Consider the following 57671-nt stretch of genomic DNA (forward strand, 5'->3'; position numbering starts at 1 on the left):
ACCACCGGCTGGCCGGGGCCGACCGGATCGGGATCACGGAGCTCGCGGGGGAGCCGTGGATCGCGGGCTGCCCGCGCTGCCGCAAGCACCTGGTCCGCCGAGTCCGTCCAGCGGGAGCAGCTCCTGCGTCGTCGGGTCGATGCGGCAGAGCGAGACGGCGGTCGAGAGCTTGCCCTGGTATCCGACGTACCAGGCCGATTTGTTCTTCGTCTCCGTGCCGGTCTTGCCCGCCGCGCCGGGGGCGACCGCCCCGGCGGCGCTCGCGCTGCCCTTCTTGACGGCGTCGTGCAGCGCGTCGTCCACGGCCGCCGCGACCCGCTGCGGCAGCACCCGCTCGGCCGTCGGCTTCTCCACGGTCACGGGGTTGCCGTTGCGGCTCAGCTTGTCCACGGAGTAGGGCTCGCTGTGCATGCCCTGGGCGGCGAACGTGCCGTACGCGCCGGCCATCCGGATGGCGCTGGGCGTGGTGTTGCCCAGGGAGAAGGCGGGCACCTTGGTGCCGAGGCTGTCGGCGAGCAGGCCGGTCCGCACCGCCGTGCTGCCGACGCGGTCCAGGCCCACGTCCATGCCCAGCTGCATCATCGGGGCGTTGACGGACTGGGCGACGGCGTCCCGCAGGCTGATCTTCCCCCACGACCTGCCCCCGTCGTTGGCGCCCTTGACGATCTTTCCCGAGCGGTCCCAGTAGGGGCCTTCGGGGGTCAGGAGGGTGACCTGGTCGTCGCCGTCGTAGACGGTGGCGGGGGTGACCGGGGTGCGGGGCTTGTCGCGTTCGCGCTGGATGCCGTCGCCGAGCGCGGCGGCGTAGACGAAGGGCGTGAAGGCGGTGCCCGCGGGGACGACGGCGGAGTTGGCGTCGTTGAACCCCTGCTTGAGATAGTCCGGGCCGCCGCGCAGGGCCACGATGCGCCCGTCGGTGGTGACCGAGGCCGCGCCGACGCGCACGTCCTTGTCGGCGTCCCGCTTCTCCGGGTCGAGCTTGCCCGTCACCTCCTGGACGGCCTTGTCGAGCGCGTCCACCTTCGGCTTCTCGAAGGTGGTGCGGATCTGGTAGCCGCCGAGGTCGAAGTCGTGGTCGCTGACCTCGGTGTGGGCGCTGACGTACGCCCGTGCCGTCTCCACGAGATAGCCGGTCTGCCCGGTCAGCCCGGCGGGCTTCGGCGGGGCCTGCGGCTCGGGGAAGGCGGTGTAGCGGGCCCGCTCCTCCTTGGAGAGCTTGCCGGTGGTGACCATCCGGTCGAGGATCCACTTCCAGCGCTCGACGGCGCGCGCGTGGTTCTTGGCGCCCAGCGACGGGTCGTACATTCCGGCGCCCTTGAGCAGCGAGGCGAGGAAGGCCCCTTCGCTCGCGTTGAGCTGGGAGACGTCCTTGCCGTAGTAGGCGTGCGCGGCGCGCTGGATGCCGTAGGTGCCGCGCCCGAACCAGCTGGTGTTGAGGTAGCCCTCCAGGATGTCGTCCTTGGACATCCTGTTGTCCAGCTTGATGGCGATGAACATCTCGGTGAGCTTGCGGGAGAAGGTCTGCCGCTGGTTGAGGTAGGCGTTCTTGACGTACTGCTGGGTGATCGTGGATCCGCCCTGGGTGCTGCCGCCCGTCACCATCTTGGAGACCGCGCGCGTCATCCCGCTCACGGAGATGCCGCTGTCGGAGTAGAAGGTCTCGTTCTCCGCCGCGAGCGCGGCCCACCGCACCTGCTCGGGGATCTTCCGCAGATCGGTGTCCTGCCGGTTGACCTCGCCGGTGCGGGCCATCTCGGTGCCGTCGGCCCAGTAGTAGACGTTGTCCTGCTGGGTGGCGAAGGCGTTGAGGTCGGCGGGTATGTCGGTGCGTATGTACATGATCGCCACAAGGGCGGTGAGCAGCCCTCCGGCGGAGAGGAAGAGCCCCAGACTCTGGCGCCACGACGGCACCCAGCGCCGGAAGCCCTGCCGCCCCGGGCGCGGGTAGGCCGGACGCAGCCTGCGCTTGCGGGGGGCGGCGCGCCTCCGGCGGGCCGGGGCGGCATGGTTCCGGGCGTGCGCCCCTTTTCGTCGTTCGAACACCGCTCGACCCTACGACCTGTCGGGCGCCTGGGGTACGAAGGATGTCCGTGGATTCCGAATCAGGCGGCCTGTTCGGGTACCGTAACGTTTCTACACCCTTGTAAAAGCAGTGGATCTTGGGCCTCCGTCCCGCGAGACGTGACCGCGCGGAGCCCCGGGAACAGCAGAAGGAAACGCCACCCGCATGGAAACAGCCACACCGACCTCCGTGGTGCACCGCGGCCGCCGCCGCGCGAACGGAGCGCTGGAGGGCGAGGTGCTCGCCGCGTTGCAGCGCGCCGAGGGGCCGCTGACCCCCCGCGAGGTCCAGAGCCGGCTGGCCGGTGAGCTGACGTACAGCACGGTGGTGACGATCCTGTCCAGGCTGCACGGCAAGGAGGTGCTCTCGCGCACGCCGCGGGGGCGGGCGTACGCCTATGCCCCGGTGGCCGACGAGGCCGGGCTGGCGGCGCGGAGCATGCGCAGGATCCTGGACGGCCTCGCCGACCGCGAGGTCGTGCTGACGCGCTTCGTGGCGGAGCTGCCGCCCTCCGACGAGGCGCTGCTGCGCTCGCTCTTCACGAGCTCCTTCCCGGCCGTGCGCTGACCCCTCAGCCGCGCCTGCGCCGGCGCAGCAGGACCGCCGTCACGCCCGCGGCGGCGACGGCCGCCCCCAGCACCACGCCCATGGGCACCCCGCCCCTCGGCGCCGGCGCGGCCGGCCCGGCGGCGGCCTGCGGGCCCGGCTGCCCCGCCGTCACCGGCGCCATCGCCGCGGTGCCCTCTCGCTCCTCCCGCACCGAGCCGTCCTTGTCGAGCAGCACCCGCCGCTGGTGGGGGTGCTCGAAGTCGAAGAGGTTCAGCAGCGACCCGGCCCGGGTGTCGAAGGACGCGCCGCCGATGGGGGCGGTGTGCCAGTTCCACTCCACGAACTTCAGCACCGAGGTCTGCTCGGTCGGCGTGTGGTCGACGGTGCCGGCCTTGCTGTAGGGCGAGATCACCAGCAGCGGCTGCCGGGGGCCGGGCCCGCAGCGGTCGGCGTAGCCCCCGGCGGGGGCGGGCCCCTTCCGGCAGGCCGGGCCGTCGACGGCGCGGCCCCTGGGTCCCTTGCCGCGGTCGAGGGAGCCGTTCAGCGGCTTGGCGTAGGCGTGGTCGTACCAGCCGTCGGAGTCGTCGTAGGCGATCACGACGGCGGTGTTCCGCCACTCCGGCGCGCTCTGGATCTTGTTGATCCACTCCACCAGGAAGTGCTGTTCGTCGAGAGGGCCTGAATATCCGGCGTGGCCGTCCTGGAAGGCCGGGGCCTTCAGGAAGCTCACCGCGGGCAGCCGTCCGGCGCGCAGGGCCGCGTCGAAGTCGGTCAGGTCGTACTGGTGGTTGGCGGGCCCGTCGTGGCCGATCTCGGCGACCGAGCGCGGCGGCAGGTGGTGCGGGTTCGCCGTCGACCCGTAGAACTGGAACGGCTCGTGGTGCGGGCTGTAGTCGACGACCCGCGCGCCGCCGGTGTTGGTGTGGGTGCCGCCGGAGCACTTCGCGTAGTGGCCGCGGCGGCCGTCCCAGGCGGTGCTCGGCCGGAAGCCGCCCTGGAACCAGCCCCAGGACACGCCCTCCTCGCCGAGCCGGTCGCCGATGTTGGGCCCCTGGAGGGCGGCCAGGGGACTGCGGCCGGTGTGGTCGTTGTCCGAGCAGTCGTCGTACGCCGGGTCCGGGTCGTTGACGATCGTGCCGACGCCGTCGGCGCCGGGCGAGGCCACGGCGTACGGGTCGGGCTTCGGTGTGCGCCGCGGGTGTTCGGTGCCGGACGCGGGGTCGACGGAGACCACCCCGTGGGTCTGGCCGGAGACGAGGTTGATCGCGCCGGGCGTGGACGGGCCGTAGGTGGTACCGAAGGAGCGGTCGCTCATGCTGAAGTGCTGGGCGTAGTTCCACAGCGCGGTGACGGTGTTGCCGTCGTAGTAGTCCATGACGAGGCCGGGCTCGCCGTAGAGCTTGCCCGAGCATTTCCCGGAGTCGGTGTTCTGGACGTAGCGGTCGGCCCGGCCGGCGGCGGCCGCGTACTGCTCGGGGCTGTAGGAGTGGTTCTGGTCGCAGGTCATCGCCTGCCGCGGGCCGAGCCGCTTCGGCGGGTACTGGTTGGGGTTCTTCGCGAGCAGGCCCGCGGTGCTCAGGTTGTCCACGCGGGGTGTGTCGCGTGCGGGGGTGAAGCGGGTGCCGTCGGTGTTGGCGGCCTTGGGGTAGGTGGCGAAGTAGTGGTCGAAGGAGACGTTCTCGTCGAAGACGACCACCAGGTGCTCGACGGGCGACGCGGTGTCCGCCGCCCTCGAGGGGGTGGCCGGTGCCATGGCCAGCGCGGCGGCGCCGAGCGCGGCGACGAAGCCGGGGCACCGGATGACTGTGCCGTCATGGGCGTTACGGAGCATGTGCGGTCCCACTCTCGTCCGTCAAGGCGCGGCCGTAGAAGTCCGCGTCGTCGCGCACCCCGGGCAGCGCGAAGAAATAGCCGCCGCCGAACGGGGTGACGTAGTCGGTCAGCGGCTCGCCCGCCAGGCTCCGCTGCACGGCGGCGAACTGCCGCTCCGGGTCCCGCTGGTAGCAGCAGAAGAGCAGCCCCATGTCGAGGTTGCCGTTGCGGTCCGTCCCCCGGTCGTAGCTGTAGGAGCGGCGCAGGATCCGCTGGTACTCCGCCTCGGGGGTCCGCGGGCCGGCCAGCCGGATGTGGCTGTCCAGCGGGATCAACTCGCCCTTGGGGTCGAGGGCGTAGCGCGGCGCGTCCGACTCCCGGTCGCCGTCCAGCGGGGCGCCCGTGTCGCGGTCGCGGCCGAGGATCCGCTCCTGCTCGGTGCGGGAGACGCGGTCCCAGAACTCGACCAGCATCCGGATCAGACGCACCACCTGATAGCTGCCGCCGGTCGCCCAGCGGGGCTCGCCGCTGTGGGCACCGGTCCAGACGAGCCGGTCCATCAGGCGGGTGTCGCGGGGGTCGGGGTTGGCGGTGCCGTCCTTGAAGCCGAAGAGGTTGCGGGGGTTGCCGGAGGGGCGGGGCGGGGCGGTGAAGCCGTCGGCCCGCCAGCGGATCTGGAGTCCGCCGCGTGTGTGCCGGGTCAGGTCGCGCAGGGCGTGCAGGACGGTGTCGGTGCTGTCGGCGCAGAGCTGGACGCTGAGGTCGCCGTGGCACCAGGCGGGGTCGAGGCCGTCGTCCGGGAAGGCCGGCATGGTGCGCAGGCGGCGCGGTGCGCGGCCGGACAGCCCGAAGCGGTCGTCGAAGAGCGACGAGCCGACGGCCACGGTCACGCGGAGCCCGCCGTCGGCGGGCACGCTCGGGCCGAGGAGCCCGGAGTCGGCGGGCGGGCCGGTGATGCCGACCGGGGGCGGCGTGCCCCCGGCCGTCAGGAAGCGGGCCCGCGCGGTGAGCGTACGCAGCAGGTCGGTGAGCTCGCCCCGGCCGTCCGCGGTGACGTCGAAGGCGACGAAGGCGGTGCTCCGGGCGGGCGGGGTGAGCACGGCCCCCTGGTGGGTGCCGTGGAATCCGGTGGCGTACGGCCCGGGGGGCGCGGCACCGGCGGTGGCGCCGTCCGGGAGCCGCCTCGGGCCGCCGCGTTCGAGCACGCTCCCGGCCATGGCCCCGCCGAGCCCCAGGGCGGCTCCCCGCAGCAGGCCGCGCCGGCGCGGCCACGTCATGGTGCCCTCCGGGGTTCGCAGAGGGTCGCGACGGGGGCCAGGCGTTCCACGAGGTCGGCGACGGCGGCGTCGACGCGCTCGCGGTCGGCGCGGGCGAGCCGGGTGAGCGGGGTCCAGCGGGGGTGGCCGGGACGGGGGCCCTGGCGGTCCAGCAGGGCGGCGGCGCGGGCGAGGTGCCGGTCCAGGCCCGCGAGGTCCGGATGGCGGCCGCGCAGGAGCGGCCGGAGGCGGTCGAGGACGGCGCGGGTGCCGTCGAGGTTCGCACGGGCGGTGGCGAGGTTCGTGCCGCTTCCGTGGTCGGTGCGGCCGGTCAGCTCGTGCTCCAGGGTGTCCTCCAGGATCTCGTGGGCGCGCAGGCCGAGTTCGGCGGGGTCCATGCGCGTCCGGTCCCAGGTGTCGCGCAGCGTACGGACGTCGGTGGCGAGGCGGCGCGCGGCCCGGCGCAGGGCGGGCCCGCGCTCGCCGTGCCACAGCCCGTGCTCGACGCGGTGGAAGCCGGTGAACTCCGGGTCGCGCACGCCGCCCGGGAGCCCGGCGGCGGTGCCGTCGACCGCGCTGCCCGTGTCCCCGAAGGCGCCGTAGGCGGCGCCCAGCCGCTCGTAGCCGAGGTGCGCGGGCAGCCACGCCGCGCGGGCGGCGGCCCGGTCGCCGCGCTCGACGGCCGCCCGCAGGGCGTCCGTGGCGGTCACGAGCCCGGCCATCCGCCCGCCCACCCAGCGCTGGTAGTCCAGGGCGGCCGGGACCAGGTCCTCGCTCGTGAGCGGGACGGCGGCGGGCCCGCCGCCGCTCCCCCGGGCGGGCCCGGCGATCCGCACGGTGGGGCCGGTGACGGCGTCCGCGTCGTCGGGCAGGCAGACGAAGGCGTACGCGCCGGGGCCGAGCCGGGCGCGCAGCGCCCTGTGCGTACCGGGCGCGAGTGCCTCGGCTTCGGCGTGGACGGCGCCGGTACGGTCCACGAGGCGGGCCTCGGTCGCGGTGGCGGAGGTGTTGTGCAGGACGAAGGTCTGGGCGCCGGGCCGGGGATGGGGCCAGGCGGCGCCGCAGGCGCCGGGCGAGATCTCGATGAGCGCGGGGGCCCGCGGCGGCCGGGCGGCCGAAGGCGCGGCAGCGGCGAGCACGGCGACCACACCGAGGGCGACACCGGTCAGACGCCGCTTCCGGGGCTTCTGCGGCGGAGCGGCCGGGGCGATGGCAGGGCAACTACCGGATCCGGACGCAAACTTGAGGACCGGGATCCCGGCCACGGGAAGGGGCGAGCCCGGGGCGCGTCCGACGGACCCCGAGGGAGCCACGTCGCCTCCGGCATCCGCTGGCACCGACGGCATCGCCCCCGCGTCACCGCCACGCGCGTGCCCCCGGCCGGGCGCGGGCCTGAAAGCCGGATCCCCGGCCCCGGAAAGCGGCGGGTCCGCGGTGGCGGTGCCCGGCACTCGCGGCGTCGCCCCCGCAGCGCGACCGTCGCCGTGTCCGTCGGGCGTTCGAGGGCGGTCAGGGCCCGGTTGTGGCACTGCGAGGGCTCCCTACGGCAGGCGGACGGATCGAGCGCGCGCGTCCCGCCCATGCTGGCACCGGCCCGCTCAGCCGCGGTGGGTCACCGCACCGCGCGCCCCGAAAGAGGCCGAGGATTCACCCGGGCGGTGACCTCTCACGCCCACAGCCAGACGCGGCGGTTACGGGCCACCGTGTGGACGCGGTCGGCACGGCGGGGGTGCAGCACCCCGCCGCCGGCGCCGAGCGTGGCCGCCGCCGGGTCCTCCAGCACCAGCACGTCCTCCAGCGACGGCGCCACCTCCACGCGCTCGGCTCCCACGAACACCAGGACCGGCCGCACCTGGACGAGGAAGCCGCACCCCTTCGTCAGGACGAGCGAGGCCCGCGCGCAGTCGTGCCGGATCTCGCGGACGTACGGGAGCGGGTGGCGTTCGCGGGACAGGCGGACCGAGGTCTCGCCGACCTGGACGCGGGACTTGTGCGCGGCCTTGGAGGCGACGCCGAAGACCCCGCCGGGGCCGATGAGGAGGTGCGCGATGACGGCGTCGCCGGGCAGGACGATCGAGTGGACCACGTCCCAGCCGCCGCCCGCCGTCAGCTCGTCCAGGGCCGTGCCCACGGTCTGTTCGGCGTCGAGCGCGCGCCGCCAGACGTCCTCGGCCGGGCGCCGGCCGAGGCAGCGGGCGAGCGCCAGGGCCACGCGGCCGGTGCCGGAGGCGTCGAGCCGGGCGCGGAGCGTCTCGCCGGGCCGGTTGGGGGCGAGGTCGTCGTCCGGGGGCAGGAACAGCCGCTCCGGGTCGTATGCCTTCCCGTTGGCGCTCGTCTTCCCGTCCGGCCGCTCACGCACGACCACCACCCCCCACCCGCCATATTGCCGCAGATGCGGGGGAACCAACCCGATCGGCCGCCCGTTTGAAACGGTGAGGCCCCGCGACATCCCCCCGATCGCGGGGCCTCACCAGTGCCCGGGGCCACGCGCGAGCGGGGCGCGGAACAGGTCAACGTACCAACCGCCCCACCCACCACGGGCGACCTCGCCCCCACAGTGACGCAGGCCACATCCGCGGGCCGGCTCCCGGGAAGCGGGTGAAGGTCCAGGCCAGGCCCCGGTTCCGGGGCGGCCCCCGGCGGCCGGGCTCGCGGAAGCCCCTTGCCGATCAGCGCGCAGGGCCTACGGTGCGGTGCCGCACGAGGAGGCATCATGCGATCGTTCACCGGCACCGGCCTGGTCGTCACCGCGCTGACGGCGACCCTCGCCGCGCTGCTCTTCCCCCTCTGGTCCTACCGCGACCGCACCGGCACCGGGGCCGTCGACCTCACCGCGGGGTCCGTGGCCACGCCGTACGGGCCGCTGTCCGCGCTCGACCGCGATTTCGTCGACCGCGTCCGGCAGGCCGGGCTCTGGGAGCTGCCCGCCGGGCAGCAGGCCGAGGAGCGCGGCACCACGGCCGCCGTGCGGCGGGCGGGCGAGCACCTCGTCGAGGGCCACACCGCGCTCGACCGGCACGTCCGCGACGTCGCGGCCCGGCTGGGCCTGGACCTGCCGAGCCAGCCCAGTGCCCAGCAGCGGCAGTGGCTGACCCGGCTCGCGGCGGCGCGGGGCGGCCGTTACGACCGGGAGTTCACCAACATCCTGCGGCTCGCGCACGGCACGGTCTTCACGGTCGTCGCCCAGGTGCGGGCCACCACCCGCAACGCGGCGGTACGGGAGCTCGCCGACGACGCGAACACCACGGTCCTCGACCACATGAAGGTGCTGGAGGACACGGGCCTGGTCGACTTCGACGGCATCGCGGCCGGCACGAAGCTCCGGCAGCCGCCCCCGCCGACCGCGATCCCGTCGGGCATCCGCCCGCCCAGCGCCTTCCCGCTCCCTCCGGCCGCCACCCGGCCCGAACCGTCCCCGGACACCACCACGCCTTCCGCGGCCCCCTCGTCCCACGAATCCCCTTCGTCCCCCGCCGAATCCTCTTCACCCCCTTCGCCTTCTTCATCCCCTTCATCCCCCCAACCGTCGGAGAAATGAGTTCCCATGCCCGTACGTCACCGGCGCCGGCTCGGCGCCAAGCACCTCGTCCTCATCGCGTTACTCGCGCTGCTCGGCTCGGCGGGCACCTTCGTCGCCGTCACGGGCAGCGCCTCCGCCCACCCCGACCCCTCGTCCGGCGCGGCGTCACCCGACGGCGGTCACGCCCACGCGGGCCCGTCCGCCGCGGACTTCGCCGACATCCGCACCGCGCGGCCCGCCCCCCGCGACCCCCGGAACGGGCCGGACGCCTCCACCGGCTCCTTCACCGCCCGCTGCGGCCGCAACGAGAACGGCCACCGCAACCCCGACAACTTCATCGTCACCCCGGGCGTCACCAACGGCGCCCACCACCTGCACGACTACGTCGGCAACCGCTCGACCGACGCCTTCTCCACCGACGACTCGCTGCGCGCCGCGGGCACCACGTGCGCGCAGGGCGACAAGTCGGCGTACTTCTGGCCCGTCCTGCGCGTCCTGAACCGGAGCGCCGAGGGGCACGGGGCGAGCGACCGGGCCAACCCCGGGCGCGTCCTGACCGCCGACAGCGTCGCGCTCACCTTCCGCGGCAGCCCGGCCGCCCGCGTCGGCGCGATGCCCGACGCGCTGCGGGTGATCACCGGCGACGCGAAGGCCCTCACGAACGGGACGGCGAACGCCCGCGCGCGGTGGACGTGCACCGGCTTCACCGACCGCGCCTTCACGGACAGGTATCCGCTGTGCCCGTCCGGCAGCCGGGTCGTGCGGCTGCTGGACTTCCCCAGCTGCTGGGACGGCAGGCACACCGACAGCGCCGACCACCGCTCGCACATCGGCTTCCCGGACGCCTCGACGGGCCGCTGCCCCCGCGGCCGCACGCCCGTGCCGCAGCTGCGGATGACGCTGACCTACAGCGTGCCACCGGGCCCGGTCTACGCGGTCGACAGCTTCCCCGAGGAACTGCGCGCACCGGTCACGGACCACGCCGACTTCGAAAACGTGATGCCGCGCGCCCTCATGGCGACCGCCGTGCGCTGCATCAACACCGGCCGCCGCTGCGGCTGAGCGGCTCCGGGCAGCCCGTCGGCCGTATCCGGACGGAATAACCGCCCGGATGTCGGTCCGACCGATGGCGGGATCACGGGACGGTCGAGTACACATCCTGTATGTGGGTCATCCTCCTGCTCGTCGCCTGGGCCGCGGCCTTCCTCACCTGCGGCCGTCTCTGCCTGGCCGCGGCCGCCGCCGGGCAGGCCCCGGAGCCCGCTCCGGGCGGCGTCCGGCTCCGGACGCTGACGCTCTACGAAGCGGCGTTCCTCGCCGGCGGCCCGCACCGGGTCACCGACCTCGCGCTGGTCACGATGGGCCGGCAGCACCGGCTGCTGCTGGCCCACACCGGCTGGGCGACGGTCGTCGACCCGGTGGGACGCGACGAGCTGGAGCGCTCGGTGATCACCGCCATAGGGCCGGAGGGCCAGTCGCCGGTGCCCGAGGTGCGCACCGCGCACGCCGCCGCCGACGCCGTGCGGGCGCTGGCCGACCGGCTGACCGCCGCCGGGCTCGCGGTGCCCGCCCCGGCCCGTACGCACATGTCCGCCGCAGTGCGGCAGGTCCGCGGGGCCTGCCTGCTGATCCTGGTGACCGGTGCGACGGCCGTGCTGCTGGCGCGGCCGGGGACGGACCAGGGGCAGGTGGCGGCCTGGTTCTCGCTCCCGCTGCTGCTCACGGGCGCCTGCCTCGCGATCGCCCGGATCGAGATCCACCCCTATACGAGCTGGGCCTCGCCCGCGGGGCAGGAACTGCTCGGCGACCTCTCCGGCGGGCTGCCCCGCCGGAGGCTGCTCCCCTCCCGCGCGGCGACCGGTGCCGCGGGCGACGAGGCGGGCCTGCTCACCGCGCTCGCCATAAAGGGCCGCAAGGCGCTCACCGACCCCGAGCTGCGCTCCGCCCTCGCCGAAACCCTGCGCGACCACCGTTACTGACGGCCCGTCGGGCAGACGGCCGCCGCTGAGCCCATCGTGCCCAATGCGCCCGACACCGGGCGTGGGTGCTGTACTTCATCCACCACTAAATCAATTATCCCTTTTGTCGGATTAGCACCGCGAAGGGATGGCCAGTGAGATCAGCAGCCTTGTACGGAGCCCTCGGATCCCTGGTCCTCACCGCGCTCACGGCGGCCCCCGCACCGGCCCACGGCCCCGGTGCGGCGCGGCCCCCCGGCGGCCGCGCCGAGGCCCACGGGGTGGAGCTCGCCGCCCGGCAGGCCGCCGCGAAGGGCATCCGCTTCGGCGCCTGCCCCGCCTCCGAGCAACTGCCCGCACCCGTGCAGTGCGGCATCGTCTCCGTCCCCCTCGACTACGCCCACCCCGGCGGCAAGCACATCGGCCTCACCGTCAGCCGCGCCCGGTCCCTCGGCACCCGCTCCCAGCGCCAGGGCGCGCTCGTCTACAACCCCGGCGGACCGGGCGGGTCCGGCATGTTCTTCCCGCTGCTCACCGCGGTCAAGCAGTGGCAGAGCACGGCCAGGGCCTACGACTTCGTGGGGTACGCGCCCCGCGGCGTCGGCCGCTCGGCACCGCTGTCCTGTGCCGACCCGGCGCGCTTCACCAAGACCCCCACCCAGGCCGAGGAACACCCCACCGCCGCGTACAAACGGGAGCGGCTCGCCGAGGCCAGGTCGTACGCGCAGGGCTGCGCGCGCAGGGCCGGGCGGGACCTGCCGCACTACAACAGCCTCAACAACGCCCGCGACCTGGACGTCCTGCGCGCGGCGCTCGGCGAGAGGAAGCTCAACTACATGGGGGCGTCGTACGGCACGTACTTCGGCGCGCTCTACGCCACGCTCTTCCCCGGCCACGCGCGCCGGATGGTCTTCGACAGCGTGGTCGACCCCACCCGGGGCAAGATCTGGTACGACAGCAACCTCGTCCAGTCCGCCGCCTTCGAACGGCGCTGGGGCGACTGGCGCCGCTGGGTGGCCAAGCACGACGCGGTCTATCACCTGGGCCGCACGCCGCAGCAGGTGGCCGCGGCCTACGACCGGGCCCGGCAGCGGCTCTCCCGGCGGGCCGCGGGCGGCAGGGTCGGCCCCGGGGAGCTGCACTCGGCCTTCCTCCAGGTCGGCTACAGCGACAGCCACTGGGCCCGGAGCGCGGACGCGCTGTCGGCGTATCTGCGCGGTGACGACCGGGCGTTGCGCACCCTCGCGGCGCCCGACCCGGCGGCCGCGCGGGCGAGCGAGAACTCCAACGCCGTCTACACCGCCGTCGAGTGCAACGACGCGGCCTGGCCGCGCTCCTGGTCGGTGTGGGACCGGGACAACACCCGGCTCGCCCGCCGGGCGCCGTTCGAGACCTGGCAGAACGCCTGGATGAACCTGCCGTGCGCCTTCTGGAGCGCGCACCAGCAGCGCGCCCTCGACGTCGGAGCGGCACCGCGCGCGCTGCCGCCGACGCTGCTGCTGGCCTCGGAGCGGGACGCCGCGACGCCGTACGAGGGCGCGGTGGAGCTCCACCGGAGGCTGCCGGGCTCGTCCTTGGTGACCGAACGGGGCGCGGGCACGCACGGGATCGCGTACGGGCCGAACGCGTGCGTCAACCGGCACGTGGAGAAGTACCTGCTGACCGGCGCGGTGCCGGGCCGCCGCGCGTACTGCGGGCCCCGGCAGGAGCCGGTGGCGACGTCGGGCGCGAAGGCTACGGCCGGCACGGTCGGTTAGGGCCTGTCCGGTGGTTCTTGTGGTCCGTCGTCTGCGGGTGGTCGTCGTCCGCACCACCGCTGCGCGGCGGTGTCCTCAAGCGCCGGACGGGCTGGATGTGGCTGATGCGGGTGCGCAATTCAGCCCGTTGGGGGCACCTCTGGGGGGGCACCCCCGGACGGAGTCTGGGGGAGGCAACCGGCCCGCAGACTGACAAAGATCCGCCGGACAGGCCCTAGGCACGGCGGCCGGGCGGGCCGGAGATCCGGGCCGCCCGGCCGGTCCGTGTTACGCCAGGTCGGCGACGAGCTCCGCGACCGCCTTGCGGCGGCCCGTGTAGAACGGGACCTCTTCGCGGACGTGCTTGCGGGCCTCGGAGGCGCGCAGGTGGCGCATGAGGTCGACGATGCGGTAGAGGTCGTTCGCCTCGAAGGCGAGGATCCACTCGTAGTCGCCCAGCGAGAAGGACGCCACCGTGTTGGCCCGGACGTCGGGGTAGCCGCGCGCCATCTTGCCGTGGTCCGCGAGCATGCGGCGGCGGTCCTCGTCGGGCAGCAGGTACCAGTCGTAGCTGCGGACGAAGGGGTAGACGCTGACGTAGTCGCGCGGCGTCTCGTCGGCGAGGAACGCCGGGATGTGCGACTTGTTGAACTCCGCGGGGCGGTGCAGCGCCATGTTCGACCACACCGGCTCCAGGGTGCGGCCGAACCGCGTGCGGCGGAAGCGGTTGTACGCGTCCTGGAGGGCGTCCGAGGTCTCGGAGTGCCACCAGATCATCACGTCGGCGTCGGCCCGCAGACCCGAGAGGTCGTAGGTGCCACGGACGGTGACGTCCTTCTCGGCGAGCTGCGCGAACAGCTCCTCCACCTCGTCGGCGTAGCCGGAGCGGTCCTCGGGCAGGACGTCGCGGAGCTTGAACACGGACCAGAGGGTGTAGCGGATGACCTCGTTGAGGTCCTTCGCCTTCTTGCCGGCGTTCTGGATCTTCTCAGGGGCGTCAGTCATGTCCCTATTGTCACTCGCCGCTTCCGGCGCCCGGGACCAGGGGGGTCAGGGCCGCCAGGATCTCGTCGGCGGCCCGGTGCGCACTGGCGACACAGGCCGGGATGCCCACCCCGTCGTAGGCGGCGCCGCAGACCCGCAGGCCCGGCACGGCGCCCACGTGGTCACGGATCCGGGCGACGCGGCCGAGGTGCCCGACGGGGTACTGCGGCAGGCCGCCGGTCCACCGGTCGACGCGGGTCTCCACCGGGGCCGCCGCCAGGCCGACCGCGTCACCGAGGTCCTTCAGCGACATCGCCACCAGCTCGGAGTCCTCGCGCTCCAGGTCGGCCTCGTCCCCGAACCGCCCGATCGAGGTGCGCAGCACGAACGTGTCCGGGCCGGCGTCCGCGATCCAGCCCCACTTGTTGCTCGCGAAGGTGGACGCCTTGATCTTCCGGCCGTCGACCGGCGGCACGAGGAAGCCGCTGCCGTCGGGCAGCCCGGCGGTGTCGGAGCGGCGGAAGGCCATGGTGACCAGGGCCATCGAGGCGTACTCCACGGTCGCGAGCTCCGCGGCCGCGGCGCCCGCCGTGCCGTCCAGGAGGCGGGCGGCGGCGCCCGCCGGGGTGGCGACGACGACCGCGTCGGCCGTCAGCCGCCCGGTGTCCAGGGCGACCCACCAGCCGTCGGCGTCCCGGCCGATCGCGCTCACGGGGGCGTCCGTGCGGATCTCGCCGCCCGCCGCGCGGACCGCGTCGGCGACCGCGAGCGGCAGCCGCCCGATCCCGCCGTCGATGCCCATGAAGACCGGCCCGGCCTGCTGCCGCGCGGCGGCCCGCCGCTGGACCTCGCGCACACCGTCGATCAACGACCGGTGCGTACGGGCGAGTTCGAAGAGCTGCGGCACGGCGGCGCGCATCGAGATGCGGTACGGGTCGCCCGCGTAGACGCCGCCGAGCAGGGGCTCCACCAGCCGGTCCACGACCTCGCGGCCCATGCGGTCCGCGACGTAGCGGCCGATGGCGACGTCCTCGCCGACCTCGGTGGGCGGCAGTTCGGCGTCGCGGGCCACCCGGGCGAGGCCCTCGTCCGAGAGGACCCCGGAGGCGGCGAGCGGGGCGAGGTCGCCGGGCACGCCCATCATGTGGCCCTTGGGCATCGGCCGCAGGCTGCCGCGCGTCCAGATGCCGGCGGTGGCGGTGGCCGGGGGCTGGAGGCGCTCCGCGAGGCCGACCGCGCGGGCCAGTTCGACCGCCTCCGGCCGCCGGGCGAGCATCGACTCGGCACCCAGGTCCACCGGCACCCCGGCGATCTCACCGGCGTGGAGCTTGCCGCCGAGCCGCCCGGAGGCCTCCAGCAGCGTGACCCGCGCGCCGCCCGTCACCAGCCGGTGGGCCGCCGCCAGCCCGGAGATCCCGCCGCCGATGACCACCACGTGACGACCGGGGCGCTGCCTGGGAATGTCGCTCATGCCCCCACTCTCTCAAACGCTCCTCCGGCGCCGGGGGCCGGTCCGTGGGCCGGGCCCGGGCGGCCCGCCGCGGGCCGGTGACGGCCCCGCACCGGCGTTGACAGCGCGAGCGCCGCGCCCCGAGACTCGTCGCGGGTTCGCCGGTGAACGGGAGTTCACCGGGCGGATTCCCCTGGGAGCGCCCGACGACTTACGGAGCAGCCATGAACGACCGGGTCCGGGATGTGTTCGTCGTGGACGCCGTGCGCACCCCGGTGGGCAAGTACGGCGGCGCGCTGTCCGCGGTGCGCCCCGACGACCTCGCGGCGCACGTCGTCGGGGCCGTGGTGGACCGGTCGCCCGGTCTGGACCCGGCCCGTGTCGACGACGTGGTGCTCGGCAACGCCAACGGCGCCGGCGAGGAGAACCGCGACGTCGCCCGCATGGCGGTGCTGCTGGCCGGGCTGCCGGTCTCGGTGCCCGGCGTGACGGTCAACCGGCTGTGTGCCTCCGGGCTGGAGGCGGTGGTGCACGCGTACCGCGCGATCGCGCTCGGGGACGCGTCGGTGGTGATCGCGGGCGGCGTCGAGTCGATGAGCCGGGCCCCCTACGTCCTGCCGAAGCCCGAACGGGCCTTTCCCGCCGCCCACCAGGAGATGTTCTCCACGACCCTGGGCTGGCGGATGACCAATCCGGCCATGCCGCGGCGGTGGACGACGCCGCTGGGCGAGGGCGCCGAGCTGATCGCCGACAAGCACGGCATCGGCCGGGAGCGGCAGGACGCCTTCGCGCTCGCCAGCCACCGGAAGGCGGCGCGGGCGTGGAAGGAGGGCGCGTACGACGCCGAGGTCGTGCCCCTGCCGGACGTGCTGCTGCCGCGCGACGAGACCATCCGGGACAACACCTCCGCCGAGGCCCTCGCCCGGCTCAAGCCGGCCTTCCGCAAGGAGAACGGCACGGTCACCGCGGGCAACTCCTCGCCGCTGAACGACGGCGCGGCCGCGCTGCTGCTGTGCGACGAGGAGGGGCTGCGGGCGACCGGCCGGGAGCCGCTGGCGCGCGTGCGGGCCTCGGCCGTCACCGGCATCGAGCCGGATCTGTACGGCCTCGGTCCGGTCGAGGCCGTGCGGCGCGTCCTGGCCAAGGCCGGCCGGACGTTCGCGGACGTGACGCACTTCGAGCTGAACGAGGCGTACGCGGCGCAGGTGCTGGGGTGCTTCGCCGAGTGGCCGGAGCTCGATCCCGGGGTGGTCAACCCGCGCGGCGGGGCGATCGCGATCGGCCATCCTCTGGGGTGCTCGGGTGCCCGGCTGGTGGGGTCGGTCGCCCATCAGCTGGCGGCGGCCGGCGCGGGCGTGGGGCTGGCGGCGCTGTGCATCGGGGTGGGGCAGGGGCAGGCGCTGGTCCTCGAACGCTGAGCCCGGCCCCGGCCGGGAGTCCTGGCCGGGAATCACGCACGGACGGCGCGCGCCGGGCGGCCGGGGATCACTTGCGGGGGCGCCGGGGTAGGGGTCGCCCATGGCATCGGAACCCCTCCAGGAACAGCTGATCCGTCGGATACCCGTCCTCCCCGCCGTGGACCGCGCGAACGGCGCGCCCGCGGGCGACTCCGTCCCCTACCGGGGCATCGCGCCACGGCAGCCCGCCCGGCCTCCCGTGCCCGTCGTCGCGCCCGACGCCGTCGAGCTGACCGGTCCCGTCTTCGGGCGGGCCGACGTAGGCCCGCTGGACAGCGATCTGACCCGGCAGCACGGCGGCGAGCCGCTCGGCGAGCGCATCACCGTCTCCGGCCGGGTCCTGGACCGCGACGGCCGTCCGGTGCGGGGCCAGTTGGTGGAGGTGTGGCAGGCCAACGCGGCCGGCCGCTACGCCCACGGGGCCGACCGGCACGCCGCGCCCCTCGACCCGAACTTCACCGGCGCGGGCCGCTGCCTCACCGACGACGACGGCCGCTACCACTTCACCACCGTGCGCCCCGGCGCCTATCCCTGGAACCTCCACACCAACGCCTGGCGCCCGCCGCACGTGCACTTCTCCCTCTTCGGCACGGCGTTCACCCAGCGCCTCGTGACGCAGATGTACTTCCCCGGCGACCCGCTGACGCCGCACGACGCGATCTGGCGCGCCATCGGCGACCCGGCGGCGAGAGCCCGCCTGGTCGCCGCCTACGACCCCGCCCTCAACGTGCCCGAGTGGTCGCTCGGCTACCACTGGGACATCGTCCTGGACGGGCCCGCCGCCACCCCGGCCGAAGGGAGCCGCTGAATGTCCCTCCCCGTCACGCCCTCGCAGACCATCGGCCCCTTCTTCGGCGAGGCGCTGCCGGTGCCGGGCGGTGGTGAACTCGCGCCCGCCGGGCACCCGGACACCGTCACCGTGCACGGGTACGTGTACGACGGCGAGGGCGCGCCCGTGCCGAGCGCGCTGCTGGAGTTCTGGCAGGCGGCCCCGGACGGCTCGCTCACGGGCGCGCCCGGCAGCCTGGACCGCGACGGCGTCACCTTCACCGGCTTCGCCCGTGTGCCCACCCGCGCGGACGGCCGTTACGTCCTGCGGACGCTGCCGCCCGGCGGCGCGCCCTTCCTCTCCCTGTGCGTCTTCGTGCCCGGCCTGAGCCGGGGCCTGTTCACCCGGGTGTACCTCGCCTTCCCGCAGGACGACGAGTTGCTCCTGGGCCTGCCCGCCGAGCGCCGGGCGACGCTCCTCGCGGCGAGGGATCCGGCGACGCACCGGGGGTACCGCTTCGACGTGCGCCTGAGCGGCGAGCGGGAAACGGTCTTCCTGACGTTCGCGAGCGCCCGCCCTGCGGAAGAATCGGGCCCGTCCGGCGGTTGAGGGCACATCGGCGCAGCCGCGTTCCAGGCACGGCGAGAGGGGACACAGATGGTCGCACCGGAGCGCATGGTGGTCATCGGGGGCGACGCCGCGGGGATGTCCGCCGCCTCGCGGGCCCGGCGGCACCGGGGGCCCGGCTCGCTGGAGATCACCGCCTTCGAGCGCGGACACTTCACCTCCTTCTCCGCCTGCGGCATCCCCTATTGGGCGGGCGGCGAGGTCGACGGCCCGGACGCGCTGATCGCCCGTACGGCCGAGGAGCACCGCGAGCGCGGCATCGATCTGCGGATGCGCACCGAGGTGACCGACATCGACGTGGCGCGGCAGCGCGTGCGGGCCCGCGACCTGGAGGGCGGCACGGACCGCTGGCACCACTTCGACCACCTCGTCGTGGCGACGGGCGCCCGGCCGGTGCGGCCGCGCCTGGAGGGTGTCGACGCCCCCGGGGTGTACGGGGTGCAGACCCTGGACGACGGCCAGGCCCTGATCGACGGGCTCACCCGGGCGGCGGGCCGCCGGGCCGTGGTGGTGGGCGCCGGGTACATCGGCGTGGAGATGGCGGAGGCGCTCGTGCACCGCGGCTTCCAGGTGACCGTCGTCGACCGGTCCGCGCAGCCGATGTCCACGCTCGACCCGGACATGGGCGCGCTGGTGCACGAGGCGATGTGCGGGATGGGCATCGAGGTGGTGACGGAGGCCGAGGTCACCGGGATCGTCACCGGCCCGGACGGCCGGGTGGCCGCGGTCGCGACCGCGGCGAAGGAGTACCCGGCGGACGTGGTCGTGCTCGGCCTGGGCGTACGCCCCGAGACGGCGCTCGCCGAGGCGGCCGGGCTGCCGCTCGGGGAGTCCGGCGGGCTGCTGACGGACCTGGCGATGCGGGTGCGGGGCCACGAGAACGTCTGGGCGGGCGGCGACTGCGTGGAGGTGCTGGACCTGGTCTCCGGCCGCACCCGGCACATCGCCCTGGGCACCCACGCGAACAAGCACGGCCAGGTCATCGGCACCAACATCGGCGGCGGCTACGCCACGTTCCCCGGGGTGGTGGGCACGGCCGTCAGCAAGGTGTGCGACCTGGAGATCGCCCGCACGGGCCTGCTGGAGGCCGGGGCGCGGGCGGTGGGCCTGCGCTTCGTGACGGCGACGATCGAGTCGACGAGCCGCGCCGGCTACTACCCGGGAGCCCGGCCCATGCGCGTGAAGATGCTGGCCGAGCGCGGTACGGGGCGGCTGCTCGGCACCCAGATCGTGGGCCGGGAGGGCGCCGCGAAGCGGGTGGACGTGGCGGCGGTGGCCCTGACCGCCCGGATGACGGTGGATCAGATGACGGCGCTGGACCTGGGCTACGCGCCACCGTTCTCACCGGTGTGGGACCCGGTACTGGTCGCGGCCCGCAAGGCGGCCGCGGCGGTCCGGGAAGCGGGGGCGTGACCGGGGCGGGCGGCGGACGGTCTACCTCCCCCAGACTTCGTCCGGGGGTGTCCCCACGGGCTGAATTGCACACCCACATCAGCCGAAACAGCCCGTGGGGGCACCTCCCAGCGGTAGCTGGGGGAGTTTGAGGACACCGCCGCGCAGCGGTGGTGCGGGCAACAACCACCCGCACCCGACCGCAAAATCCGGACAGGCCTAGCGCAGCGTCTGCTCGTGGACGAACTCCACGAGGCGGGTCAGGGCGTCCGGGTCCGTCGTCGGGAGCACGCCGTGGCCCAGGTTGAAGACGTGGCCCTCCAGGCCACGGGCGGCGGTGAGGATCTCGCGGGTCTTCGTCTCGACCGCCTCGCGGCCGGCGAAGAGGACGGCCGGGTCCAGGTTGCCCTGGAGCGCCTTGCCGGGGCCGACCCGGCGGACGGCCTCGTCCAGCGGGATCCGCCAGTCGACGCCGACGACGTCCGCGCCCGCCTCGCCCATGAGGCCGAGCAGCTCGCCCGTGCCGACGCCGAAGTGGATGCGCGGCACGCCGAGTCCGGCGACGGCGTCGAAGACCTTGGCGGAGGCGGGCATGACGGAGCGGCGGTAGTCCGCGGGGGCGAGCGCGCCGACCCAGGAGTCGAAGAGCTGCACGGCCGAGACCCCGGCCGCGATCTGCACCTTCAGGAAGGAGGCGGTGATGTCCGCGAGCCGGTCGAGGAGGTCGGCCCACAGCTCGGGGTCGCCGTACATGAGCGCCTTGGTGTGCTCGTGGTTGCGCGAGGGGCCGCCCTCGACCAGATAGCTGGCCAGGGTGAAGGGCGCCCCGGCGAAGCCGATGAGCGGGGTGGCGCCGAGCTCGGCGGTGAGCATGCCGATGGCCTCGGTGACGTACGGCACGTCGGAGGCGTCGAGCGGGCGGAGCCGGTCCAGGTCGGCGCGGGTGCGGATCGGCTCGGCGACGACCGGGCCGACGCCGGGCTTGATGTCCAGGTCGATGCCGATGGCCTTCAGCGGGACGACGATGTCGCTGAAGAAGATCGCGGCGTCGACGCCGTGGCGCCGGACCGGCTGGAGGGTGATCTCGGTGACGAGGTCGGGCCGCATGCAGGAGTCCAGCATGGGGATGCCCTCGCGGAGCTTGCGGTACTCCGGCAGCGAGCGGCCCGCCTGGCGCATGAACCACACCGGTGTGTGCGGCACCGGTTCGCGTCGGCACGCCCTCAGGAACGCCGAGTCGTACGCCGCGGTGCGGCCGGTCTGCTGCTGGCTGGCGGGCTGGCTGGGCTCCCTGCGCTCACTCATGCCCCAAATCTTCGCACGGGCCGAACGAGTGACCCGCCCATGTGGGTGTCCTACCCGGAACGGGGCCACCTTCCGCCTAGTCTTCCGGGCATGGCTGCGGCGCAGGGACACCTCTCGGACGGTCCGGACGACGAGGATGGGGAGGACTCCCCGTCCGTCTTCCGGCAAGCGGTCGCGGGACTGCAAGGAGTGCGCCTGCGGCCCGAGATCGAGCTGGACGCGACACCGCCGCCCCAGCGGCTCGCCCCCTTCTCGTACGCGCTGGAGGCCGCGGTCGTCGTCGACGACGAGGAGCTGGCGGACGGCCGGCTGATCCTGCTGCACGACCCGGCGGGCCACGAGGCGTGGGGCGGTACGTTCCGGCTGGTCACGCTGGTGCACGCCGATCTGGAGCCGGAGATGGCGGCGGACCCGCTGCTGCCGGAGGTGTGCTGGTCGTGGCTGACGGGCGCGCTGGAGGCCCGGCGGGTGCCGTACGGGGCGCCGAGCGGGACGGTGACCCGGGCGAGCTCGCACTACTTCGGGGGGCTGCGGGAGCGGGAGCCGTCGACGCGCATCGAGATCCGGGCCTCGTGGTCGCCGGCGGAGCCGCCCGCGGGCCCGGCGGGGCAGGCCGCGGCGGGCCAGGGTACGGCGGGGTCCGGCGGCGTGCCGGACACGGCGGCGCACCTCGCCGCCTGGTGCGACCTGCTGTGTCAGATCGCGGGGCTGCCGCCGGGCGGGGGTCCGGAGGCCGGGGTGGTGACGCTTCCCCAGCGCCGGGACCCGCAGAGTCGTTGATCGACCAACCGTCCGAATTGCCCGAATTGTTACTCATCAATTCGTGATCATTCCCTAAAGCCGGGACGCTTCGCTGCCGAAGAGGCTTGTGACCCTTCCCATACGGATCGCCCCGGCACACCCCCCACGCCGGCACCGTCCCCCCGCCACTCCCCCCTGGAGGCTTGGTGTCCGTTCTCCTCGAGCAACCTGCGAGCCTCGCCTACCGCCCGAACAAACCGACGGCCATGGTCGTCGTCGCCGACCCCCGCGTCCGCTCCACCGTCACCCGCCACCTCTGGGCGCTCGGCGTGCGAGATGTGATCGAGGCGTCGTCCATCGCGGAGGCACGCCCTCGCGTCGGCAACCCGCGCGACATCTGCGTGGCCGACGTCCACCTTCCCGACGGCTCGGGGCTCACCCTGCTGTCCGAGACCCGCGCCGCCGGCTGGCCCAACGGGCTGGCCCTGTCCGCCGCCGACGACATCGGCGCCGTGCGCAACGCCCTGGCAGGAGGCGTCAAGGGCTATGTCGTCACCGGCACCCGTACCAACCTGGGCCTGCCCGGCCGCCCCGGCGCCGCGCCCATCGGCTCCGCCGCCGCGGCCCGCATGCACCGCCGCCCGCCCGGCGCCCCCGGCCACCCCGGCGGCTACCGCGAGCTCTCCGGCCGGGAGGTCGAGGTGCTGCGACTGGTCGCGGAGGGCCAGTCCAACAAGGCCATCGGCGTCTCGATGGGCCTGTCCGCGCTCACCGTCAAGAGCCACCTCGCCCGCATCGCGCGCAAGCTCGGCACCGGCGACCGCGCCGGAATGGTCGCCGTCGCGCTGCGCACCGGCATCATCCACTGACCGCTCCCGGCGGGCGCCGCGCGCCCCTGGAATCGGCACCACGCCCGTCGAGGGGACGTACCGTCGGCGGGCGCTTGCCATACACAGATACCCTTGACCGGTGACCGACGCCCAAGAGACCGCAGAAGACACGACACTGCGAACCACCGGGGGCGCTCCCCCGGACGACGTCGATTCGGCGCCGATCCCCCTGCTGGAACCACGCGAAGGCATCCCGCCGGTCGTCGCTGACAACGATGCCCTGGCCGAGGTCGTCGCGGCGTTCGCAGCGGGCACGGGCCCCGTCGCCGTCGACGCGGAGCGCGCCTCCGGCTACCGCTACGGCCAGCGCGCCTACCTCGTACAGCTCCGCCGCGAAGGCGCGGGCTCCACCCTGATCGACCCCGTCGGCTGCCCCGACCTGTCCACGCTCGGCGCGGCCATCGGCGACGCCGAGTGGGTGCTGCACGCCGCCACGCAGGACCTGCCGTGCCTGCGCGAGATAGGGATGACACCGTCGCGGCTCTTCGACACGGAGCTGGCGGGACGGCTCGCCGGATTCGCCCGCGTCGGCCTCGGCGCCATGGTCGAGAACGTGCTCGGCTACGCCCTGGAGAAGGGCCACTCCGCCGTCGACTGGTCCACCCGCCCGCTGCCCGACCCCTGGCTGCGCTACGCCGCGCTCGACGTGGAACTGCTCGTGGACCTGCGCAACGCCCTGGAGGCGGAGCTGGACCGGCAGGGCAAGCTGGAGTGGGCCCGCGAGGAGTTCGCGGCCATCGCCGCCGCCCCGCCCGCGCCGCCGCGCAAGGATCCGTGGCGCCGCACGTCCGGCATGCACAAGGTCCGGCGGCGCCGGCAGATGGCCGTGGTCCGCGAGCTGTGGACCGCGCGCGACCTGATCGCGCAGCGGCGCGACGTCTCGCCCGGCAAGGTGCTCGGCGACGCCGCGATCATCGAGGCCGCCCTGAACCCGCCGCCGAACGCGCACGCCCTCGCGGCGCTCCCCGGCTTCGGGCACCGCATGAGCCGCAAGCAGCTCGAAGGCTGGCAGGCCGCGGTCGACCGCGCCCGCGCGATCCCCGACTCCGAGCTGCCGCAGCCCGGCCAGCCGCTGACCGGCCCGCCGCCGCCCCGCGCCTGGGCGGACAAGGACCCCGCGGCCGCGGCCCGCCTCTCGGCCGCCCGCACGGCGGTCTCCGCGCTGGCGGAGGAACTGAACATGCCGCAGGAGAACCTGATCGCCCCGGACACGGTGCGCCGCCTGTGCTGGGAGCCGCCGGCGGAGCCTTCTCCGGAGACGGTCTCCGGGATCCTCTCCGCGCACGGTGCGCGGGCGTGGCAGGTCGCGCAGGTGACACCGCTGCTGGTGGCGGCGCTGCGTACGCCGGCGGGCTGAGGCCCTGACTGCGGGCCCGTTGCCGCCTGCGGCGGGCTTTGTTCCCCTACCCCGCCCCTTCCCGGTTTCGGGAAGGGGCGGGGCTGGGGAACAAAACAAGCCCGGCCGACGATTGAGGCCGCGCCCCAAGGGCGCCTCCGCCGCAGGCGGCCGACGGCGGGCAGCCGGAAACGGAAGCGCTCCCCGATGTGACGTTCGCCGCCCCGTAAGGGGACTGGGCAGCATGGTTACCCGCAAGTAGCATGACGGCATGAGTCCGCGTCGCGGCGGAGCCGTACCGGCATGCCCGCGCGCAGCGATCCGCACCTGGAGGAGAGCCAACGTGCCTCGTACCGCTAGGGACGTCGTTTTCGTCGACGGCGTCCGCACCCCGTTCGGCAAGGCGGGCCCGAAGGGCATCTACCACGAGACCCGCGCGGACGACCTCGTCGTCAAGTGCATCCGTGAGCTGCTGCGCCGCAACCCGGACCTGGATCCCGCCAAGATCGACGAGGTCGCGATCGCCGCGACGACGCAGATCGGCGACCAGGGTCTGACCCTGGGCCGCACGGCCGGCATCCTCGCGGGGCTGCCGCAGTCCGTGCCGGGCCTGTCCATCGACCGCATGTGCGCCGGCGCGATGACGGCCGTGACGACCGTCGCCGGTGGCGTCGCGTTCGGCGCGTACGACATCGCGGTCGCGGGCGGTGTCGAGCACATGGGCCGCCACCCGATGGGCGAGGGCGTGGACCCCAACCCGCGCTTCGTGTCGGAGAAGCTGGTCGACGAGTCGGCCCTCTTCATGGGCATGACCGCGGAGAACCTGCACGACCGCTTCCCGCAGCTCACCAAGGAGCGCTCGGACGCCTTCGCGGTCCGCAGCCAGGAGAAGGCCGCCAAGGCGTACGCCGACGGCAAGATCCAGCCCGACCTGGTGCCCGTCTCGATCCGGCGCACCTCCCCCGAGGGCGGCGAGCTCGGCTGGGGCCTGGCCACGGCCGACGAGCCGATGCGCCCGGGCACCACCATGGAGGGCATCGCCAACCTCAAGACGCCGTTCCGGCCGCACGGCCGGGTGACCGCGGCCAACTCCTCCGGCCTCAACGACGGCGCGACCGCCTCGCTGATCGCCGCCGAGGACGTGGCGCGCGAGCTGGGCCTGCCGGTCCGGATGCGCCTGGTGTCGTACGCCTTCGTCGGCGTCGAGCCCGAGGTGATGGGCTACGGCCCGATCCCGGCGACCGAGAAGGCGCTGGCCAAGGCGGGCCTGTCGATCGACGACATCGGCCTGTTCGAGATGAACGAGGCGTACGCGGTGCAGGTGCTCGCGTTCCTCGACCACTACGGCATCGCGGACGACGACCCGCGGGTCAACCAGTACGGCGGCGCGATCGCCTTCGGCCACCCCCTCGCCTCCTCCGGCGTGCGTCTGATGACGCAGCTGGCCCGGCAGTTCGAGGAGCAGCCGCACGTCCGCTACGGCATCACCTCGATGTGTGTCGGCTTCGGCATGGGCGGAACGGTCATCTGGGAGAACCCGCACTTCGAGGGGGACAAGTGAGCGAGCGTAGCGAGCGAGCAGAAAATAGGGGCAGCACGTGCGCATGCTCGACCGAACGAAGTGAGGGAGCGGCATGAGCAACACCGCTGAGCTGTTGAAGGGTGCGGCCGAGCTGTTCCCCGACGAGGTCGTGACCCAGGCGCACGTGCGCCACCTCGACCTCCCCCTGGGCGCGGGCAGCTTCGCGCTCATCACGCTGGACAACGGCCTGGACCACACCAAGCCGACCACCTTCGGCCCGCAGTCGCTGGCCAACCTGGACGCCGCACTCGACCAGGTCGAGGCGGAGGCCGCGGCCGGGAAGATCGTCGGCGTCGGTGTCACCGGCAAGCCGTTCATCTTCGCCGTGGGCGCGGACCTCAAGGGCGTGGAGCTCCTCAAGCGCCACGAGGACGCGGTGGCCATCGGCAAGGGCGGCCACGACGTCTTCAAGCGCCTGTCGGCGCTGGCGGTCCCGTCGTTCGCGTACTACAACGGCGCGGCGATGGGCGGTGGCGTCGAGGTCGGTCTGCACTGCTCCTACCGCACGGTGTCCAAGGCGATCCCCGCCTTCTCGCTGCCCGAGGTCTTCCTCGGTCTGGTCCCGGGCTGGGGCGGCTGCGCGCTGCTGCCGAACCTCATCGGCGCGGACCGCGCGATCTCGGTCGTCATCGAGAACTCGCTCAGCCAGAACCGGCAGCTGAAGGGCAAGCAGGTCTTCGAGCTCGGCATCGCCGACGCGATCTTCGAGGGCGCCGACTTCCTGGAGCAGTCGCTGCTGTGGACCGCGTCCGTCCTCAAGGGCGGGACCGAGGTCGTGCGCCAGGAGATCGACCGCGGCGAGGCCTGGGACCAGGCCGTCGAGCGCGGCCGGGCCATCGCGGACTCCAAGGTGCACGGCGCGGCCCCGGCCGCCTACCGCGCGCTGGACATCATCGCCGCGGCCAAGAACGGCGACCTGCGCCAGGGCTTCGAGGCCGAGACCCAGGCCCTCGCGGACCTGATCATGGGCGGCGAGCTGCGCAGCGGCATCTACGCCTTCAACCTGGTGCAGAAGCGCGCCAAGCGCCCGGCCGGCGCGCCGGACAGGTCGCTGGCCCGCCCGGTCACCAAGGTGGGCGTCGTCGGCGCCGGCCTGATGGCCTCCCAGCTCGCGCTGCTCTTCGCGCGCCGCCTGGAGGTGCCGGTCGTGCTGACCGACATCGACCAGGAGCGGATCGACAAGGGCGTGGGCTATGTCCACGGCGAGATCGACAAGCTCCTCACCAAGGGCCGGATCAACCGGGACAAGGCGAACCGCCTGAAGGCCGCGGTCACGGGCTCCCTCGACAAGGCCGCCGCCTTCGGCGACGCGGACTTCGTCATCGAGGCCGTCTTCGAGGAGATGGGCGTCAAGCAGCAGGTGTTCGCCGAGGTCGAGGCGGTCGTCCCGGCCCACACGATCCTGGCGACCAACACCTCCTCGCTGTCGGTCAGCGAGATGGCATCGAAGCTGAAGCACCCCGAGCGGGTCGTCGGCTTCCACTTCTTCAACCCCGTCGCGATCCTCCCGCTGCTGGAGATCGTGCGCGGCGAGCGGACCGACGACGCGGCGCTGGCCACGGCCTTCGGTGTGGCGAAGAAGCTGAAGAAGACCGCGGTGCTGGTGAAGGACGCCCCGGCGTTCGTCGTCAACCGCATCCTCACCCGCTTCATGGGCGAGATCCAGAACGTCATCGACGAGGGCACCCCGGTCGCGACCGCCGAGAAGGCCGTCGAGCCGCTGGGCCTGCCGATGTCGCCGCTGGTGCTCCTGGAGCTGGTCGGTCCGGCCATCGGCCTGCACGTCTCCGAGACGCTGGCCGCGTCCTTCCCCGACCGCTTCAAGGTGTCGCCGAACCTGGCCGCCGTGGTCAAGGCCGGCAAGCGCGGCTTCTACGTCCACGATTCCGGCAAGCCGGAGCTGGACCCCGAGGTCGTCGCCCTCCTGGTGCAGGGCGACTCCGTCCTCACCGAGGAGCAGGTGCGCGACCGGGTCCTGGACGCCGTCGCGCAGGAGATCGGCATCATGCTGGACGAGGGCGTCGTCGCCGAGGCGCAGGACATCGACCTGTGCCTGATCACGGGCGCGGGCTGGCCGTTCCACCTGGGCGGCATCACGCCGTACCTGGACCGGGCGGGGGTCTCCGAGCGGGCCGTCGGCAAGAGGTTCCTTGCCGACGGGATCGCCAGCGTTCCCGCCTGACGGCTGGTCTCTTGCCTACGGGCCGCGTGCGTACGGGTTTTCCGTGCCGCGCGGCCCGTTGGCGTTTCCTGTTCCCCTGCCCCGCCCCTTCCCGAAACTGGGGGCAAGCCCCCAGACCCCCGCAACACGCTTCGCGCGTTGTCCTCAAACGCCGGACGGGCTGAATTACGCACCCACATCAGCCAAAACCAGCCCGTCCGGCGATTGAGGACGCGCCCGCAGGGCGCCCCGCCGCAGGCGGCAACGGACCCGCAGCCGGGGTCTGGGGGCCTGCCCCCAGTCCTGGTGACGGACGTCGGCGGAGCTCACTCCGTCGGCGAAAGCTCCGTCGCAGCGAATTCGCGCAGCCACTCCCGGAACTCCGGCCCGAGGTCCTCGCGTTCGCAGGCGAGCCGGACCGTGGCGCGCAAATACTCGCCACGGTCCCCCGTGTCGTAGCGGCGGCCGCGGAAGACGACTCCGTACACCGGGCCGCCGGCGCCCGTGGTCGCCAGCTCGTGGAGTGCGTCGGTGAGCTGGATCTCTCCGCCCCGGCCCGGCGCGGTGCGCCGCAGGACCTCGAAGACGGCGGGGTCGAGGACGTAGCGGCCGATGACCGCGTAGTTGCTCGGGGCCGTGCCGGGTGCGGGCTTCTCCACCAGCCCCGTGACCCTCAGCGCCTCGCCGTCGCCCGTCGACGGCTCCACCACGGCGCAGCCGTAGAGGTGGATACGGTCGGCGGGTACCTCGGTGAGGGCGATCACGCTGCCGCCCAGTCGCTCCCGCACGGCGATCATGCGCGACAGGAGCGGGTCGCGGGGGTCGATGAGGTCGTCACCCAGCAGGACCGCGAAGGGGCTCCGCCCGACGTGGGCCTCGGCGGCCAGCACCGCGTGCCCCAGGCCCAGCGGGTCGCCCTGGCGGGCGTAGTGCAGGGTGGCCAGGGTGCTGGACTCCCGTACGAGCGAGAGGCGTTCGCGGTCGCCCTTGGCCTCGAGCACGGTCTCCAGCTCGTGGGCCCGGTCGAAGTGGTCCTCCAGGGCACGCTTGTTGCGCCCGGTGATCATGAGGACGTCGGTGAGCCCCGCCGTCGCCGCTTCCTCCACGACGTACTGGATGGCCGGCTTGTCGACGACGGGCAGCATCTCCTTGGGCGTGGCCTTGGTGGCCGGCAGGAAACGGGTGCCCATGCCCGCGGCGGGGATGACGGCCTTGACCACGGGGGTGGTGGGTGTCTGCATGACGGGGCGTGGCCGAGGCCACTCCTCTCTCGTGTGGAGTCTCGTGTCGAACCTGCGGGGTGCCTGCGGGTCCGCGGCACCGTTCACGGGGTGGCCTCGAACGCGCCGGAGGCGCGGCCCAGTGCGTGGAAGTCCCAGCCGGCGGCGGTCCAGGCGGCGGCGTCCAGGGCGCCGCGGCCGTCCACGATCCGCGGGTGGTGGGCCAGCGGCGCCAGTGCCGCGGGGTCCAGTTCCCGGAATTCCCGCCACTCGGTCAGGTGCAGGACGACGTCCGCTCCGCGCACGGCGTCCTCGGCCGACAGCGCGTGGCCCAGCAGCGGGTGGGCCTTGCGGGCGTTGTCCATGGCCTTCGGGTCGTACACGCTCACGTCCGCGCCGCCCTGCCGGAGGCGGGCGGCGACGTCCAGGGCCGGGGAGTCACGGATGTCGTCGGACTCCGGCTTGAACGCGGCGCCGAGCACGCCGACGCGCCTGCCGGGGAGCGAGCCGCCGCACAGCTCACGGGCCAGCTCGACCACGCGGTCGCGTCGGCGCAGGTTGATCGCGTCGACCTCGCGGAGGAAGGCCAGCGAACGGCCGGTGCCCAACTCCTCGGCGCGCGCCATGAAGGCACGGATGTCCTTGGGCAGACAGCCTCCGCCGAAGCCGACTCCGGCGCGGAGGAACCGGGCGCCGATGCGCTCGTCGTGGCCGATGGCCCTCGCCAGCACGGACACGTCCGCGTCCGCCGCCTCGCACAGCTCCGCCATGGCGTTGATGAAGGAGATCTTGGTGGCGAGGAAGGCGTTGGCGGCGGTCTTGACCAGTTCGGCCGTGGGGAAGTCGGTGGTGACCACGGGGGTCCCGGCAGCGATGACCGGGGCGTAGACCTCGCGCAGCAGCGCCTCGGCAGTGGCCGAGCGCACCCCGAGGACCAGCCGGTCCGGCCGGAGCGTGTCCTGCACGGCGAACCCCTCCCGCAGGAACTCGGGATTCCACGCCAGCTCCGCGCGGGAGCCGGCCGGAGCCAGCTCCGCGAGCCGCTGGGCCAGCCGGGCCGCGGTGCCCACCGGCACGGTGGACTTCCCGGCCACCAGCGCGGGCCCCGTCAGGTGCGGGCCGAGGGCCTCGACCACCGCGTCCACGTAGGTGAGGTCGGCGGCGCCGGAGTCCTCGCGCTGCGGGGTGCCGACACACAGGAAGTGCACCTGCCCGAACTCCGCCGCCTCTTCGTAGGAGGTGGTGAAGCGCAGCCGGCCCGACGCCGTGTGCTTGGCCAGCAGCTCTTCCAGCTCCGGCTCGTAGAAGGGGACCCGCCCCGCGCGCAGCGCGCCGATCTTGTCCGGATCGACGTCGACCCCGAGCACCTCGTGCCCGAGCTCCGCCATGCAGACGGCATGGGTGGCACCGAGATAGCCGGTGCCGATGACAGTGAGCCGCAAAGACACGGCTTCTCCTTGTGACGATTTCCTGGGAGCGGACAGCCCCTGGACGCGGACAGATCGCTAGCGCTTGACCCACACTCGGTAGGCCCCGGTGCCGGAGGAGTTCTCGAAGGGGACGGTGGCCAGCAGCCGGTAGCGCGCGTTCGCCTTGAGGCTGTCGGCGATGACGGCGTCGGTGCCGGCGGCGGAGAGCCCGTCGAGCACGACGAGGTCGAACCACCCGTCGTCGAGCGCCTTCTTGTACCCGTCCTCGCCGGTGTGCGTGGCGCCGCGGGAGTCCTGATAGCTGATGTTGTCGGTCGGGGTCCACTGCCGCTGGCCGGTCTGCCCGCGGAGGTAGTACACGGCCACTTCATGCGTGTCGCCGAGGTAGCGGCCCTTGTCGTTCACGTACGGGCGGAGCACGTCGACCAGTTGCGTGGAGTTCGGCCAGACACCGAAGCGCCAGGTCGACTGGGCCAGCCCCACGCAGAGCATCACGACCCAGAGCAGGATGCCCAGTTGCGGGTACCGGAAGTGCGCGCCGACCAGGCGGCTCACGCCGATTCCCGCCATGGGAGCGGCGAAGAGCAGCCCGAACCCGATGTGCTTGAACAGCGACACCCCTGTGCCCAGATACATCTGGTAGGCGGGGGCCAGCAGGGCCGTGCCGCAGAGCACGAGGCCGACCACGATCCGTCGGCGCCGGCCGGGCCCGCCCATGTTCAAGGACCGCGGGGACTCGTTCATGCGGCCGCGGCGCGCGTAGGAGAACGCTCCGACGCACGCTGTCGCGAACAGCAGCCCGCCCCAGGCGGCCGACCTCTTCAGGAGGTCGAAGGCGCCATCCGTGCCGTGTTCACGATCGGTCGTGGTCTTCTCGACACCCGCGAGCACGTCGGAGGCGACCAGCGCGATGCCGAGCAGCGCCACGATGCCCGCGGCCAGGGCCGCGCCACGCCACAAGGACCGCTTGCCCCGGTGCGGCCAGGCGGTGAGCACGGCGAGCACGAGGACCGTCGGAAGATAGAGGGCGGCGGCGTATTTCACGCCGACGGCCAGGGCGGCGACGGGGGCCGCGAGCAGCACGGCGGCGACAGGCGCCCGGTCCGTCCGCACGACGATCCAGGTGGCCAGCGTGAGCAGGAACAGCGCCGCGGCGTCGTACGTCGCGAAGTTGCCCAGCACGATCGTGGACTGGGTGACGGCGAACAGGGCCGCCGCCGCCAGTGCCACCCGTTCGTTGAACATCCGCCGGGTGAAGGAGTAGAGCAGCGCGGTGGTGCCCAGCATGCAGGCGAGGCTGAGGGCACGCGCTCCGGCCAGCCCGAACGCGGAGTCGGCGAGGGCGGCCAGCACGGGGTACAGCGACGACGAGCCGGAGAAGTACGCGTTGTAGTCGACCGGGAGCTCGGCGCCGTGGAGCAGGTGGTCGAGCTCCATGTGACCCGCGTAGAGGTAGAGCGCCTCGTCCTGGAACGCGGTGTTGCTCAGCCGCAGGGAGAGCACGGCCTGGATGGCCAGGACGCACAGCAGCACGGCACGGCTGACCCACCCGCGGCGCCTGCTCTGGGCCATGTCCCAGCCCGCGTCGGGGGTCGGCGGGATGCGGTACGCCGGCTCGGGGTCGGCAGCGGGCTCGGCGGGCGGGGCGTCCTGCCGCGACTGCCACTGCGGAACCTGCTGCTCCTCGTAGGGCGCGTACGGCGCGGCGGCCGACATCTGCCCCTCGGTGGGGGCCGCGGCGTACTGCGCCGCCGGGTACGGCTCGTTGGCCGGCGTGGTGTACGGGTCGTACGTCTGCTGCTCGGGCCCGGTGACCTGCCCGCCGGCCCAGCCCATGTCGTAGTACGGGTCGTCGCGGTCGGGTGTGTGGCCGTCCTGCTGCCCCGGCACTCGGTACCCGCGTCCCCTGGGTTCGTCGATCGAAGGTTCCATCACGGTTTCCGCACGTCGAAGCCGAAGGAATCGTCGGCTGCCAGTCGTTTGAACTCGGCCAGCGCCAAGGGGCTGACCTCCAGCCGCCAGTCGGCGCGCTTGTTGTGGTCGAACCAGACGAAGCCGATGATGTCGTCCCGGTCGGTGACGCCCTTGAAGAGGTTCTGCACGTCGGCCTTGCGGCGCGCGCCCGGCTCCGCCGCGGTCTCCAGGATGAGCACGGGCTTGTCGCTGAAGGTGCGGACCTTCTTGAGGGTCGGGCCGAAGACGTGGTCGAAGGCGTTGTCCTCGTACTTGGTGAAGTAGCCGACCAGGCCCACCCAGTCGACGTAGGCGTCACCGGGGTAGTACTGCTCGATGTCGACGCTCTTGACCGAGTTGACGATGTTCGGCGACCAGGCCCAGATGACGTTGGTGGCGCCGGCCTCGTCGAAGACCTCACGGAGGTGCTTCCAGGCCCGGACGTAGTCGGCGGGCTTGACGTGCTTGGTGCCCCACGTCTCCCAGTGGCCGTTCATCTCGTCCGCGAAGCTGATGGCGACGGGCAGGCCGAGCTTCCGCACGCCCGCGGCGTACTTCTTGAGGTAGGCGTCGGTCTTACCGTCGGCGATGTCGGCGATGGTGGTGTCGGCGGGCTCCCAGGACACCACCGTCAGGGCGCCGCCCTCCCAGGCGTTGCGGACGCCCGTGGCGTTGAAGTCGTCGCCCCAGGCCGCGTAGTACTCCAGCAGGTTCGGCTTCTTGCCCACCATCTCGGTGTATTTGTCCACCGGAGCCATGGAGGTCGGGGCCTTCTCCACCGCGGCGCCGAAATACTTCTTGCGGGGCTGGATCAGGGGGCGGAGGTCGTGGGGCTTGACGAACTCCTCGGTCGCCTTGACCGAGGGCCGGGCCTCCGCGGCGGATTCCGCCGGGGAACAGCCGGCCAGGGGGGCCACCACGGCGGCGGCCAGCGCGACGGCCGCGGCGGTACGGGCTATGTGAGGGCTCATGCGGCGTTCTCCGCTCGGGGCTGCACCAGGACCCGGCCGACGACCAGGGCGTAGAACAGGCCGGAGGACAGGATCAGGGCGAAGTCGGGCGCGTACATGGTGAACATGCGCCAGACGGCGGCGCCCACCCAGAGGAGCGCGGTGCCGCCGCTCCACACCCACATCCCGATCCAGAAACGCCGGGTCTTGTTCTTCTTCGCGCCGGAGGAGCCGGTCGGCTGCCAGCCCATGCGGTTCTTGCGGAGGATGTCCCAGATGGCGAAGACGTGCGCCCAGCCGTACATCATGCGGGCCGACCACGCCTCCAGGCGGTAGGGCGCCTTGTGCCAGAGGGGGAAGATGATGGTGGTGTACACGATGCTGGGCAGGACGAGCAGCAGGTGCTCGACCTTCAGCTTCTCCGGCATGGTCAGCAGCAGCACGAGGGGGATGACCGGGGCCGCGAAGGTGAACAGCGCCGTGTGGATGTAGTAGAAGAATCCGGACAGGTAGCAGAGCCGGCTGGAGAGCCGGATCTTCGCCTTCCAGAATTTCCGGCTGGACATCAGGCTCATCGACCCGGAACACCAGCGGTACTGCTGGTTGAAGAACGCTCCGGCGGTGTCCGGGCACACCCCGGTCGACACCGCTATCGGCACATAGCGAAGGTCCCAGCCCAGGCCCCGGAGATCGAAGCCGGTGTGCACGTCCTCGGAGTGCTCGATCAGCGTGGTGCCGCCGTTGGTGTCGAGCGCCGCCCGCCGGTAGACCGCGCAGCTGCCCACGCAGATGGCGCCGTCGCTGCCCTGTCGCGAGACCTGGACCGACCGGTAGAACAGCTCCTGGACGGCCCCCGCGCCGCGTTCGATCCAGTTCTGCGAGTCGAGCACCCGGAAGTACTGCGGCGACTGGACGATTCCGATCCGGTCGTCGTCCTCCATATACGGAAGCAATTCTTCCAGGAGGTCGGCGCGCGGCGCGAAATCGGCGTCGAGGATGAGGATGTACTTTCCGTCGGACTGCCCGTAGCCGAAGTGCATGTTCCCGGCCTTCTTGAACCAGCCACGGTTCGGCCGGGTGCCGTAGCGGAAGCCGAAGTCGGCTGCCATCGCGGCAAGTTCGGGACTGGCGGCGTCGTCCATGACGAACGGCACGCAGACGCCCGGATAGCGGTCGGCCAGGGCGCGCACGTGGGTCCATGTGTTGTGGAGCACCTCGATGGGCTCGCCGCACACGGGGAGAAAGACGTCGACCGAGGGATATTCGGCGGGCTGCCAGTTCCGGACCAGGCGCTTATGGTTCTTGATGTCGAAATCACGGGTGACAGCGTTCACCCGCAGCGAAATCAAGTAGTAGACGACGGTAAAGACCAGCAGCGGGACATAGATCCACAGAAGCGGGGTCGAGGCCGCCAGCTTGAACTGGCTCAGCACGAGACAGACGAAGCTGATCAGCGAACTCAGAGTGAGCACCCACAGGTGGCGCTTCACGTACGCGTACTTCTCACGATCCGTGGGCGGCTGCGGCAGCAACCCGCCGTGCGCCACCCCTCCACGCTCGGCACGCCGCCGGCCCCCACCGGAACGCGCCCGATGCCCGCCCGTGCGGGCAGGCCGAACTGAACTCATCTGAACCCCTCCGGGCCGACCGGCCCGACTCGTCCCCACCCCGACACTCATACGTCCACTGGTCTGAACCGACGAACAGCGAAAGTATATAACTCGTAAAGAGGTGTCAAAGTCGCAGCATCGGAGCAATCGATTCCTCTTGTCCGGAACCGAAGATCATCACCCATGGCAGACATGGCAGACTTGTCGGTTCATGAAATCTGCAAGGGGAGGTGGCCACGTGCCGGACCAGGTGAAGCCCTCGGCGGCGAGGGAGTCGGCGCGGAGCACGGCCGGGCAGCGGGCCCGCCGGGGAATCGTCCGGCTGGCCCGCGGCACCGGCACGCGGCTGTGGTCCACCCGCAGGCGCCGGCTGGTGACGGTCGGCACATCCGGCGGTCTGCTCGCGTCCGTGCTCGTCGGAGGTCTCTACCTGTGGTTCCAGGACCCCGGTGCCCAGCCCGGCGGCAAGGGCGCGCGCAAGCTGGTCATCGCGTACATCGACGCGCTGGCCGACGGCGACATGGACGAGGCGTGCCACCTGATGCACCCCCGGGTCACCGCCTCCATGGACCGGGCGGACGGCGGGTGCCCGGGGGCGATGCGCGCCCAGGTCGGCGACCGGCTCAGCGGCAAGGAGCGCGGCCGGGTCCGGGCCATCGACGTCGGCCCGGCCCAGGTCGAGGGCAGGACCGCACGCGTCGAGGTGCGCTCCGGGGCGGACGGCACCAAGAAGAGCACGGTCGTCGTGGAGCGGGTGAACGACCACTGGCGGGTCCTGGAGGACTGAGTGGGAGGGGTGGGCGCGGTGCGCGTACCCACCCCTCTCACCCGCACCGTCACGCAAGCTACGGCATCACCAACGGGCCCGCGCGGATGACTACTTGTCAGCGTTCGCGGACGGCTTGCCCGCGCCCTGCTTCGCCGTGGGGCCACCGGTGAACGGCGACTCGGGCCCGGTGCTGCGCTTCGTCCTCGCGCCCGGGGACGCCAGGGCGGGCGAGCCGTTGGCCGCCGAGAGCCAGTACATGCGCTCCACGCCCTCGGTGTCGAGGAAGAAGACACCCCAACGGCCGTCGCCGAGCTGCACGATCGAGGGATCGGTGGCCGCCTTGCCGGACCAGACCAAGGACCAGCCGCCGAAGGACCCGTCCGGGCGCTGGGCGGAATAGCGGACATAACCCTTGTCGTCGCGGACGAGAACGCCGAGCGTCTTGTCCTTGTTGACGACGGCCACGGGGGACCCTTCGGTCTTCACGCCCGGGATCACGGCCCCGTCGCCGAAGAAGCCGTTGAGGGTCTTGCCGCCGGACGAGCGCGCGGACTCGGTCGCCATCCAGATCTCCCCGTCCTTGTTCCGGGCGAAGGCCGTCATCCTGCCGTCCGCCCCGCGGGCCGCGACGGGGGTACCGGTGAGCCCGGTGACGTCGGAGACACCCCACACCCACCAGCCGTTGCGCTGGTCATCGGCGCGGTTCACGCCGAGACGGCCCTGCTTGTCGATGCCCAGGACGAACGGGCGGTCACTCTCCCCGTCCACCACGGTCGCCTGGCTCGCCCCGGCGAACCTGGCCTGCTCGTAGCCCGCGGGTACGGAAGAGTAGGCGTCCTGGGTCCGCCACGGGATGAAGTCCTCGCTGTTGGCCGCGCGCTGGTTCAGGTACCAGAGCTTGCCGTCGCGGCCGAAGGCGTGCACCGCCACGATGCCGTTGGAGTTTCGGAACACCGTCGGGGCGGCGGCGAAGTTCCCGCCGAGGTCCGTCAGCGGGGACCAGGTCGCGCCCGGCTGACGCTTGGTCATGTAGATGTGGCCGTCCTTGCCCAGGACGAAGGCCATCGGGGTGCCGTCGGCCTGCTCGGTGACGACGGGCTGGTCGACCATGTTCTGCGCGCCGGGCACAACGCTGTAGACCACGGTGCCGATGTCGTTGATCTCACGCTGCGCGCCCTGGATGAGCCAGCCGCGTTCGTCGACGTAGAACTGCTGGATGAGCTGGTCCCTGCCCTGGCGCAGAGCGGCGGGGATGCGGGGGCGCGGGGTGACGGGGGCCGGCTCCGGCTGCGCGGGAGCGTGGCAGGCGTCCGTGCGCATGGCGATGCCCTGGAACCCCTGGAAACCCCACCCGGCCTTGCGGCGGGTGCCGTCCACCCAGACGCCGGCGTTCTGGTCCCAGCGGTACCAGAAGAGCGTGCCGTCCTGGTGCAGGGCGTAGAGGGTGCCACCGCCGGCCGAGCGGATCTCCCGCAGGTTCTGCCAGCCGACCGCCCAGGCCGGGGCCTTCACGTCCAGCCACTGCTGCCGGTCGACGTCGTAGCGGTAGCGGTAGAGGTCGCCGCCCTTGCGGGCGAAGATCAGGCCGTCACCCGCGGCGACGATGAGGTCGTACTCACCCCAGCCGCTCGTGTCGATGATGCGGCCCCGGCCCGGCAGGGGCGCGCCGGTCTTCTGGTCGTAGCGGTAGAACCGCAGCGTGCCGTCGTCGAAGACGGCGAAGATGTTGCCGCGGTCGTCGACCGTGACGCGGTTGCGCCGGGCGGGGGCGATGAAGGCCCCCCACCCGTCGTCGATCTTCTCACCGCGGGCTCGCTCCCAGCTGTTGGCCTCGGGGTCGTAGCGATAGCGGAAGAGGTTGCCCTCGGAGTTGATGCTGTAGAACCAGCCGCCCGCGCCGCCGAGGGTGAGGCGGGGTGCCTGCCAACCCCCGGTGCCGATCTCCTTGTTGATGACGGGCCAGTTGAACGAGCCGTTGGCCGGGTCGGCGTGCGCGTAGTACTTCAGCGGACCGTCGGCGGCCGAGGCGTACAGCTCGGTCTGCGGGCGGCAGCTCACCTGCACGGTCGGCGCCGCGGCGGTGGGTGTCGGGTCCGCCGAGGCCGCGGGCGCGCACACCAGCCCCAGGGGCAGGGCCGTGACGGCGGCGAGGGTGAGGGCTGCCGCACGGGAGGCAGACGGGCGGAAACGGCTCTTCGGCATGCGGGAGCGCTTTCATGACGGGGAGACAGGGGCCGGTCGCGACCCGAGGCCCGGCCGAGAACGAGGTCGGGCGACATGCATCGTAACCACACCCTTTACCTCCAATTGATATGGCAATTACGCTCGATCACCGGGATCCAGGACAAAAACCCCACAGTTCCTCATTTGTGAGCGCGGAGCGTAATCGCTCGCCATAGATCGACTTATTGACTCGCAATGAACGCACCATCACCTTGCAATGTCGATCTTTATTCGGATAGAACATCAACCTATGCCCGCCATCTCATGGTTGTGGCTTTCTGTGGCAACCTCTGCCGTTTCGCGGGGGTTAGTCGCGTTTTGAGACGACGCTTGGGGTGGAGTACTTCGTGATTCCTGGCAGTCGGCGCACCGGTCCCGGTGCGCGTCGCCGCCGCGGTGGTTTCAGACACCGCTCGTTCTTCAGTCGGCGGCCCGGCCTGAGCCGGGCCGCCGCGCTGACCGCCGCGATGCTGGTGTTCGCCGGTGCCGCACCCTCCGAGGCCGTGGAGCGGCCCGAGTCCGGGCCCGAACTGCCGGGCGTCAAGGGCCATACGAAGCGCCCCGGCGGGCAGCGCTGGGGAAGCGCGGCAGGGCGGGACCATCTCGACGGCGAAGCCGAGCCCGTCAAGGCCACCGGCCCGCAGACCCTGCACGGTAAATACGCCGTGGAGCACCCCGACGCACCCACCCCGACCGCTCGCAACGAAGCCAAGGTCGAGGAGGCGCCCGCAAAGGACGTCAAGGGCTACGACCCCAAGAGCAGCGCCGAGGCAGCTGACAAACGGGGCGAGTTCGAGCGCACCTTCACCAACAAGGACGGCTCCCAGACCACCCAGTTCTCCAAGGAAAGGCTCAACTTCCGGCTGCCCGACGGCAGCTGGCAGCCCATCGACGCCCGCGTCGTCCCCAAAAGCGGCAAGGGCGGCGGCTGGCACAACGCGGCCGACAGCCTCGGCATCGATCTCGCGGCGCAGGCCGACAGCAAGGACCTGGCCCGGCTCGTCGTCGACGCCGACCACGAGGTCGCGTTCGGTCTGGAAGGCGCACAGCGCTCGGCCGGCCGCACCGACGAGAGGAACCCCTTTTCCGTCACCTACCCCGCTGTCCTCAAGGACGCCGACCTGGAGCTGATATCCAAGCCCGGCGGCCTCAAGGAGGTCATGGTCCTGCGCTCGGCGAACGCGCCGCGCAGCTGGACCTTCCCGCTGCGGACCAAGGGACTGACGGCGTCCGTCGACAACGGCGACGTGGTCCTGAAGGACGCGGACGGCAAGCAGCGCGTCCGTATCCCGCACGGGTACATGGAGGACTCCAAGGTCAACCCCGAGTCCGGTGACGGCGCGATATCCACCAGGGTGGACTACCGGATCGTCGAGCAGGACGGCGGCCAGGCGCTGCGCGTGGAGCTCGACAGCGACTGGCTCGCCGCTCCGGAGCGCCAGTTCCCCATCCGTGTCGACCCGCCCATGGTGGAGCCGGTCGGGGCCTCCTCCAGCATGTACGTGGAGAAGTCCGGTGGTAACAACTGGAGTTCGTCCTCCGAGGACACCCTGAAGCTGGGCTCGGTCACCGATGGCGGTACCACCAGTCAGGCCGCCAGTTACCTGGCCTTCCCCGGCGTGGCGTCCAAGCTGCGCAACCACAAGATCTTCGGCGCTTCGCTCACCGTGCTGAACTACTGGTCGGCTTCCTGCCGCCCACGCGAGGTGAACGTCCATCCTGTCACCGAGGCATGGACCGCGGGCAAGGGGCATTCCTACCCCGGTCCCAAATACGGCCCGAAGATGGCCGGTTCCTCCTTCGCCCACGGATACATCGGCGAGGGACAGTCCAGCTCCTCCTGCCCGGCGGCCTGGGAGGCCATCGACCTCGGCACCAAGGGCCGCGACCTCGTCGAGGGCTGGGCCGACGGAAGCCGGCCCAACTACGGTCTGACGCTGCGCGGCGCGGACTCCGAATCGACGAACTGGAAGAAGTTCTCCAGCACCAGCAGCGCCAACCCGCCGTCGCTGTACGTGACGCACACGCCGTACAACGCCAAGTACTCGATCGAACGGTCCACGCCGCAGCCGCCGGTCAGCCGCGGCACGGACGGCAAGGTCAAGATCAAGGTCACCAACCTCGGTGCCGAGACCTGGACGCCCGCCACCTACGAACTGGGCTACCGCTCCTACAAGGACGGAAAGCTCGTCAAGCAGGCGGCCGCCGCCCAGCTCCCCAAGGACGTGCCCCGTGGCGCGAGCGTCACTCTCGACGCCGTGATCCACAAGGCGGAGGCCGGCCAGTACCTCTTCGACTTCTCCATGGTCCGCAAGGGCAAGGCCGTCTTCACCGACGAGGGCGTTCCGCCGGTCCGTCTCGCGCTGAACGTGATGGCCATCCCCCCGGTGGTCGATGCCTTCCACCCGGCCAACGGCTACCAGTCCCAGACGCTCTCCCCGGAGCTGTGGGCCAACGCGCGGGACATGGACCACACCGGCCAGAAGCTGCAGTACCGCTACGAGGTCTGCGAGGCCAGCAAGGACAACAAGCCGAAAGACTGCTTCTTCTCCGACTGGTCCCCTGACCGCAGCTGGGTCGTGCCCTCCGGCAAACTCTCCTGGTCCAAGACGTATCTGTGGCGCCCCTGGAGCAAGGACAACGCCGCCACCAGCCCCGAGCTGCCCTACACCACCTTTCTGACCTCGGTCCCCCAGCCGGTCGTCACCTCGCACCTGGCCGGATCGCCCTACGGCTCCTCCGACAAGCCCTTCGACCCGCAGGTCGGCAACTTCGCCAGCTCGGCCGTCGACGCCTCGGTGCCCACCGTCGGTCCGGACCTCACCGTCGCCCGGACCTACAACAGCCTCGACCCCAGCACGAGCCACACCTTCGGCGCCGGCTGGGCCTCACGCCTCGACATGCGCGTGACCCCCGACGACGACGGCACCGGCAACGTGGTCGTCACCTACCCCGACGGCCAGCAGGTCCGCTTCGGCCGCAACGCCAACGGCTCCTTCGCCCCGCCCCAGGGCCGTGACGCGGTGTTCGCGTCGGCCAAGGACGGCGGCTGGCAGCTGACCGACAAGAACGGCGTGCGGTACGGCTTCCGCGGCGACGGCCGGCTCGGCACGGTCACGGACGCGAGCGGACTCACGCAGACCCTCACGTACACGGACGGCAAACTCGTCCAGGTCGGCAACGACACCAGCAAGCGGAGCCTGTTCTTCCAGTGGTCGGGCGGCCATGTCACCGCCGTCGGCACCGACCCCCTCGGAACCAAGCCGCTGACCTGGACGTATGAGTACGAGGGCGACAAGCTGACCAAGGTCTGCTCACCCGAGAAGACCTGCACCACCTACGAGTACACGGCCGGCTCGCACTACCGCAGCGTGGCCCTGGACTCGGGCCCGTACGCCTACTGGCGGTTCGGCGAGGACTCGGGCGACGACGCCGTCAGCCAGGTCACCGTCAACCAGGGCAAGGACCAGGCCCAGTACGTGAACGTCGGCCACGACGCCACCGGACCGCTCAGCGGTACGGAGGAGAACGCGGCCACCTTCAACGGCACCTCCTCACGCGTGGACCTGCCCGAGAACCTGCTGAACCTGCAGCGCAACCTCGCGGTCAGCATGTGGTTCCGCACCACCGGCAGCGGTGTCCTGCTGAACTACCGGTCCGACAAGCACTCCGACTCCGCCGCCGGGTCCAGCGCGCCCGTCCTGTACGTCGGGTCCGACGGCAAGCTGCGCGGCCAGTTCCGCACCGGCAGCATCACGCCCCTCACCTCTGCCACCGCCGTCAACGACGGCAAGTGGCACCAAGCCGTGATCAGTTCGGACGGCGCCCGGCAGACGCTCTTCGTCGACGGCAGGAACAACGGCACCCTCGACGCGCCGGTCGATCACAGCGCCCAGCGCTTCGCCGAGATAGGCACCGGCTGGGCCTACTCCTGGCCGTCCGCGCCGTCCAAGGGCACCGCGTACTTCAAGGGCGACATCGACGAGGTCACGGTCCACCACAAGCCGCTCGGCACCTCCGCGGCGCAGTCGCTCCACGCCGCACGCGACCGGGCCGACCAGCTGACCAAGGTGACGACGCCCAACGGCCGCACGGCCGTCGAGGTCACCTACGACACCAATGTGGACCGCGTCAGCAAGCTGACCGACGTCAACGGCGGCCAGTGGAAGCTCGGCGTCCCGGTCACGGGCCTGTACGGCAAGGAGCTCGTCCGCACCGTCCAGGTGACGGACCCGAAGGACCGCCGCCACTTCTACGACTACGACCCCCTCGCGGGCCGCATCATCCGCTACGTCTCCCCGCTGCGCGACAACGCCAAGGAGACCGAGAAGCCCAGGCCCAAGGGCTCCGCCGAGCCCGGCATCCCCGAGGGCGGCCTCTTCGAGGGCGGCCGGACCGGCACCGGCGGGCCTCCTGTCGACTACCCCGACCCGGAGTTCGTCGGCGGTGCCGTGAACGCCATGGGCGTGCGCGGCTTCGGCTACGACGACAAGGGGCTGCAGAACCGCGTCGTGGACGAGCTCGGCCACGCGCTGGACATGACCTACGACGGCCGGGGCAACGTCGCCACCCGGACGACCTGCCGCGGCGTGGGCGAGTGCCAGACGACCTACTACAGCTACTACCTCAACGACCAGGACCCGGTCGATCCCCGCAACGGCAAGCTCACCGAGTCCCGTGACGCCCGGTCGAAGGACGCCTCGGACAACACCTACCGGACGACGTACTCCTACGACGCCCGGGGTCAGCTGACCGAGCAGACCGCCCCGGACAGCCGCAAGGCGACCCGGACCTTCACCACGGGCAGCGAGCCGGCCTTCGACGGCCAGGGGGCCATGCCCGGCGGACTGCTGGCGTCGATGACCGACGCCAAGGGCAAGACGACCCGGTACCGCTACTTCGCCAACGGTGATCTCGCGGAGACCACCGACCCGGCAGGGCTGATCACCCGTTACACCTACGACCGGCTCGGCCGCAAGCTCACCGAGACCGACATCAGCGACTCCCAGCCCAAGGGCGTGACCGCCACCTTCACCTACGACGGCGTCAACCGCGTGGTCACCACCACCAAGCCCGGCGTCAAGAACGAGATCACCGGCGTCACGCACACCCAGCGCACGACCCTCGAATACGACAAGGACGGTCTGCAGGTCCGCTCCGAGGTCGCCGACCTCACCGGTGGCGACCCCGCGCGCGAGACCCGTACCGAGTACGACGACTCGGCACGGCCGGTGCGGGTGACGGACGCCGAGGGCGCCGAGACCAGCTACGGCTACGACGCACTGGGCAACCGCGTCTGGGAGGTCGACCCCAACGGCACCCGCTCCGAGACCGTCTACACCCCGCGCAACAGCGTGGCCGAGGTGCGGGTGCGCGACTGGCGCGGCGACCCGCAGGAAGCACCCAAGGACTCCTCGGGTGACGAGAAGGTCCTGGTGACCGACTCCTACGCGTACGACATGGCCGGCCGGCTCACCCGCCACACCGATGCCATGGGCCGCACGCGCGAGTTCAGTTACTACGACGACGGCCTGCAGAAGGCCGTGCGCGCACTGGACGTGCCGCAGCCGGACGGCTCCACCCGCGACATCGACCTGGAGCGCGACACCTATGACGCGCTCGGCAACGTGACACGCAAGGTCACCGGCAACGGCACGGTCACCACCGAGTACGGCTACGACGTGTCGGGCCGTACGCAGACCATCACCACCGACCCGGGCAAGCTGGACCGCAAGGTCGCCTACACCTATGACGACGCGGACAACGTGACCCGTGTCGTCCACACCGGCCGGTCCTCCAACATCCCGTTCAGCAGCAGCAACTCCGAGGTCGTCGACTACACCTACGACGCCGTCGGCCGCGAGCTGAGCGAGACCACGCAGAACGGCAAGCAGCGCCTGACCACCACCTTCCAGTGGGACCAGCGCGGTCTGCTGCTCGCAGAGACCGAGCCGCGCGGCAACGCCGAAGGCGCGAGTGCGGAGGAGTTCACCACCACCCACGCCTACGACGCGCTCGGCCGCCAGATCTCGGTCACCGAGCCCACCGCGGACGTGGAGACCGGCCAGGAGGGCGACACCGGCAAGGCCGTCAAGCTGCGCCCCACCACCGTCACCGGCTACAACGCCTTCGACGAGGCGACCCAGACCAAGGACCCGCAGGGCAGGCTGACCTCGGTCACCTTCGACAAGTCCGGCCGCCCCACGTCGAGCACCTCTCCCTCCTACACCCCGCCCGGCGCATCCGAGCCCATCACCCCCGTCAGCCGCAACGAGTACGACGCGGCGGGCCGGGTCACCGCGACCACCGACGCGCTCGGCAACACCAAGCGCTTCAGCTACGACCAGTTGGGCCGCCTGGTCCAGCGGGAGGAGCCGCGCGCCTCGAAGCTGCTCGGTCTCGTCACCGAGCCCGGCAAGGGCGTGCCCTCCGGCGCGGGTGCCGTGTGGTCGTACACCTACAGCCGCACCGGTGAGCAGCTCTCGGAGACCGACCCGACAGGGGCGCGCACCGAGAGCACGTACGACGGTCTCGGCCGGCTCGCCACGGCGACCCAGGTGGAGCGAAAGCCCGGACAGACCCGGTACTTCACGTCGACCTTCGCCTACGACGACGCCGACCGCATGGTCGCCAAGACCACGCCCGCCGGTGACACCACCCGCTACACCTACGACACCCTGGGCCAGCTGACCGGCACCGAGGACCCGTCCGGGGTGAAGACCCGGACCGGCTACGACATGGCGGGGCGCGTCATCAGCAACACCGACGCCCTGGGCCGTTCGGTGCGGCAGACCTACGACCAAGCCGGCCGGATGACCGGCCAGCTCTGGCTGGACAAGGACGACAACCCGCTGCGTGACCGCGGCTTCCGCTACGACTTCGCGGGCAACGTGGTCGCCTCGACCGATGCGAAGGGCAAGACGACCAGCTTCTCCTTCGACGCGCAGAACCAGCTCGTCCAGCAGGTGGAGCCGGTCAGCTCCGGCAAGACCATCACCACGACCTTCGGCTACGACGCGAACGGCAACCGCACGCGCTACACCGACGGCCGCGGGAACACCACCCGTTACACCTTCAACACCCTCGGCCTGCCTGAGGCGGTGATCGAGCCGGAGACCAAGGAGTTCCCGGCCGCCGCCGACCGTACGTGGACCACGGGCTACGACGCCGTCGGCAACCCGGTCGTGCTCACCGAGCCCGGCAAGGTGGAACGCCGGCGCACGTACGACCCGAGCGGTCTGCTGCTGCGCGAGACCGGTACCGGTGCGGAGGTCTCGACCCCGGACCGCGTCTACGAGTACGACGCCAACGGCCGTGTCGTCTCGGCAAGCGCGCCGAAGGGTGTCAACACCTACGAGTACAACGACCGCGGTCTGCTCACCGCCGCACACGGCCGCTCCGGCGAGGCCGGCTTCGGCTACGACGAGGACGGGCGGCTGCTCACCCGCGTCGACGACGCAGGCACCGCGGTGTTCGGCTACGAGAAGGGCCGGCTGAAGTCGGTCAAGGACGCCCAGTCGCAGCAGCTGTTCGCGTACCGCTACGACAAGTCGGGTGCCCTGGAGGGCATCGACTCACCCGGCGTCAGCCGCAGCTTCGGCTACGACTCGCTGGGCCGGCAGACCTCCGACGTCACCAAGTCGTCCGCCTCGGGGACGGTGCTGGCCACCGCCGAGTACCGCTTCGACGACAACGACCGCCTGACGTCGAAGAAGACGACCGGTACGGCGGACGCGGGCGAGCAGAAGTACACCTATGACGACGCCGGGCGTCTGACCTCATGGACGGACAAGGGCGGCAAGACCACCGGCTACTCGTGGGACGACGCCGGCAACCGCGTCCAGTCCGGCGAGCGCAAGGCGTCGTACGACGCCCGCAACCAGCTGCAGGCCGACGGGGATTCGACGTATGCCTACAGTGCGCGCGGCACCCGGAAGTCCTCGTCGACCTCCGGCCTGGCGGAGGAGAGCCGCTTCGACGCCTTCGGCCAGCTGGCCAAGCAGGGGGACATCTCCTACGAGTACGACGCGTTCGGCCGCCTGGTCGACCGTGACGGCACACAGCACACGTACTCGGGACTGGGTGACGATGTCGTCGCGGACGGGCGCGGTGTCTACAGCCGTGGGCTGACAGGCGAGCTGCTCTCCGTCACCCAGGGCGGCGCGACGCGCCTCGCGATGGACGACCGTCACGGCGACGTCGTCGGCACCGTCGACGCGAAGGACTCCGACCCGAAGCAGCTCGCTTCGTCGGTGGGCTTCGACCCGTTCGGCAAGGCGACCGCCACCGCGGGCGAGCAGATCTCCATCGGGTACCAGGGCGACTGGACGGACCCGGGCTCGCAGCAGGTCAACATGGCCGCGCGGTGGTACGACTCGGGGACCGGGGCGTTCACGTCGCGCGACTCGATGGCTCTGGACCCGAACCCGTCCGTACAGGCGAACCGCTACACGTACGCCAACGCGGATCCGATGGACCACACGGATCCGACGGGGCACTGGCCCAAGTGGCTCAAGAAGGCCGCGAACAAGGTCAAGCACGTGGCGACCTCGACCTACCACTACGTGGAGAAGAAGGTCACGTCGGCCTACCACTGGGTGGAGAAGAAGGTCACCTCGGCCTACCACTACGTGGAGAACAAGGTCCGCTCGGCGGTCAACTGGGTGTCCGAGAAGGTCTCGTCCGGGGTCAGGTGGCTGGGCAACAAGGTTTCGTCCGCGGGCCGGTACCTGAGGAACCAGTCCACCAGGGTCTACAAATCAGCGGCACAGATCTACCGCGAGAGCAAGAGGTACATCAGCGACAAGGCCCGCGCCGCGAAGAAGTACATCGCGACCCACAATCCGATACCGGTCCTGGCCAAGGCACTTCGCCCGGTCTACGCCGGTATGAAGACGGCGGTCGCCGTCGCGGTCAATCTGCCGGCCGCGATCGTCCAGGAGACCAAGCAGATCGTCCAGGACGTGGCCAAGGTGGCCACCGAGGTCACGAAGATCGTGTCCGACGTGAGCGCCAAGATGGTCTCCGCGGTCGACACCGCGATCACGGCGGTGTCCGAGTTCGCCCAGACCGCCGCGCCGTACCTGAAGGCGGCGTGGGACTTCACGGCTGAGGTCACCGGCATCAACGACGCCGTCGCGTGCGCCACGAAGGGCGACGTCGAGGCGTGCCTGTGGACGGCGGTGACCGTGGCGAGCCTCTTCGTTCCGGGCTCCACAGGAGCGGTACGCGGGGCGAAGGCCGTGCGGATGGCCGGCAAGGTCGAGCACGCCGCTGCCGGGGGCTCGAAGACGGCCAAGAAGGTCGAGAAGGCCGTGGAGGAAGCCGCCGGAGCGACCTGCCCCGTCCCGAACAGCTTCACCCCGGAAACCCTGGTGGCGATGGCCGACGGCTCCACAAAGCCGATCAAGGACATCCAGGTCGGTGAAAAGGTCCTCGCGACCGACCCGACGACGGGCAGGACCGAAGCCCGCCCGGTGGAGGACGTCATCGTCGGCAACGGCGAGAAGCACCTGGTGAAGCTCACCGTCGACACGGACGGCGACAAGGGTGACGCCACCGACACCATCACGGCGACCGAGGGCCACCCGTTCTGGCTGGAGGACCAGCACACCTGGGCCAAGGCCGGCGACATCAAGCCGGGCGCACTGCTCCGCACTTCGACGGGCACGTGGGTCAAGGTCACGGCGGCGCGCGCGTGGACCGCGGTCCAGCAGGTGTTCAACCTCTCGGTCAGCGGGATCCATACGTACTATGTGCAGGCGGGCGCGGCGCCGGTGCTGGTGCACAACGCCCGACCGCCGCGCCAGCGGCCTCACCCGGACGCGGAAGGCCCGCATACGACCTTCATGCGGGACAACGCCACTGGCGAGATCAAGAAATACGCTGAATGGACGCCCAACACCAATCCCCGGGACCCGAGGTCGTTCGACTTGGCCAAGCGCTTCGACCGCTTCGGTCCTTCACACACGAATGCGGATGGATCGGTGGTTCCGACGCCGCACATCAATGAGGCGGACGGGAGCGCCAGGGCGTTGAAGGATTGGGAGAAGCCGATGGGATGCCCGTGATCACATGAACGCACTGCACTTTCTCCAGTTTTGGTACGAATCCCAATGCGACGAGGACTGGGAACACGAGTTCGGCGTCCGGATCGCGACTCTGGACAATCCGGGATGGATCATCGAGATTGACCTGATCGGAACCACCATCGAAGGGCGCGAGCTTCGAAAGTCGAAGCACGAATCCCCGGATGGCCGATGGATTTGGTCGTGGTCCGATGGCGAGAAATACCATTCGTCCTGCGACCCGTTTTCCCTGGAGGACGCCGTTCTCCGGTTCAAGGAGTTCGCCGAGAGAGAGGCAGCGGACTCGCGGTAAGCCCCCGCGATCCGGCGACGACCGCCCCTCGAAGAACGCAGCAGCCCCACCGAAGCTCTTTCGGTGGGGCTGCTCGCGTGTTGACGGCATCGGACTGTGCGACCCGCTGGAGCGGGGCCAGGCTGGGCGGGGCCGGGAAACAAAGCCCCTCGTGGGCGCGGAGGACCCGCACCCACGGAGGAACTAAACCCGCACCCAATCCCCCAGCGCGAGCCCCGGCTCGGACACGCGCTGCCGGGCCACCCGCAGATGACCGTCCGCACCGAGCACCGCGAGAGTCACCCGGCCGGCCGCGTCCAGCGCCAGCGCCGGCGCCCCCGCGAAGTCCTCGCCCGTCTCCGACCACTGCCCGCCGACCGTCTCGTCCCCGCTGGGGAAGACGGCGACAGCCGGCAGACCGGACACCGCGCGCTGCGCGAGCACCGTGCAGTCGTGGCCGTCGAGGACCGTGCGGAGCGCGGCGGCGGGGCCGGTGCCGACGGCGCCCAGGGACGCGCTGACCGGCTCGTCGTCGGCCCCGTCAGTCCCGTCGGCCGCGGGCAGCACCGTGTGGAGCGCGGAGTCCGCGGCCTCGCGCCAGAAGTGGGTGACCCGGTCGTCGCCGGTCGCGACGGCCGTGGCGGTCGCGGGCGCCGGCTTCGCGGGGGTGTTGCGGACGCGCTGGAGCTCGCCGCCGGGCTCGTCCTGCTGCCAGCGCAGCACGAACTCGGCCGCCGGGGCGAGGAGTTCGACGCGGCCGGCGGAGGTCGCGGTCGCGGTCATCCCGTCGAGGACGTGACTGCCCTTCAGGTCGGTCCAGGGGCCCCAGATGCCGCGCGCGTCCATCTGGCGGCCGCACACGCCGCCGCCGGCGTTGCGCACGAAGACGTGCAGGCCGACGGAGTCCACGACGGCCGTCGGGGCGCCGACCTGCGCCGCGCGGTCCCACTCCTGGCCGTGGGGCGTGCCGATCGACCGCCAGTTCGTGACCGGGCGGCCCGACTGGAGCTGTGTGGCATAGACCACCTCGGTCGCGGTCCAGTCGCCGGCGTCGCTCGGGACGTTACGGCGGCGGACGCCGACCAGATACACATAGCCCTGCGCGCTGCGCGCTATGGACAGGTGCGGATCCAGGCCGGGCGCGGGCAGGAGCTCCGGGCCGGTCCACTCGGGGCCGCCGGGCCGGGTCTCGGTCCAGCGCGCGACACCGCCCTCGGCCGGGGCGTAGGCGGTGAGACGGCCGTCACTGCCTCGCAGTAGCCAGCCGGTTACCGGGGTGGCGGTACGCACTGCCATGTCTCGCTGCCAGCCTTTCTCGCACTCGGGTCATTTCCGCGCCCGGGCGCAATTGCGCACCGCGCGGACCCCTTTTGTCGACCCTCGACAATAACATCGCGGGCGTCACCGAATTCCGCCAGGAATTGACGTGGGAGGCTGGTCGCATGACTGCTCTCCTCGTCGTGGACGGCGCGAATGTCGTCGGCTCGGTGCCCGACGGCTGGTGGCGCGACCGCCGTGGCGCGGCCCGGCGGCTGCGGGACAGGCTCGTCGCGTACTCGGCGGAGGGCGACGGCGCGGCCCTGCCGCCGGGAGCCGTCGAGCCACCGCTCACGCCCCCGCCGGAGATCGTACTGGTGGTGGAGGGCGCGGCACGCGGCGTCGAGCCGGTGCCCGGGGTGCGGGTGGAGCAGGCGGACGGCAGCGGCGACGACCGGATCGTGCGGGTGGTGGCGGAGCGGGCCCCGGGGCGGCGCTGCGTGGTCGTCACCGCGGACCGCGAGCTGCGCGAGCGCGTCAAGGCGCTCGGCGCCGAGGTCACCGGGCCCCGCGCGGTGTTCCCCTCGCGGCCGGGACGTCCGTGACCGCACCCGCCGGGGCGTAGAGGACCGCGCCGTCGGCCGTGCCCACCCTCTCGTACCCCCGGTCCAGGACCGCCCGCAGCGACGGCAGCCGGGCCGGGCCGTACGGCTTGCCGCGTGAGTCGTCGACGATGAGTGCGGGCGGGCGGCGGGTCAGTTCGCGCCGGAAGACGGGCCAGGAGCCCGGCACGCCGTACGCCTCGCCGACGTGTGAAGGGCCGCGCCCGCCGCTGTAGTTGGTGAGCAGCCCGGCGGTCAGGAAGCGTCCGGCGGGCGGGCGGTCGGCGAGCCAGTACGTCTCGGGGTGCATGCCCCAGCACAGCACGCGGGCGGTGGGCGCGGTGCGCTCGCGGACGGCGCGAACCACCTTCAGGGTGTGCGGCAGGTCGGGCGGCTGGTCGGCGAGCCCCCAGCCCAGGAAGAACGCGCAGGAGAGGGCGGAGAGCGCGAGCGAGGTGCCCAGCAGCCGCCCGTCGAGGGCGGCCAGCGCCGAGGTGCCCAGCAGGGTGAGCGGCGGGATCAGCTGGAGGTAGTAGTGGCCAAAGAAGTGGAAGCCGGTGGCGACGGCCACGGCCGAGGCGGCGAGCCACAGCCACAGCTCGGGCGGCGCGGCGCGGCAGCGGTCCAGCAGCCGGCGGCCGACCGGCAACAGCAGTCCGGCGCAGCCCACGGCGAGGGTGCCGGCGTTGGACACCGCCTGACCCGCGGCTAGCGCGACGGCACCGGCCGCCGAGGCGTACGTCCCGGAACCGGTCACGGACCAGAACAGCAGCCGGGCGGGGCCGGTGGCACAGGCGACGGCGGCGGTGGGCAGGAGCACGCCGAGGGCCAGGGCGGTGGCGCCCACGGCCCGGTGGCGCCCGGTCCACAGCAGGAGGAGGACGGGGGCGAGGACCGCTCCGCCGGTCTGCTTGGTCAGCATGGCGGCGGCGACGGCGAGCCCCGCGGCGCCCCAACGGCGGCGATCCGCACACCACATGGCGGCGACGGTCCACGGCACCATGAACACCTCGAAGGCCGCGGCCTGGGTGTCCTCGGGGGCGAGGGCGATGGACGCCAGGAGATAGAGCGCGCCGGCCGCACGCCCGGCGCGTTCGCCCCAGCGGCGGCGGGCGAGCGAGGCGAGCAGGACGGCGGTGAGGAGCTGGGCGAGGACCGCGAGGGCCTTGAGGGGCAGCAGGGAGCGGTCGCCGAAGAGCGCGAAGCACAGTTCGTAGAGCCAGGGCAGCACGGGTGGCTTGCGGTCGACGACGGTGCCGTAGAGGACGGCGCCGTGGGCGAGCATGCGGGCCTCGGTGGCGAGGAAGCCCTCGTCGGGGTTCCACAGGGGGCGCAGGAAGGACGGCAGGCGGGTGACGACGGCGAGGGCCGCGAGGACGGGCAGCAGGCGCGGCCAGAAGGCATCGCGGTTCCCCGGCGGGGCCGCGGGCCCGTGCGGGTCCCGGACGTGCGGTGCGGGGGCGGCGGCCGGGGCGGCCGCGCGCTGGGCGACGGGCATGCGGGTCAACCTAGGGCCTGTCCGGTGGATCGTGTGGTCGGTCGTCTGCGGGTGGTGCCGTGCGCACCACCGCTGCGCGGCGGTGTCCTCAAGGTCCTCAAGCTCCCCCAGCTACCGCTGGGAGGTGCCCCCAACAGGCTTGAATCGGCTGATGTGGGTGCGCGATTCAGACCATCCGGCTCTTGAGGACGTCCGCGGGCCGTGCGGGTGCGTGGTCGCGCCCGCACGGCCCGGGGTGCTCAGGGCACGCGGCTGTGGCGGCGGCCGTAGACGAAGTAGATGACGAAGCCCAGCGCCATCCAGGCCGCGAACCGCAGCCAGGTCTCGGCCGTCAGGTTGAGCATGAGCCACAGCGAGGCCAGGACGGACAGCACCGGCACCAGGGGGACGAGCGGGGTGCGGAAGGCCCGGTGCAGGTCGGGGCGGCTGCGGCGGAGCAGGATGACGCCGAGGGCGACGACGACGAAGGCGAAGAGCGTACCGATGTTGACGAGTTCGGCGAGGACGTCGATGGAGGTGAAGCCGGCGAGCACGGCGACGACGACGCCGAGCAGGACCGTGGAACGGTAGGGCGTGCCGAAGCGGGGGTGGACGCGGGAGAAGATCCTCGGCAGCAGCCCGTCCCGGCTCATCGCGAAGAAGACCCGGCTCTGGCCGAGCAGCAGGATCATGCAGACGGTGGTGAGGCCGACGGCCGCGCCGAAGCTGATCAGCCCGGCCCAGAAGGGATGGCCGGTGGCCTTGAAGGCGTCGGCGAGGGGGGCGTCGGTGGAGAGCTCGCTGTAGCGCTGCATGCCGGTGACGACGACGGAGACGGCCACGTAGAGCACCGTGCAGATGGCGAGCGAGCCGAGGATGCCGCGGGGCACGTCGCGCTGCGGGTTGCGGGTCTCCTCGGCGGCGGTGGCGACGATGTCGAAGCCGATGAACGCGAAGAAGACGACGGCGGCGGCGGAGAAGATGCCCATGAGGCCGAAGTTCGACGGCGAGAAGCCGAACATCAGCTGCACCAGCGGGGCCTTGATGTCGCCCCCGGCCTTGGTGGGGACGGACGCGGGGATGAACGGGTGGTAGTTGGCGCCCGAGACGAAGAACGCCCCGACGATGATCACGATCAGGACGACGGTGACCTTGACGGCGACGACGACGGTCGTCACCCGGGAGGACAGCTTCATCCCGAGGACGAGGATCACGGTGAGCACGAGGACGAGCGCGCAGGCGAGGATGTCGAAGCCGAAGTGGCCCCCGTGGGTGCCCTGGAGGCCCGTCGGCAGGTGCCAGCCCGCGTTGTCCAGCAGCGAGCGGATGTACCCGGACCAGCCGACGGCGACGACCGCGCAGCCCAGGGCCAGCTCCAGGACGAGGTCCCAGCCGATGATCCAGGCGGGCAGCTCGCCGAGGGAGGCGTACGAGAAGGTGTACGCGGAGCCGGCGACCGGCACGGTGGAGGCGAACTCGGCGTAGCACAGCGCCGCGAGCCCGCACACGACGCCGGCGAGGACGAAGGCGAGGGCCACCGAGGGGCCCGCGTTCTCCTTGGCCACCTTGCCGGTGAGCACGAAGATGCCGGTGCCGATGACGACACCGACGCCGAAGACGGTGAGGTCGAGGGCGGTGAGGGACTTGCGGAGCGCGTGCTCGGGCTCCTCGGTGTCCCGGATGGACTGCTCCACCGACTTGGTCCGGAAGACGCCGCGCCTTCCGGGGCTGTTTTTGAGGGGTTGTTCCGTACTCATCGGCCCACCTCCTGCTCGACCCGTCGCTCATCCGTGAACTGAGCGAGTGTCCGCGATGTTCGGTCCCACATGGGGTGGGGCCCGGCCACCACTCCCAGGATTCACCCGATGGGACGCATCCCGCAGTATGCGGACGGGTCACGCTTCCACCCGGATAGGTGGCAGACGCGCGCCGGCCGGGCTCGAGGATCGAGCCCGGCCGGTATCAGAGAGGGGAGACAGCGAGGGGAACAGCTAGTCCCGGGCCACCTCGGCGGCCGGCTCCGCCTCCTCGTAGCGGCCGTCGAGCTTGGAGACCAGACCCGTCACCTGGCGGGCGATGTCCGGCGCGGTCAGCCCGATCTCCGCCATGACCTCCTTGCGGGAGGCGTGGTCGAGGAAGCGCGGCGGGATGCCGAAGTCGCGCAGCGGAAGGTCGACGTCCGCGTCGCGCAGCGCCTGGGCGACGGCCGAACCGACGCCGCCCGCACGGCTGTTGTCCTCGACGGTGACCACGACGCGGTGCCGCGCGGCGAGCGGCGGCAGGGCCTCGTCGACCGGCTTGACCCAGCGCGGGTCGACGACGGTCGAGGAGATGCCCTGCTGGTCGAGCAGGGCGGCGATCTCCAGGCACATGGGGGCGAGGGCGCCCACGGAGACGATGAGGACGTCCGGCGTGGGGGTACCTCCCATGCCGTTCAGGCTATGGGGGACGGTGCCGGCGGCGGGCTCGCGCAGGACGTCCATGCCGCCGATCCGGCCGACGGCCTCGACGGCCGGGCCGACCGCGCCCTTGGAGTAGCGCACGACGGTCGGCGCGTCCTTGACCTCGACGGCCTCGCGCAGCTGCGCGCGGACCTGGTCGGCGTCGCGCGGGGCGGCGATCCGCAGGGTCGGCACGACCTGGAGGATCGACATGTCCCACATGCCGTTGTGGGAGGCACCGTCGGTGCCGGTGACGCCCGCGCGGTCCAGGACGAAGGTGACACCGCACTTGTGCAGCGCCACGTCCATCAGCACCTGGTCGAAGGCCCGGTTGAGGAAGGTGGCGTACACCGCGAAGACCGGGTGCAGACCGCCCGTCGCCAGACCGGCCGCCGACGTCGCCGCGTGCTGCTCCGCGATCCCGACGTCGTAGACGCGGTCGGGGAACGCCTTGGCGAACTTCTCCAGGCCCACGGGCTGGAGCATGGCCGCGGTGATCGCGACGATGTCCTCCCGCTCGCGGCCGAGCTCGACCATCTCGTCGCCGAAGACGGAGGTCCAGTCGGCGCCGCCGGAGGAGACCGGCAGGCCGGTGTCGGGGTGGATGACGCCGATGCCGTGGAAGCGGTCGCCCTCGTGCTGCTCGGCGGGCTTGTAGCCGCGGCCCTTCTGGGTGAGGCAGTGCACGATGACGGGCCCGCCGAAGCGCTTGGCGCGCTGGAGGGCGGATTCGAGGGCCTCGATGTCGTGGCCGTCGATCGGGCCGATGTACTTCAGGCCCAGGTCCTCGAACATGCCCTGCGGGGCGATGAAGTCCTTGAGGCCCTTCTTGGCGCCGTGCAGCGTCTCGTAGAGCGGCCTGCCGAGGACGGGGGTGCGCTCCAGCAGGTCCTTGCCGCGGGCCAGGAAGCGCTCGTAGCCGTCGGTGGTGCGGAGCGTGGCCAGGTGGTTGGCGAGGCCGCCGATGGTCGGGGCGTAGGACCGCTCGTTGTCGTTGACGACGATCACCAGCGGGCGGTCCTTGGCGACCGCGATGTTGTTGAGCGCCTCCCAGGCCATGCCGCCGGTCAGCGCGCCGTCACCGATGACGGCGACGACGTGGTCACCGGCGCCGCGGACCTGGTTGGCCTTGGCGAGGCCGTCGGCCCAGCCGAGCACGGTGGAGGCGTGGCTGTTCTCGATGACGTCGTGCTCGGACTCGGCGCGCGAGGGATAGCCGGACAGGCCGTCCTTGGCGCGCAGCTTCGAGAAGTCCTGGCGGCCGGTGAGCAGCTTGTGCACATAGCTCTGGTGGCCGGTGTCGAAGAGGACCTTGTCCTTCGGCGACTCGAAGACGCGGTGCAGGGCGATGGTGAGCTCGACGACGCCGAGGTTGGGGCCGAGGTGGCCGCCGGTCTTGGCCACGGCGTCGACGAGGAAGGAGCGGATCTCCGCGGCCAGCCGGTCGAGCTGCTCCGGACTCAGCCGGTCCAGATCGCGCGGTCCCCTGATGCGGGTCAGCAGCGCCACCCGTGCCTCCTTCATCGAGCTGTACGAGCCTGTCGAGCTTGCCGGTCTGTCGAGTCTAATGTTCCGCCCGCGATGCCGGTGAACGGGTGGTGCGAGGTATGTCACGCGATCGGCGTAGCAAGGTCATGAACCGCGCCGAATGCCGGGTGGGATCCTCTTTCGGCACCTCTGGCCGCCCGGCGTCGCAGGGGTGCTCGGGGATACCGCCGATAGCAAGCCTTTGCTGTCCGCTCGGTTGTCCCTTGGGAAGGGTCGTCGCTACGTTCGATGCATGCCACCACCCACCGGGGTGGCACTTTTCCGAGAGGGATTTGTCATGCGCGCGACATTTCCCTGTGTCCGGCGACCCTGCCGGCGCTCCCTCGGCCTCTTCCGTTCACGGGTGACATCCGACCCCCCATGGAGGGCTGTTCCGTGCAAGCCAAGAGACGGCAGACGAAGAGATCCTTCCGCTCCAGACGGCCGGCGGGCCGTGCCACCACCGCGCTGCTCTCGCTCGCGGCGCTCGTCACCGGCGGCCTGATAGCCGCCTCCCCCGCCGCCACCGCGGCCCCGCACACCCCCACCGCCACCACCACCGCCGCCCACACCAAGCGGCTCTGCTCCCAGGCCACCGCGCCCGGCAGGATGTCCTGCCTCGCCCTGGCGCGTACGGACATCCAGCAGCACCAGGGCATCTCGGCGGGCATCATGCCCTCCGGCTACGGCCCGGCCGACCTCGGCAGCGCGTACGCCCTGCCGGCCGGGGCCGGCTCCGGCGCCACCGTGGCCGTCGTCGACGCCTACGACGACCCCAACGCGGAATCGGACCTGGCCGCCTACCGCTCGCAGTACGGGCTGCCCGCCTGCACCACGGCCAACGGCTGCTTCCAGAAGGCCGACCAGAACGGCGGCACCTCCTACCCCACGGCCGACTCCGGCTGGGCGGGCGAGATCTCGCTCGACGTCGACATGGTCAGCGCCGTCTGCCCGCAGTGCCACATCCTGCTGGTCGAGGCGAACAGCGCGAACATGGACGACCTCGGCGCCGCGGTGAACCGCGCCGTGACCATGGGCGCCAAATACGTCTCCAACAGCTACGGCGGCAGCGAGGACGCGACCGACCCGACGTCCGACTCCTCCTACTTCGACCACCCCGGCGTCGCGATCACCGTCAGCTCAGGCGACAGCGGCTTCGGCGTCGAGTACCCGGCGGCCTCACGCTTCGTGACGTCCGTGGGCGGCACTTCGCTCAGCCGCGCGGGCAACGCGCGCGGCTGGACCGAATCGGTGTGGGGCTCGAGCGCGGGCGGCCAGGGCGCCGGATCCGGCTGCTCCGCCTACGACGCCAAGCCCACCTGGCAGCACGACAGCGGCTGCGCGCAGCGGACCGTCGCGGACGTCTCCGCCGTCGCCGACCCCGCCACGGGGCTCGCGGTCTACGACACGTACCAGGCGGGCGGCTGGAACGTCTACGGCGGCACCAGCGCCTCCTCGCCCATCATCGCCGCGGTCTACGCCCTCGCGGGCACGCCCGCCGCGGGCAGTTACCCGGCCTCGTACCCCTACGCGCACCCGTCCGCGCTCAACGACGTCACCAGCGGCGCCAACGGCACCTGCAACCCGTCCTACCTGTGCACCGCGGGCACCGGCTACGACGGACCGACCGGGCTCGGCACCCCCAACGGCACCGGCGCCTTCACCTCCGGCTCCACCGGCGGCAACAGCGTCTCGGTGAGCAGCCCCGGCGACCAGAGCGGCACGGTCGGCACGGCCGTCTCCCTGCCGGTCAAGGCCACCGACTCCGACACCGCCCAGTCGCTCACCTACAGCGCCACCGGGCTGCCCGCGGGGCTGTCCGTCAACACGGCCACCGGCCTCATCAGCGGCACGCCGACCACCGCCGGCACGTCGCACGTCACCGTGACCGCCCAGGACTCCACCAAGGCCACCGGCAGCGCCTCCTTCACCTGGACCGTCAACGCGGCCGGCGGCAGCTGCACGGCGGCCCAGCTGCTGGGCAACGCGGGCTTCGAGAGCGGCACGGCCGCGCCCTGGACCGCGACCTCGGGCGTGATCGACAACAGTGCCTCCCAGCCCGCGCACTCCGGTTCCTGGAAGGCGTGGCTCGACGGCTACGGCAGCGCCCACACCGACACGCTCGCGCAGACCGTGAGCGTCCCGGCGGGCTGCCACGCGACGCTGAGCTTCTGGCTGCACGTCGACACGAAGGAGACGGGGAGCACGGCCTACGACACCCTGACCCTCAAGGCGGGCACCACCCAGCTGGCCGCCTGGTCCAACG

At 72.2% G+C, this 57671-nt stretch carries 37 protein-coding genes (1 of these 37 running past the window's edge); 19 read left to right on the forward strand and 18 right to left on the reverse strand.

Annotation, left to right across the window (positions count from 1 at the left end; translation table 11 throughout):
• Positions 1-33: 33 nt before the first annotated feature.
• On the reverse strand, positions 34-2043 hold the full coding sequence (locus AB0435_RS22340) for a transglycosylase domain-containing protein (protein ID WP_366427785.1): 2010 nt from the start codon (positions 2041-2043) through the stop codon (positions 34-36).
• 184 nt (positions 2044-2227) lie between these two features.
• Here AB0435_RS22340 and AB0435_RS22345 point away from each other — a divergent pair, with 184 nt between their 5' ends.
• Positions 2228-2629: a BlaI/MecI/CopY family transcriptional regulator gene (locus AB0435_RS22345; RefSeq protein ID WP_366007244.1), complete on the forward strand. Its 402-nt coding sequence runs from the start codon at positions 2228-2230 to the stop codon at positions 2627-2629.
• Between the two features lie 4 nt (positions 2630-2633).
• On the opposite strand, the gene AB0435_RS22350 is transcribed toward AB0435_RS22345, so the two are convergent.
• The 4 genes from AB0435_RS22350 to AB0435_RS22365 form a co-directional block, all read right to left on the reverse strand.
• The gene (locus tag AB0435_RS22350) at positions 2634-4364 is read right to left on the reverse strand and encodes an alkaline phosphatase family protein (RefSeq protein WP_366007260.1); all 1731 of its coding nucleotides are present in this window, start codon (positions 4362-4364) and stop codon (positions 2634-2636) included.
• 67 nt (positions 4365-4431) lie between these two features.
• Positions 4432-5700, reverse strand: a complete 1269-nt coding sequence (gene efeB / locus AB0435_RS22355) for an iron uptake transporter deferrochelatase/peroxidase subunit (RefSeq protein WP_366427786.1) — start codon at positions 5698-5700, stop codon at positions 4432-4434.
• Entirely contained in the window at positions 5697-6827 is a 1131-nt protein-coding gene (locus tag AB0435_RS22360) for an EfeM/EfeO family lipoprotein (RefSeq protein WP_366427787.1), read from the reverse strand. Before AB0435_RS22360 ends, efeB begins: the two co-directional genes overlap by 4 nt.
• Before the next feature lie 518 nt (positions 6828-7345).
• Positions 7346-8038 (reverse strand): nuclease-related domain-containing protein, encoded by a 693-nt coding sequence (locus tag AB0435_RS22365; RefSeq protein WP_366427788.1) that lies wholly within the window; start codon positions 8036-8038, stop codon positions 7346-7348.
• Between the two features lie 354 nt (positions 8039-8392).
• Between AB0435_RS22365 and AB0435_RS22370 the strand changes: the two genes are divergently transcribed.
• The 4 genes from AB0435_RS22370 (at position 8393) to AB0435_RS22385 (ending at position 12914) form a co-directional block, all read left to right on the forward strand.
• Entirely contained in the window at positions 8393-9217 is an 825-nt protein-coding gene (locus tag AB0435_RS22370) for a DUF4142 domain-containing protein (protein WP_366427789.1), read from the forward strand.
• 6 nt (positions 9218-9223) lie between these two features.
• Complete coding sequence (locus tag AB0435_RS22375; protein ID WP_366007249.1) at positions 9224-10261, forward strand: DUF1996 domain-containing protein; 1038 nt, start codon at positions 9224-9226, stop codon at positions 10259-10261.
• Between the two features lie 101 nt (positions 10262-10362).
• On the forward strand, positions 10363-11178 hold the full coding sequence (locus AB0435_RS22380; protein WP_366427790.1) for a TIGR04222 domain-containing membrane protein: 816 nt from the start codon (positions 10363-10365) through the stop codon (positions 11176-11178).
• A gap of 134 nt (positions 11179-11312) precedes the next feature.
• On the forward strand, positions 11313-12914 hold the full coding sequence (locus AB0435_RS22385; protein ID WP_366007251.1) for an alpha/beta hydrolase: 1602 nt from the start codon (positions 11313-11315) through the stop codon (positions 12912-12914).
• A 267-nt stretch (positions 12915-13181) separates the two neighbouring features.
• On the opposite strand, the gene hemQ is transcribed toward AB0435_RS22385, so the two are convergent.
• Positions 13182-13898, reverse strand: a complete 717-nt coding sequence (gene hemQ / locus AB0435_RS22390; RefSeq protein WP_366007252.1) for a hydrogen peroxide-dependent heme synthase — start codon at positions 13896-13898, stop codon at positions 13182-13184.
• Between the two features lie 10 nt (positions 13899-13908).
• Positions 13909-15348 carry a protoporphyrinogen oxidase gene (hemG, locus tag AB0435_RS22395; protein ID WP_366427791.1) on the reverse strand — a complete coding sequence of 480 codons (1440 nt, stop codon included), beginning with the start codon at positions 15346-15348 and terminating at the stop codon, positions 13909-13911.
• A 203-nt stretch (positions 15349-15551) separates the two neighbouring features.
• Between hemG and AB0435_RS22400 the strand changes: the two genes are divergently transcribed.
• From AB0435_RS22400 to AB0435_RS22415, 4 genes are all read left to right on the forward strand, one after another.
• Positions 15552-16745, forward strand: coding sequence for a thiolase family protein (locus AB0435_RS22400; protein WP_366007254.1), 1194 nt, complete (start codon positions 15552-15554; stop codon positions 16743-16745).
• A 100-nt stretch (positions 16746-16845) separates the two neighbouring features.
• Positions 16846-17592, forward strand: a complete 747-nt coding sequence (gene pcaH, locus AB0435_RS22405) for a protocatechuate 3,4-dioxygenase subunit beta (RefSeq protein WP_366007255.1) — start codon at positions 16846-16848, stop codon at positions 17590-17592.
• Positions 17593-18162: a protocatechuate 3,4-dioxygenase subunit alpha gene (locus AB0435_RS22410; RefSeq protein ID WP_366427792.1), complete on the forward strand. Its 570-nt coding sequence runs from the start codon at positions 17593-17595 to the stop codon at positions 18160-18162. It abuts the gene before it with no gap.
• Positions 18163-18210: 48 nt separating this feature from the next.
• Positions 18211-19593, forward strand: coding sequence for an FAD-dependent oxidoreductase (locus AB0435_RS22415; protein WP_366007257.1), 1383 nt, complete (start codon positions 18211-18213; stop codon positions 19591-19593).
• A 198-nt stretch (positions 19594-19791) separates the two neighbouring features.
• Here the strand turns inward: AB0435_RS22415 and hemE are convergent, their stop codons facing one another.
• Entirely contained in the window at positions 19792-20877 is a 1086-nt protein-coding gene (hemE, locus tag AB0435_RS22420) for a uroporphyrinogen decarboxylase (RefSeq protein WP_366007258.1), read from the reverse strand.
• Between the two features lie 90 nt (positions 20878-20967).
• Here hemE and AB0435_RS22425 point away from each other — a divergent pair, with 90 nt between their 5' ends.
• From AB0435_RS22425 to AB0435_RS22445, 5 genes are all read left to right on the forward strand, one after another.
• Positions 20968-21657, forward strand: a complete 690-nt coding sequence (locus AB0435_RS22425; RefSeq protein WP_366007259.1) for a DUF3000 domain-containing protein — start codon at positions 20968-20970, stop codon at positions 21655-21657.
• Positions 21658-21824: 167 nt separating this feature from the next.
• On the forward strand, positions 21825-22487 hold the full coding sequence (locus AB0435_RS22430) for a response regulator transcription factor (RefSeq protein ID WP_116214433.1): 663 nt from the start codon (positions 21825-21827) through the stop codon (positions 22485-22487).
• A gap of 100 nt (positions 22488-22587) precedes the next feature.
• Positions 22588-23865 (forward strand): ribonuclease D, encoded by a 1278-nt coding sequence (locus tag AB0435_RS22435; RefSeq protein WP_366427793.1) that lies wholly within the window; start codon positions 22588-22590, stop codon positions 23863-23865.
• Positions 23866-24187: 322 nt separating this feature from the next.
• Positions 24188-25405, forward strand: coding sequence for an acetyl-CoA C-acyltransferase (locus AB0435_RS22440; protein WP_366006687.1), 1218 nt, complete (start codon positions 24188-24190; stop codon positions 25403-25405).
• Positions 25406-25478: 73 nt separating this feature from the next.
• A complete protein-coding gene (locus AB0435_RS22445; protein WP_366427794.1) occupies positions 25479-27608 on the forward strand; it encodes a 3-hydroxyacyl-CoA dehydrogenase NAD-binding domain-containing protein in 2130 nt (709 codons plus the stop codon).
• Between the two features lie 305 nt (positions 27609-27913).
• Here the strand turns inward: AB0435_RS22445 and AB0435_RS22450 are convergent, their stop codons facing one another.
• From AB0435_RS22450 to AB0435_RS22470, 5 genes are all read right to left on the reverse strand, one after another.
• Positions 27914-28828, reverse strand: coding sequence for a UTP--glucose-1-phosphate uridylyltransferase (locus AB0435_RS22450; RefSeq protein WP_366427795.1), 915 nt, complete (start codon positions 28826-28828; stop codon positions 27914-27916).
• A gap of 83 nt (positions 28829-28911) precedes the next feature.
• Positions 28912-30255 (reverse strand): UDP-glucose/GDP-mannose dehydrogenase family protein, encoded by a 1344-nt coding sequence (locus tag AB0435_RS22455; protein ID WP_366427796.1) that lies wholly within the window; start codon positions 30253-30255, stop codon positions 28912-28914.
• Positions 30256-30312: 57 nt separating this feature from the next.
• Positions 30313-32169, reverse strand: a complete 1857-nt coding sequence (locus AB0435_RS22460; protein WP_366427797.1) for a glycosyltransferase family 39 protein — start codon at positions 32167-32169, stop codon at positions 30313-30315.
• A complete protein-coding gene (locus AB0435_RS22465; RefSeq protein ID WP_366006682.1) occupies positions 32169-33161 on the reverse strand; it encodes a glycosyl hydrolase in 993 nt (330 codons plus the stop codon). Before AB0435_RS22465 ends, AB0435_RS22460 begins: the two co-directional genes overlap by 1 nt.
• Positions 33158-34573: a glycosyltransferase family 2 protein gene (locus AB0435_RS22470; RefSeq protein ID WP_366006689.1), complete on the reverse strand. Its 1416-nt coding sequence runs from the start codon at positions 34571-34573 to the stop codon at positions 33158-33160. The genes AB0435_RS22465 and AB0435_RS22470 overlap by 4 nt, the downstream gene beginning before the upstream one ends.
• Before the next feature lie 415 nt (positions 34574-34988).
• Between AB0435_RS22470 and AB0435_RS22475 the strand changes: the two genes are divergently transcribed.
• Complete coding sequence (locus tag AB0435_RS22475) at positions 34989-35537, forward strand: hypothetical protein (protein WP_366006681.1); 549 nt, start codon at positions 34989-34991, stop codon at positions 35535-35537.
• A gap of 90 nt (positions 35538-35627) precedes the next feature.
• On the opposite strand, the gene AB0435_RS22480 is transcribed toward AB0435_RS22475, so the two are convergent.
• Complete coding sequence (locus AB0435_RS22480; protein ID WP_366427798.1) at positions 35628-37721, reverse strand: tachylectin-related carbohydrate-binding protein; 2094 nt, start codon at positions 37719-37721, stop codon at positions 35628-35630.
• Between the two features lie 368 nt (positions 37722-38089).
• On the opposite strand from AB0435_RS22480, the gene AB0435_RS22485 reads away from it, so the two are divergent.
• Complete coding sequence (locus AB0435_RS22485) at positions 38090-47812, forward strand: DNRLRE domain-containing protein (RefSeq protein ID WP_366427799.1); 9723 nt, start codon at positions 38090-38092, stop codon at positions 47810-47812.
• A gap of 4 nt (positions 47813-47816) precedes the next feature.
• Positions 47817-48122 carry an Imm53 family immunity protein gene (locus AB0435_RS22490; protein WP_366006678.1) on the forward strand — a complete coding sequence of 102 codons (306 nt, stop codon included), beginning with the start codon at positions 47817-47819 and terminating at the stop codon, positions 48120-48122.
• A gap of 183 nt (positions 48123-48305) precedes the next feature.
• Here AB0435_RS22490 and AB0435_RS22495 read toward each other — a convergent pair whose 3' ends face one another.
• Positions 48306-49397: a hypothetical protein gene (locus tag AB0435_RS22495; RefSeq protein ID WP_366427800.1), complete on the reverse strand. Its 1092-nt coding sequence runs from the start codon at positions 49395-49397 to the stop codon at positions 48306-48308.
• 146 nt (positions 49398-49543) lie between these two features.
• Here AB0435_RS22495 and AB0435_RS22500 point away from each other — a divergent pair, with 146 nt between their 5' ends.
• On the forward strand, positions 49544-49963 hold the full coding sequence (locus AB0435_RS22500; RefSeq protein ID WP_366008404.1) for an NTP pyrophosphohydrolase: 420 nt from the start codon (positions 49544-49546) through the stop codon (positions 49961-49963).
• On the opposite strand, the gene AB0435_RS22505 is transcribed toward AB0435_RS22500, so the two are convergent.
• From AB0435_RS22505 to dxs, 3 genes are all read right to left on the reverse strand, one after another.
• Positions 49917-51458, reverse strand: a complete 1542-nt coding sequence (locus AB0435_RS22505; RefSeq protein ID WP_366427801.1) for a glycosyltransferase family 39 protein — start codon at positions 51456-51458, stop codon at positions 49917-49919. The two genes, AB0435_RS22500 and AB0435_RS22505, sit on opposite strands and share 47 nt — an antisense overlap.
• Before the next feature lie 239 nt (positions 51459-51697).
• Entirely contained in the window at positions 51698-53194 is a 1497-nt protein-coding gene (locus AB0435_RS22510) for an amino acid permease (RefSeq protein WP_366427802.1), read from the reverse strand.
• A 234-nt stretch (positions 53195-53428) separates the two neighbouring features.
• A complete protein-coding gene (gene dxs, locus AB0435_RS22515) occupies positions 53429-55387 on the reverse strand; it encodes a 1-deoxy-D-xylulose-5-phosphate synthase (RefSeq protein ID WP_366427803.1) in 1959 nt (652 codons plus the stop codon).
• A gap of 414 nt (positions 55388-55801) precedes the next feature.
• Here dxs and AB0435_RS22520 point away from each other — a divergent pair, with 414 nt between their 5' ends.
• On the forward strand, positions 55802-57671 hold the 5' portion of the coding sequence (locus AB0435_RS22520; RefSeq protein WP_366427804.1) for a putative Ig domain-containing protein. Its footprint extends 146 nt past the window's final position; 1870 of the gene's 2016 nt are visible here — the first part of the coding sequence; its start codon is at positions 55802-55804; its stop codon lies beyond the right edge, outside the window.

Source organism: Streptomyces sp. NPDC051173, assembly GCF_040689515.1.
Lineage (GTDB): Bacteria > Actinomycetota > Actinomycetes > Streptomycetales > Streptomycetaceae > Streptomyces.

Excerpts from the sequence above, each read along its gene's own strand:
- AB0435_RS22415 (WP_366007257.1), top strand. The coding sequence starts at position 18,211 with ATGGTCGCACCGGAGCGCATGGTGGTCATCGGGGGCGACGCCGCGGGG.
- pcaH (WP_366007255.1), top strand. The coding sequence starts at position 16,846 with ATGGCATCGGAACCCCTCCAGGAACAGCTGATCCGTCGGATACCCGTC.
- AB0435_RS22445 (WP_366427794.1), top strand. The coding sequence starts at position 25,479 with ATGAGCAACACCGCTGAGCTGTTGAAGGGTGCGGCCGAGCTGTTCCCC.
- AB0435_RS22490 (WP_366006678.1), top strand. The coding sequence starts at position 47,817 with ATGAACGCACTGCACTTTCTCCAGTTTTGGTACGAATCCCAATGCGAC.
- AB0435_RS22400 (WP_366007254.1), top strand. The coding sequence starts at position 15,552 with ATGAACGACCGGGTCCGGGATGTGTTCGTCGTGGACGCCGTGCGCACC.
- efeB (WP_366427786.1), bottom strand. The coding sequence starts at position 5,700 with ATGACGTGGCCGCGCCGGCGCGGCCTGCTGCGGGGAGCCGCCCTGGGG.
- AB0435_RS22460 (WP_366427797.1), bottom strand. The coding sequence starts at position 32,169 with ATGGAACCTTCGATCGACGAACCCAGGGGACGCGGGTACCGAGTGCCG.
- AB0435_RS22380 (WP_366427790.1), top strand. The coding sequence starts at position 10,363 with ATGTGGGTCATCCTCCTGCTCGTCGCCTGGGCCGCGGCCTTCCTCACC.
- hemQ (WP_366007252.1), bottom strand. The coding sequence starts at position 13,898 with ATGACTGACGCCCCTGAGAAGATCCAGAACGCCGGCAAGAAGGCGAAG.
- AB0435_RS22480 (WP_366427798.1), bottom strand. The coding sequence starts at position 37,721 with ATGCCGAAGAGCCGTTTCCGCCCGTCTGCCTCCCGTGCGGCAGCCCTC.
- AB0435_RS22370 (WP_366427789.1), top strand. The coding sequence starts at position 8,393 with ATGCGATCGTTCACCGGCACCGGCCTGGTCGTCACCGCGCTGACGGCG.
- hemE (WP_366007258.1), bottom strand. The coding sequence starts at position 20,877 with ATGAGTGAGCGCAGGGAGCCCAGCCAGCCCGCCAGCCAGCAGCAGACC.
- AB0435_RS22505 (WP_366427801.1), bottom strand. The coding sequence starts at position 51,458 with ATGCCCGTCGCCCAGCGCGCGGCCGCCCCGGCCGCCGCCCCCGCACCG.
- AB0435_RS22425 (WP_366007259.1), top strand. The coding sequence starts at position 20,968 with ATGGCTGCGGCGCAGGGACACCTCTCGGACGGTCCGGACGACGAGGAT.
- AB0435_RS22510 (WP_366427802.1), bottom strand. The coding sequence starts at position 53,194 with ATGAGTACGGAACAACCCCTCAAAAACAGCCCCGGAAGGCGCGGCGTC.
- AB0435_RS22465 (WP_366006682.1), bottom strand. The coding sequence starts at position 33,161 with ATGAGCCCTCACATAGCCCGTACCGCCGCGGCCGTCGCGCTGGCCGCC.
- AB0435_RS22375 (WP_366007249.1), top strand. The coding sequence starts at position 9,224 with ATGCCCGTACGTCACCGGCGCCGGCTCGGCGCCAAGCACCTCGTCCTC.
- AB0435_RS22345 (WP_366007244.1), top strand. The coding sequence starts at position 2,228 with ATGGAAACAGCCACACCGACCTCCGTGGTGCACCGCGGCCGCCGCCGC.
- AB0435_RS22500 (WP_366008404.1), top strand. The coding sequence starts at position 49,544 with ATGACTGCTCTCCTCGTCGTGGACGGCGCGAATGTCGTCGGCTCGGTG.
- hemG (WP_366427791.1), bottom strand. The coding sequence starts at position 15,348 with ATGAGCGACATTCCCAGGCAGCGCCCCGGTCGTCACGTGGTGGTCATC.
- AB0435_RS22350 (WP_366007260.1), bottom strand. The coding sequence starts at position 4,364 with ATGGCACCGGCCACCCCCTCGAGGGCGGCGGACACCGCGTCGCCCGTC.
- AB0435_RS22495 (WP_366427800.1), bottom strand. The coding sequence starts at position 49,397 with ATGGCAGTGCGTACCGCCACCCCGGTAACCGGCTGGCTACTGCGAGGC.
- AB0435_RS22410 (WP_366427792.1), top strand. The coding sequence starts at position 17,593 with ATGTCCCTCCCCGTCACGCCCTCGCAGACCATCGGCCCCTTCTTCGGC.
- AB0435_RS22450 (WP_366427795.1), bottom strand. The coding sequence starts at position 28,828 with ATGCAGACACCCACCACCCCCGTGGTCAAGGCCGTCATCCCCGCCGCG.